The sequence below is a fragment of the Chromohalobacter sp. HP20-39 genome, assembly GCF_033052815.1.
Classification (GTDB): Bacteria; Pseudomonadota; Gammaproteobacteria; order Pseudomonadales; family Halomonadaceae; genus Chromohalobacter.
Genome location: NZ_JAWHTP010000003.1, coordinates 224,869 through 282,006, shown reverse-complemented (window position 1 = coordinate 282,006; position 57,138 = coordinate 224,869). Strand labels below are relative to the sequence as shown.

At 60.5% G+C, this 57,138-nt stretch carries 53 protein-coding genes and 1 other RNA gene (2 of these 54 cut by a window edge); 15 read left to right on the top strand and 39 right to left on the bottom strand.

The features are described from left to right. The 4 genes in view from RVY79_RS07915 to gyrA are tightly spaced (at most 55 nt apart) and all read right to left on the bottom strand, a layout consistent with a single transcriptional unit that may run on beyond the window. Positions 1–2,149: the 5' portion of a bifunctional prephenate dehydrogenase/3-phosphoshikimate 1-carboxyvinyltransferase gene (locus tag RVY79_RS07915; RefSeq protein WP_317463568.1), read on the bottom strand. The gene continues 104 nt to the left of window position 1, outside the view; only the first 2,149 of its 2,253 coding nucleotides appear in the window; its start codon is at positions 2,147–2,149; the stop codon falls past the left edge of the window. Further along, entirely contained in the window at positions 2,150–3,256 is a 1,107-nt protein-coding gene (pheA, locus tag RVY79_RS07910) for a prephenate dehydratase (protein ID WP_317463567.1), read from the bottom strand. It abuts the gene before it with no gap. A 7-nt stretch (positions 3,257–3,263) separates the two neighbouring features. After that, on the bottom strand, positions 3,264–4,349 hold the full coding sequence (serC, locus tag RVY79_RS07905; protein WP_317463566.1) for a 3-phosphoserine/phosphohydroxythreonine transaminase: 1,086 nt from the start codon (positions 4,347–4,349) through the stop codon (positions 3,264–3,266). A 55-nt stretch (positions 4,350–4,404) separates the two neighbouring features. Next, complete coding sequence (gene gyrA, locus RVY79_RS07900) at positions 4,405–7,101, bottom strand: DNA gyrase subunit A (RefSeq protein WP_317463564.1); 2,697 nt, start codon at positions 7,099–7,101, stop codon at positions 4,405–4,407. Between the two features lie 356 nt (positions 7,102–7,457). On the opposite strand from gyrA, the gene RVY79_RS07895 reads away from it, so the two are divergent. Beyond that, positions 7,458–8,387: a recombination-associated protein RdgC gene (locus RVY79_RS07895; protein WP_317463563.1), complete on the top strand. Its 930-nt coding sequence runs from the start codon at positions 7,458–7,460 to the stop codon at positions 8,385–8,387. Beyond that, positions 8,384–9,562: a 1-acyl-sn-glycerol-3-phosphate acyltransferase gene (locus tag RVY79_RS07890; RefSeq protein WP_317463562.1), complete on the top strand. Its 1,179-nt coding sequence runs from the start codon at positions 8,384–8,386 to the stop codon at positions 9,560–9,562. The genes RVY79_RS07895 and RVY79_RS07890 overlap by 4 nt, the downstream gene beginning before the upstream one ends. 4 nt (positions 9,563–9,566) lie before the next feature. Here RVY79_RS07890 and RVY79_RS07885 read toward each other — a convergent pair whose 3' ends face one another. After that, entirely contained in the window at positions 9,567–11,048 is a 1,482-nt protein-coding gene (locus RVY79_RS07885; RefSeq protein WP_317463561.1) for a TrkH family potassium uptake protein, read from the bottom strand. A 298-nt stretch (positions 11,049–11,346) separates the two neighbouring features. Between RVY79_RS07885 and RVY79_RS07880 the strand changes: the two genes are divergently transcribed. Beyond that, positions 11,347–11,634 carry a hypothetical protein gene (locus RVY79_RS07880; protein ID WP_317463560.1) on the top strand — a complete coding sequence of 96 codons (288 nt, stop codon included), beginning with the start codon at positions 11,347–11,349 and terminating at the stop codon, positions 11,632–11,634. Positions 11,635–11,778: 144 nt separating this feature from the next. Here the strand turns inward: RVY79_RS07880 and RVY79_RS07875 are convergent, their stop codons facing one another. Then, on the bottom strand, positions 11,779–12,219 hold the full coding sequence (locus RVY79_RS07875) for a pilin (RefSeq protein WP_317463559.1): 441 nt from the start codon (positions 12,217–12,219) through the stop codon (positions 11,779–11,781). 341 nt (positions 12,220–12,560) lie between these two features. Between RVY79_RS07875 and pilB the strand changes: the two genes are divergently transcribed. The 5 genes from pilB to yacG all read left to right on the top strand — a co-directional run bounded on the left by pilB (position 12,561) and on the right by yacG (position 17,378). Further along, a complete protein-coding gene (pilB, locus tag RVY79_RS07870; RefSeq protein WP_317463557.1) occupies positions 12,561–14,303 on the top strand; it encodes a type IV-A pilus assembly ATPase PilB in 1,743 nt (580 codons plus the stop codon). Positions 14,304–14,335: 32 nt separating this feature from the next. Continuing rightward, positions 14,336–15,568: a type II secretion system F family protein gene (locus RVY79_RS07865; protein WP_317463556.1), complete on the top strand. Its 1,233-nt coding sequence runs from the start codon at positions 14,336–14,338 to the stop codon at positions 15,566–15,568. Positions 15,569–15,651: 83 nt separating this feature from the next. Beyond that, positions 15,652–16,494: a prepilin peptidase gene (locus RVY79_RS07860; RefSeq protein WP_411161710.1), complete on the top strand. Its 843-nt coding sequence runs from the start codon at positions 15,652–15,654 to the stop codon at positions 16,492–16,494. Between the two features lie 10 nt (positions 16,495–16,504). Continuing rightward, positions 16,505–17,143, top strand: coding sequence for a dephospho-CoA kinase (gene coaE, locus RVY79_RS07855; protein ID WP_317463554.1), 639 nt, complete (start codon positions 16,505–16,507; stop codon positions 17,141–17,143). Between the two features lies 1 nt (position 17,144). After that, positions 17,145–17,378 (top strand): DNA gyrase inhibitor YacG, encoded by a 234-nt coding sequence (gene yacG / locus RVY79_RS07850; protein WP_178997204.1) that lies wholly within the window; start codon positions 17,145–17,147, stop codon positions 17,376–17,378. Between the two features lie 75 nt (positions 17,379–17,453). On the opposite strand, the gene RVY79_RS07845 is transcribed toward yacG, so the two are convergent. The 4 genes from RVY79_RS07845 to RVY79_RS07830 all read right to left on the bottom strand — a co-directional run bounded on the left by RVY79_RS07845 (position 17,454) and on the right by RVY79_RS07830 (position 22,934). Continuing rightward, a complete protein-coding gene (locus RVY79_RS07845; RefSeq protein ID WP_317463551.1) occupies positions 17,454–18,398 on the bottom strand; it encodes a Nudix family hydrolase in 945 nt (314 codons plus the stop codon). A gap of 106 nt (positions 18,399–18,504) precedes the next feature. Further along, positions 18,505–19,713, bottom strand: coding sequence for a bifunctional glutamate N-acetyltransferase/amino-acid acetyltransferase ArgJ (gene argJ, locus RVY79_RS07840; protein ID WP_317463550.1), 1,209 nt, complete (start codon positions 19,711–19,713; stop codon positions 18,505–18,507). A 33-nt stretch (positions 19,714–19,746) separates the two neighbouring features. Continuing rightward, on the bottom strand, positions 19,747–22,485 hold the full coding sequence (gene secA, locus RVY79_RS07835; RefSeq protein ID WP_317463548.1) for a preprotein translocase subunit SecA: 2,739 nt from the start codon (positions 22,483–22,485) through the stop codon (positions 19,747–19,749). Between the two features lie 74 nt (positions 22,486–22,559). Then, positions 22,560–22,934: a hypothetical protein gene (locus tag RVY79_RS07830; RefSeq protein WP_317463546.1), complete on the bottom strand. Its 375-nt coding sequence runs from the start codon at positions 22,932–22,934 to the stop codon at positions 22,560–22,562. A 68-nt stretch (positions 22,935–23,002) separates the two neighbouring features. On the opposite strand from RVY79_RS07830, the gene RVY79_RS07825 reads away from it, so the two are divergent. Beyond that, the gene (locus tag RVY79_RS07825) at positions 23,003–23,464 is read left to right on the top strand and encodes a DUF721 domain-containing protein (RefSeq protein ID WP_317463545.1); all 462 of its coding nucleotides are present in this window, start codon (positions 23,003–23,005) and stop codon (positions 23,462–23,464) included. 81 nt (positions 23,465–23,545) lie between these two features. On the opposite strand, the gene lpxC is transcribed toward RVY79_RS07825, so the two are convergent. From lpxC to rsmI, 17 genes are all read right to left on the bottom strand, one after another. Beyond that, positions 23,546–24,457: a UDP-3-O-acyl-N-acetylglucosamine deacetylase gene (gene lpxC, locus RVY79_RS07820; RefSeq protein ID WP_317463544.1), complete on the bottom strand. Its 912-nt coding sequence runs from the start codon at positions 24,455–24,457 to the stop codon at positions 23,546–23,548. Between the two features lie 115 nt (positions 24,458–24,572). After that, positions 24,573–25,757, bottom strand: a complete 1,185-nt coding sequence (gene ftsZ, locus RVY79_RS07815) for a cell division protein FtsZ (RefSeq protein WP_317463543.1) — start codon at positions 25,755–25,757, stop codon at positions 24,573–24,575. Positions 25,758–25,795: 38 nt separating this feature from the next. Then, entirely contained in the window at positions 25,796–27,067 is a 1,272-nt protein-coding gene (ftsA, locus tag RVY79_RS07810; RefSeq protein WP_317463542.1) for a cell division protein FtsA, read from the bottom strand. 202 nt (positions 27,068–27,269) lie between these two features. After that, positions 27,270–27,992, bottom strand: coding sequence for a cell division protein FtsQ/DivIB (locus RVY79_RS07805; protein ID WP_317463541.1), 723 nt, complete (start codon positions 27,990–27,992; stop codon positions 27,270–27,272). Positions 27,993–27,999: 7 nt separating this feature from the next. After that, positions 28,000–28,944, bottom strand: a complete 945-nt coding sequence (locus RVY79_RS07800) for a D-alanine--D-alanine ligase (protein ID WP_317463540.1) — start codon at positions 28,942–28,944, stop codon at positions 28,000–28,002. Then, complete coding sequence (gene murC / locus RVY79_RS07795) at positions 28,941–30,353, bottom strand: UDP-N-acetylmuramate--L-alanine ligase (protein ID WP_317463539.1); 1,413 nt, start codon at positions 30,351–30,353, stop codon at positions 28,941–28,943. The genes RVY79_RS07800 and murC overlap by 4 nt, the downstream gene beginning before the upstream one ends. A gap of 40 nt (positions 30,354–30,393) precedes the next feature. Then, a complete protein-coding gene (murG, locus tag RVY79_RS07790; protein ID WP_411161720.1) occupies positions 30,394–31,455 on the bottom strand; it encodes an undecaprenyldiphospho-muramoylpentapeptide beta-N-acetylglucosaminyltransferase in 1,062 nt (353 codons plus the stop codon). Between the two features lie 32 nt (positions 31,456–31,487). Next, on the bottom strand, positions 31,488–32,672 hold the full coding sequence (gene ftsW / locus RVY79_RS07785; protein WP_317463537.1) for a putative lipid II flippase FtsW: 1,185 nt from the start codon (positions 32,670–32,672) through the stop codon (positions 31,488–31,490). Beyond that, positions 32,666–34,033: a UDP-N-acetylmuramoyl-L-alanine--D-glutamate ligase gene (gene murD / locus RVY79_RS07780; protein ID WP_317463536.1), complete on the bottom strand. Its 1,368-nt coding sequence runs from the start codon at positions 34,031–34,033 to the stop codon at positions 32,666–32,668. Before murD ends, ftsW begins: the two co-directional genes overlap by 7 nt. 1 nt (position 34,034) lies before the next feature. Further along, positions 34,035–35,117, bottom strand: coding sequence for a phospho-N-acetylmuramoyl-pentapeptide-transferase (gene mraY, locus RVY79_RS07775; protein WP_317463534.1), 1,083 nt, complete (start codon positions 35,115–35,117; stop codon positions 34,035–34,037). A gap of 9 nt (positions 35,118–35,126) precedes the next feature. After that, positions 35,127–36,485, bottom strand: a complete 1,359-nt coding sequence (locus RVY79_RS07770) for a UDP-N-acetylmuramoyl-tripeptide--D-alanyl-D-alanine ligase (RefSeq protein ID WP_317463533.1) — start codon at positions 36,483–36,485, stop codon at positions 35,127–35,129. Continuing rightward, the gene (locus RVY79_RS07765) at positions 36,482–38,011 is read right to left on the bottom strand and encodes a UDP-N-acetylmuramoyl-L-alanyl-D-glutamate--2,6-diaminopimelate ligase (protein WP_317463532.1); all 1,530 of its coding nucleotides are present in this window, start codon (positions 38,009–38,011) and stop codon (positions 36,482–36,484) included. Before RVY79_RS07765 ends, RVY79_RS07770 begins: the two co-directional genes overlap by 4 nt. After that, entirely contained in the window at positions 38,011–39,723 is a 1,713-nt protein-coding gene (locus RVY79_RS07760; RefSeq protein ID WP_317463531.1) for a penicillin-binding protein 2, read from the bottom strand. The genes RVY79_RS07765 and RVY79_RS07760 overlap by 1 nt, the downstream gene beginning before the upstream one ends. Next, positions 39,720–40,046 carry a cell division protein FtsL gene (gene ftsL, locus RVY79_RS07755; RefSeq protein WP_317463529.1) on the bottom strand — a complete coding sequence of 109 codons (327 nt, stop codon included), beginning with the start codon at positions 40,044–40,046 and terminating at the stop codon, positions 39,720–39,722. The genes RVY79_RS07760 and ftsL overlap by 4 nt, the downstream gene beginning before the upstream one ends. An 8-nt stretch (positions 40,047–40,054) precedes the next feature. Further along, positions 40,055–41,050, bottom strand: a complete 996-nt coding sequence (rsmH, locus tag RVY79_RS07750; RefSeq protein WP_317463527.1) for a 16S rRNA (cytosine(1402)-N(4))-methyltransferase RsmH — start codon at positions 41,048–41,050, stop codon at positions 40,055–40,057. A gap of 97 nt (positions 41,051–41,147) precedes the next feature. Continuing rightward, positions 41,148–41,501: RNase P RNA component class A (gene rnpB, locus RVY79_RS07745), an RNA gene on the bottom strand. A gap of 66 nt (positions 41,502–41,567) precedes the next feature. Then, positions 41,568–42,428 carry a 16S rRNA (cytidine(1402)-2'-O)-methyltransferase gene (rsmI, locus tag RVY79_RS07740; RefSeq protein ID WP_317463525.1) on the bottom strand — a complete coding sequence of 287 codons (861 nt, stop codon included), beginning with the start codon at positions 42,426–42,428 and terminating at the stop codon, positions 41,568–41,570. 138 nt (positions 42,429–42,566) lie between these two features. On the opposite strand from rsmI, the gene RVY79_RS07735 reads away from it, so the two are divergent. Genes RVY79_RS07735 through RVY79_RS07720 form a run of 4 tightly spaced genes read left to right on the top strand, consistent with a single transcriptional unit; the run spans position 42,567 to position 45,915 of the window. Then, positions 42,567–44,372 carry a penicillin-binding protein activator gene (locus RVY79_RS07735; protein WP_317463523.1) on the top strand — a complete coding sequence of 602 codons (1,806 nt, stop codon included), beginning with the start codon at positions 42,567–42,569 and terminating at the stop codon, positions 44,370–44,372. Then, positions 44,353–44,724 (top strand): YraN family protein, encoded by a 372-nt coding sequence (locus RVY79_RS07730; protein WP_317463522.1) that lies wholly within the window; start codon positions 44,353–44,355, stop codon positions 44,722–44,724. Before RVY79_RS07735 ends, RVY79_RS07730 begins: the two co-directional genes overlap by 20 nt. Before the next feature lie 20 nt (positions 44,725–44,744). After that, the gene (locus RVY79_RS07725; protein WP_317463521.1) at positions 44,745–45,338 is read left to right on the top strand and encodes a phosphoheptose isomerase; all 594 of its coding nucleotides are present in this window, start codon (positions 44,745–44,747) and stop codon (positions 45,336–45,338) included. 10 nt (positions 45,339–45,348) lie between these two features. Next, entirely contained in the window at positions 45,349–45,915 is a 567-nt protein-coding gene (locus RVY79_RS07720) for a BON domain-containing protein (RefSeq protein WP_317463520.1), read from the top strand. A 38-nt stretch (positions 45,916–45,953) separates the two neighbouring features. Here the strand turns inward: RVY79_RS07720 and RVY79_RS07715 are convergent, their stop codons facing one another. From RVY79_RS07715 to zapE, 5 genes are all read right to left on the bottom strand, one after another. After that, positions 45,954–46,430 (bottom strand): ClpXP protease specificity-enhancing factor, encoded by a 477-nt coding sequence (locus RVY79_RS07715; RefSeq protein ID WP_317463519.1) that lies wholly within the window; start codon positions 46,428–46,430, stop codon positions 45,954–45,956. 63 nt (positions 46,431–46,493) lie between these two features. Continuing rightward, positions 46,494–47,120, bottom strand: coding sequence for a stringent starvation protein SspA (sspA, locus tag RVY79_RS07710; protein WP_317463518.1), 627 nt, complete (start codon positions 47,118–47,120; stop codon positions 46,494–46,496). Between the two features lie 202 nt (positions 47,121–47,322). Continuing rightward, positions 47,323–47,712: a 30S ribosomal protein S9 gene (rpsI, locus tag RVY79_RS07705; RefSeq protein WP_133696846.1), complete on the bottom strand. Its 390-nt coding sequence runs from the start codon at positions 47,710–47,712 to the stop codon at positions 47,323–47,325. Between the two features lie 13 nt (positions 47,713–47,725). Continuing rightward, the gene (gene rplM, locus RVY79_RS07700) at positions 47,726–48,154 is read right to left on the bottom strand and encodes a 50S ribosomal protein L13 (RefSeq protein WP_075369825.1); all 429 of its coding nucleotides are present in this window, start codon (positions 48,152–48,154) and stop codon (positions 47,726–47,728) included. A 170-nt stretch (positions 48,155–48,324) separates the two neighbouring features. Then, positions 48,325–49,500, bottom strand: coding sequence for a cell division protein ZapE (gene zapE, locus RVY79_RS07695; RefSeq protein WP_317463517.1), 1,176 nt, complete (start codon positions 49,498–49,500; stop codon positions 48,325–48,327). A 195-nt stretch (positions 49,501–49,695) separates the two neighbouring features. On the opposite strand from zapE, the gene RVY79_RS07690 reads away from it, so the two are divergent. Then, a complete protein-coding gene (locus RVY79_RS07690; protein WP_317463515.1) occupies positions 49,696–50,151 on the top strand; it encodes a YhcB family protein in 456 nt (151 codons plus the stop codon). Between the two features lie 99 nt (positions 50,152–50,250). On the opposite strand, the gene RVY79_RS07685 is transcribed toward RVY79_RS07690, so the two are convergent. Further along, positions 50,251–51,009, bottom strand: a complete 759-nt coding sequence (locus RVY79_RS07685) for a Nif3-like dinuclear metal center hexameric protein (RefSeq protein WP_317463514.1) — start codon at positions 51,007–51,009, stop codon at positions 50,251–50,253. A gap of 102 nt (positions 51,010–51,111) precedes the next feature. Here RVY79_RS07685 and RVY79_RS07680 point away from each other — a divergent pair, with 102 nt between their 5' ends. Then, positions 51,112–52,374 (top strand): Do family serine endopeptidase, encoded by a 1,263-nt coding sequence (locus tag RVY79_RS07680; RefSeq protein WP_317463513.1) that lies wholly within the window; start codon positions 51,112–51,114, stop codon positions 52,372–52,374. Between the two features lie 64 nt (positions 52,375–52,438). Here RVY79_RS07680 and hisD read toward each other — a convergent pair whose 3' ends face one another. The 6 genes from hisD to RVY79_RS07650 all read right to left on the bottom strand — a co-directional run. Next, positions 52,439–53,749: a histidinol dehydrogenase gene (hisD, locus tag RVY79_RS07675; RefSeq protein ID WP_317463512.1), complete on the bottom strand. Its 1,311-nt coding sequence runs from the start codon at positions 53,747–53,749 to the stop codon at positions 52,439–52,441. A 17-nt stretch (positions 53,750–53,766) separates the two neighbouring features. After that, entirely contained in the window at positions 53,767–54,420 is a 654-nt protein-coding gene (gene hisG, locus RVY79_RS07670) for an ATP phosphoribosyltransferase (protein ID WP_317463511.1), read from the bottom strand. A 64-nt stretch (positions 54,421–54,484) separates the two neighbouring features. Further along, positions 54,485–55,747, bottom strand: a complete 1,263-nt coding sequence (murA, locus tag RVY79_RS07665; protein WP_317463510.1) for a UDP-N-acetylglucosamine 1-carboxyvinyltransferase — start codon at positions 55,745–55,747, stop codon at positions 54,485–54,487. A 12-nt stretch (positions 55,748–55,759) separates the two neighbouring features. Then, positions 55,760–56,014, bottom strand: a complete 255-nt coding sequence (locus tag RVY79_RS07660; protein WP_317463509.1) for a BolA family protein — start codon at positions 56,012–56,014, stop codon at positions 55,760–55,762. 151 nt (positions 56,015–56,165) lie between these two features. Beyond that, a complete protein-coding gene (locus RVY79_RS07655; RefSeq protein ID WP_317463508.1) occupies positions 56,166–56,519 on the bottom strand; it encodes an STAS domain-containing protein in 354 nt (117 codons plus the stop codon). Continuing rightward, a protein-coding gene (locus tag RVY79_RS07650) for a phospholipid-binding protein MlaC (protein WP_411161719.1) crosses the window boundary here: on the bottom strand, positions 56,516–57,138 show its 3' portion. 46 nt of this gene lie beyond the right edge of the window; 623 of the gene's 669 nt are visible here — the last part of the coding sequence; the start codon falls outside the window, past its right edge; the stop codon is at positions 56,516–56,518. Before RVY79_RS07650 ends, RVY79_RS07655 begins: the two co-directional genes overlap by 4 nt.

The window sequence follows — 57,138 nt, the reverse complement described above, 5'->3', positions numbered from 1 at the left end:
CGCCTTCGGCACGCAACGCGGCAATGGCGAAGGCCATGGCAATGCGATGGTCGCCCAGGCTGTCGACATGCCCACCGCGATAATGCGCGACATGCGTATCGCTCGCGTCGGCGCAACCAACGATGTCGATGCCATCGGAATGGACGGTATTTTCCACGCCCAGAGTCGTCAGGCCATCGGCCATCGCCTGGATGCGGTCGGATTCCTTGACGCGCAATTCTTCTGCGCCCCGCAAGCGGGTCACGCCTTGTGCATTGGCCGCAGCAACGAACAGCACGGGAAACTCATCGATGGCCAGCGGCACTTGATCCACGGGGATATCGATACCTTTGAGCGGCGCATGGCGAACACGGATATCGGCGACCGGCTCACCGCCGACTTCCCGGGTATCGAGCAGCTCAAGATCGGCCCCCATGGCCTCGAGGATATTGATGACCCCGATACGCGTCGGATTGATTCCCACATGCTCCAGGAGCAGGTCCGAACCCGGCGTGATGGCCGCCGCCACCAGATAGAACGCAGCCGACGAGATATCCGACGGCACGTCGATGGGTGACGCCGTCAAGCGGCCACCACCCTGTAGCCAGGCTTCGTCAGCGGCGCGCTGCACCGCGTAACCGAAGCCGTTGAGCATACGTTCAGTGTGGTCGCGGGTCGGTGCCGGCTCGCGCACCCGCGTCTCACCCTCGGCATAGAGCCCCGCCAGCAAGAGACAGGACTTCACCTGGGCACTGGCCATAGGCATGTCATAACGAATGCCACGAAGCGCCTGACCACCGCGAATCGTCAGCGGTGGCCGGCCGCCTTCAGCGGTTTCGATCACCGCCCCCATCTCGCGCAGCGGATCGGCCACCCGTCCCATCGGTCGCTTGTTGAGCGACACATCGCCGGTCAACTCGGTATCGAAAGCCTGCCCGGCCAGCAAGCCGGCGAACAGGCGCATGGCGGTGCCCGAATTACCCACATAAAGGGGGCCGGCGGGCGCCGTAAGGCCGTGCAAGCCGACGCCATGGATAGTCACGCGCCCCTGGTGCGGCCCTTCGATGGCCACGCCCATTTCACGAAACGCCTGCAGCGTCGCTAGGCTGTCTTCGCCTTCGAGGAAGCCATGCACCTCGGTCACGCCCTCGGCAAGCGCACCGAGCATGATCGAGCGGTGCGAGATCGATTTGTCCCCCGGTACGCGGATCCGGCCGCGCACATCGCCACCGGGAGTCACGCGGTAACGGATATTGCGTTGTTCCATCGCTTGATAACTCGTCTGGTTCAAAAGCGTATCGAAATACTGCCGCGCATGACTGGCACGATCGAAAACCGCCAGCATGGCATCGCCATCATTGTCGGTCATGGCACGGCGCAAACGGGCAACGCCCGCCTCGAACTCATCCAGTGCGTCCAGCACCGCATCGCGGTTGGCGCTGAAGATATCGCGCCACATGACCGGGTCGCTACCGGCGATGCGTGTAAAATCGCGAAAGCCCCCCGCCGCATAACGAAAGATATCCAGACGCTCGTCCTGACGCGCCAGAGTGTCGACCAACGAAAATGCCAACAGATGCGGAAGATGGCTGGTGCGCGCCAAGACCTGGTCGTGGCGTGCCACGTCCATTTCCAGTAGTTCCGCCCCACAAGCCGCCCATAGCACTCGCACCCGGGCCAAGGCGTCGGGATCGGTATCCGCGCGCGGGGTCAGTATCACCTTATGATGCCGATAAAGCCCAGGGTTGGACGCCGCCACGCCGCTCTTCTCGGACCCCGCAATCGGATGCCCCGGCACGAAGCGCAGCGGCATGCCACCAAAAACGCGCTCGACAGCCGCCTCAATGGCGCCTTTGGTACTGCCGACATCGGTGATCACCTGATCCCCGAGATACGGCGCCAACTCGCGCAGCACAGCCTCTATCGCCAATACCGGCACCGCCAGCACGATCAAGCTGCTGTCGGCCACCCAAGGTGCCAGCTCAGTGCTGCCGGCATCGATCAGCCCCATGTCGATGCCACGCGCCACCTCGTCGGCGTCACGGTCACAGGCCACAATCCGACCCGCAAAACCTGCTTCCTTCAAGGCCGCCGCCAGCGAACCGCCGATCAGCCCCAACCCAATGATGAGGATACCGCGCTCGGTCGGCGCACAGGACTGCTCCGACATTTACAAAACACCCACGGGATAGGACCCCAACACCTTGAGCTCGGCGGCACGCAAGGTAATCTCTTCCAGCACCGCCGCGACCTGTGGATCGTCACGATGCCCCTTGAAGTCGATGAAGAACACGTAATTCCAGACGCCGGTGCGTGACGGCCGTGTCTCGACCCGCGTCAGGTCGATCTTGTGTCGGTGGAACGGCTCGAGGAGATCGTGCAGCGCCCCGGGCTGGTTGCGCATGGCCACGACAATGGAGGTCTTGTCGTCCCTCGAGATCGGCGTGTCCTGATGCCCGATGATCAGAAAGCGTGTCGAGTTGTCGGGGCGGTCCTCTATCTTCTCGGCGACCTTTTCGAGTTCGTAACGCTTGGCGGCCATATCGCCGGCAATCGCGGCACTGTGCCACTCGCTCTTGATCAGACGCGCCGCCTCGGCATTGGACGACACCGGCACCCGCTCGGCGTTGGGATAGTGGGCGTCTAGCCACTTACGGCACTGCGCCAGGGACTGGGGATGCGAATAAATGCGCGAGACCTTGTCGCGGCGCGTATTGCTCGACACCAGTAGATGATGGTGAATGCGCAGCACCACCTCGCCACAGATGCGCAGGCTGGCATCCATGAAAGTATCCAAGGTGCTATTGACGATACCCTCGGTGGAGTTCTCCACCGGCACTACGCCAAAATGCGCGGCCCCCGCTTCCACTTCGCGAAAGACCTCATCGATGGCCGCCATCGGCAGACTCACCGCGCTTTCGCCGAAATGCTTGAGCGCCGCCTGCTGGGTGAAGGTGCCCTCGGGACCGAGATAAGCCACCTTGACCGGCCGTTCCAGCGCCAGGCACGCCGACATGATCTCGCGGAACAGGCGTGCCATCTCCTCGTCGTCGAGGGGCCCTTTGTTGAGGGCCATGATGCGCCGCAGCACCTGAGCCTCGCGCTCGGGGCGATAAAACGTCGCCTGCGAATCGGTGTCGGTTTTCACCTGAGCCACCTGTTGCGCACAATGCGCCCGCTCGCTAATCAGCTCTAGAATCTCGCTATCCAGCGTATCGATACGCTCGCGCAGCGCCGGCAAGTCAGCCGACGTAACAGGGGCATTTTTATCGGACATGTCGTTATCAGCCATGGCGTCGTTCGAACTCCCGCATGAAATCGACCAAAGCATCCACCGCAGCTTCCGGCACGGCGTTGTAAAGGCTGGCACGCATGCCGCCCACGCTGCGGTGGCCCTTGAGATTCAAAAGCCCCGCCGCCTCGGCATCGCTGAGAAACGCGGCATTGAGCGCTTCATCCGCCAGCACGAACGGCACGTTCATGCGCGAACGGTTAGCCTTGGCGATGGGGTTGGAATAAAAATCGCTGGCGTCGATGGCCGCATATAGCTTTTCTGACTTGCGCGCATTGAGTCGATCCATCGCCTCGAGCCCGCCCATGTCGCGGCGCAACCAATCGAAGACCAGCCCCGCCAGATACCAGGCGTACGTCGGCGGCGTATTGAACATCGAGCCATTCTCGGCCATGACCCGATAGTTGAACATGGTCGGCGTGTTCGGCAAGGCGCGCTCGAGCAGGTCATCACGCACGATGACCAAGGTCAGCCCCGCCGGACCGATATTCTTCTGAGCGCCTGCGTAAATGATCCCGAAACGAGACACATCCAGCGGCCCCGAGAGAATCGATGACGACATATCGCACACCAGCGGCACATCACCGACATCGGGAATATAGTCATATGCCAGGCCACCGATGGTTTCGTTGGCCGTGTAATGCAGATAAGCAGCATCCGACGACAAGGCGATGTCCACGGGACGCGGCACGGCGGACAAACCATTGGCTTCGCTGGAGGCCGCCACATGCGCGCCTGCCAAATGACGCGCCTCGGCAATCGCCTTCTTGCCCCAGATACCGGTGTACAGATAATTCGGCGTACCGCCTGCACCCAGCAGGTTATAGGGCACCATCGCGAACTGGCTGGAGGCGCCGCCCTGCATGAACAGCACGCGGTAATTGTCGGGTACGGCCAGCAGAGCGCGCAGGTCGCGCTCGGCCTGCGTAGCGATCTCCGCGAAGGCATCGCTGCGGTGACTCATTTCCATGACCGACAGGCCACGGCCCTGATAGTCGAGCAACTCGTCGCGGGCACGCTCGAGTACGGGGGCGGGAAGTGCCGCAGGGCCGGCACAGAAATTGAACTTGCGTGTCATCAGCGTGATTCCAAACGTAAAGCGACCACTTCCGGAGAAGCGGCCGCATTGAGACTCAATCGCCTTGTGGCGCCTCGCCATCCTCCGGCGTGGGCGTCGTCTCGTCGATCGTTGCCCCTTCTTCGCTGGGGGCTTGCTCCTCTACCGGTTCATCGACCCGCACCGTAGCGACCAAATGTTCACCTTCGCCGGTGCGAATCAGGGTGACCCCTTGCGTATTGCGCGAGCTGACCGAGACTTCCCCGACACGCGTGCGTACCAGCGTGCCTTTGTCGGTGATCAGCATCATTTCATCGCTATCGCGCACCTGAATCGCCGCCACCAGAGCGCCATTGCGCCGCGAGGTCTGCATGGCGATCACCCCCTGACCGCCACGTCCACGCAGCGGGAACTCGTCGAGGCGCGTGCGCTTACCATAGCCGTTCTCGGAGGCGGTCAGGATATACACCTGATCTTCATTGTCCGCTTGGTGCGGCGCTTCTTCGGCAACATCACCAGTATCGTCGGCCTCGGCATCGATGGTCAGCGACTGCGGAATGATCAAGCTGATCACCTCGGCCTCGCCCTGCAAACGCATGCCGCGCACACCTCGTGCGGTGCGTCCCATGGCACGCACCTTGCCTTCCTCGAAGCGAATGGCCTTGCCATTGGACGAGAACAGCATGGCGTGATCATCGCCGGAGGTGATCGCGGCGCCGACCAGGCGATCGTCTTCTTCGAGGTCGATGGCGATCAGGCCCACGCTGCGTGGCCGCGAGAATTGCTCCAGCGAGGTCCGCTTGACAGTCCCTTTGGCGGTAGCGAAGAAGATGTAGCAGTCGTCGCGATATTCGCGTACCGGCAGGATGGCATTGATCGCTTCGCCGTCATCCAGCGGCAACATGTTGACCAACGGCTTGCCGCGCGAACCGCGACTGGCATTGGGCATCTCGTAGACCTTGAGCCAATAGACCTTGCCGCGATTCGAGAACAGCAACACGGTATCGTGCGTCGAGGCCACCAGTAAGTGCTCGATGATGTCCTCGTCTTTCATGGTGGTCGCCGACTTGCCACGCCCGCCACGTCGCTGTGCCTGATAGTCGGAAAGCGGCTGCGTCTTGGCATAGCCGCTGCGCGAGATGGTGACCACCATGTCTTCTTCGTTGATCAGATCCTCGATGCTCAGATCCAGATGACTGGCCTGGACCTCGGTCTGACGGTCGTCGCCGTACTGATCACGGATCGCGCCAAGTTCCTCGCGAATGACCTCCAGCAGGCGTTCCGGCGAAGCGAGAATCTCGTTGAGCTCGGCGATGCGCTTGAGGATCGACAGGTATTCGTCGAGCAGCTTCTCGGTTTCGAGCCCCGTCAGACGATGCAGGCGCAATTCCAGAATCGCCTGCGCCTGGGCCGGCGACAACCGGTATTCACGCTCGTTGTCGGCGAGCCCGTAGCCTTCGTCGAGGTCCTCCGGCTTGCAGGACGTCGCCCCGGCACGTTCGAGCATGCCGGTCACCTGCCCTGGTTGCCAGGCACGTGCGACCAGCTTCTCCTTGGCCTCGGCCGCCGAGGGTGAGGCCTTGATGAGCTCGATCACATCATCGATATTGGAGATCGCGACGGCCAAACCTTCAAGAATATGGCCGCGATCGCGCGCCTTCTTGAGTTCGAACAACGTGCGCCGTGTGACCACCTCGCGACGGTGGCGAACGAACGCCTCGAGGATCTCCTTGAGATTAAGGATCTTCGGCTGACCGCCGTCCAGCGCCACCATATTGATGCCGAACACGGTCTGCAGCTGAGTGTGCGCGAACAAGTTGTTGACGACCACCTCGCCGGACTCGCCGCGCTTGACCTCGATCACCACACGCAGGCCTTCCTTGTCAGACTCGTCGCGCAGCTCGGCGATACCCTCGATACGCTTGTCCTTGACCAGCTCGGCGATCTTCTCGATCAAGCGCGCCTTGTTCACCTGGTACGGCAACTCGGTGACGATGATATGATCGCGCCCGGTCTTGTCGTCATGCTCGATGGTATGACGAGCCCGCACATAGATGCGCCCACGCCCGGTACGGTACGCATCGAGAATCCCCGCGCGCCCGTTGATGATCCCCCCGGTGGGGAAATCGGGGGCCGGAATATACGCCATGAGATCGTCGATGCTGAGCGTGTAATCGTCGATCAGCGCCAGGCAGCCGTCGATCACCTCGCGCATGTTATGCGGCGGGATGTTGGTCGCCATGCCCACGGCGATACCCGAGGCCCCGTTGACCAGCAGGTTGGGCACCTTGGTCGGCAACACTTCGGGAATGCGCTCGGTGCCGTCGTAGTTGTCGACCCAGTCGACGGTATCCTTTTCCAGGTCGGCCAGCAGCTCATGGGCAAGCCGCGCCATGCGCACCTCGGTGTAACGCATGGCCGCCGCGCTGTCACCGTCAATGGAACCAAAATTGCCCTGGCCATCGACCAGCACATAACGCATCGAGAATGTCTGCGCCATGCGTACGATAGTGTCGTAGACCGCGCTATCCCCGTGCGGGTGATATTTACCGATCACGTCACCCACGACACGCGCCGACTTCTTGTAGGCTTTGTTCCAGTCATTGCTGAGCTCATGCATGGCGTACAAAACGCGCCGATGTACGGGCTTGAGGCCATCTCGCACATCCGGCAACGCACGGCCGATGATCACGCTCATGGCGTAATCGAGATACGACTGCTTGAGTTCGTCCTCGATATTGACTGGCAGAATTTCTCTGGCGATCTCACCCATGGGTCGTTCAATCCTTTGCACCGCGCCATACCATCGGTCATGGCACTGAATGAAACGAACAGTGGCTAGGCACGTCATGCGACGCGTCGCAGGCCACTCTTCAGCGCTCGACGCCAATGGCCGTCACAGCAATCATTAAGCTTCGATGGCGGGCCACCCCTAGGAGGGCCCGAATCACGCCATCATACCATTTCACATGGCAATGCGGCAGGCTTGGTCAATGCAATCGCGCCTATCCTGCAAGCGTGAGAAAAATACGTTCCCTCCTGCTCCGTTGAATAAGCGCGTCCGATTTAGGGAGTGGCACCCGCCCTGGCGTTTCGCCATAATGAGCCCCTTTGTGACGGAACAGGCTCATGTGGTTCAAGCACTTGCATCTCTATCGTCTGCACGACACGACCCCCATCGCGCTCGAGGCACTCGAAGCGGCACTCGAGGCCTTCGCCTTTCGCCCGGTGTCGCCCAGTGAAGGCAAGCGCCTCGGCTGGCAGCGCCCTGCGGGGCGACACGGTCAACAGCTCGCCCATGAGATTCAGGGCCACCGCCTGCTGTCATTGTTACGTCAGGAGCGCCTGCTGCCGGCCTCGGTGGTACGTGAGGAAGTCGAAGAACGCGCCGCCGAACGCGAGGCCGCCGAAGGTGGCCCGTTGCCGCGCCGCGAACGCCAGGCAATAAAGGAACAGGTCGTGGAGGAATTCCTGCCGCGTGCCTTCACGCGTAGCCAGCGCATTGATATATGGTGGGACACCCAGCGTGGCCTCATCGCCGTCAATTGCGCCAGTCGCGCGCGTGCCGAGGACGCCCTCGACCTGCTGCGTCAGTCGCTGGGATCGCTGAAAGTCACGCCACTGGCCGTGCGCCAACTGCCCTCGCGCAGCATGACCGCCTGGCTCGAAGACATCGCCTCGCGTCCCGAGGGGCTACGGCTGGGCGACCAGGTCGAACTCAAGGACGCCAACGGCGACGATGGCGTGTGGCGCGCGCGGGGCATCGACCTCGACGGCGACGAAGTGCAAAGTGTACTCGCCAGTGGGCGTCAGGCCAGTCGCCTGGCCCTGGATGTCGAGGACCAGCTAGCGCTGGTCCTGCACGACGACCTGACGCTCAAATCGCTGCGCTTCGCCGACGCCTTGCTCGACGAAGCCGCTCAACAAGAAGACGATGACGACCCCACGCTACGCCTGGAAACGGACTTCGCTCTCATGGCCCAAGTACTCTCTGGATTCATCGAACAACTCATCGACTGGCTGGGCGGCGAAGCCGACCCGGCAGCGCCTACATCATGACGCACGCACCGACTACTCAATCCGCTCCTCACGATTTCGACGCCATTCGTCCTTATCATGACGACGAGGTGGCGACGGTACTCGACCGCCTGGCCCATTGCGACGAACTGCTTGACGCGATCACACATTTTCGTCTTCCCCGGCTGGCGCGTTACGCGCCAGTCGTGGCGCGCTTCATCGCGCGCCTGAGGCTGCAGCATGAAATGCGCAATATCGAAAGCGTCACGGCCTTTCAGCAACGCATTGCGCGCTACATGGAACGGATGATCGCCACCACCACGGATGCTTTCGAGATCGAGGGGCTCGAGCACCTCGACGCCGACAAGGCCTATCTATTCATCGGCAATCATCGCGATATCGCCATGGACCCGGCGTTCGTCAACTACGCGCTCTACCAGAAAGGCCGTAATACCGTGCGCATCGCGATCGGCGACAACCTGCTGCAAAAGCCGTTCGTCAATGATCTGATGCGCCTCAACAAGAGTTTCATCGTACCGCGTTCCGCCAAGGGCAAGCGGGCGATGCTACAGGCCTATCAAACGCTATCGCGCTATATCCGCCATTCGATCACCGCCGATAACCACTCGATCTGGATCGCCGAGCGCGAAGGCCGCGCCAAGGACGGCATCGACCGCGCCGATACCGCCATCGTCAAGATGCTAGGCATAGCCCAGCGCATGGACGGCGGCGAGGCCGATATCGGCGCCGCAGTATCCGAGCTACGCCTCGTGCCGGTATCCATCAGCTACGAATACGATCCCTGCGACCTGCAGAAGGCACGCGAGCTGTATGCCCGTCACACGGAAGGCCGCTACGACAAGGTCGAATTCGAGGATATTCAGTCCATCGTCGCCGGCATCACAGGTCACAAGGGCCGTATCCGCCTGACCTTCGGCACCCCCCTTGGGAATGACTTCGATACCCCGGAAGCCGTCACCAAGGAAATCGATCGCCAGGTGCTGGCGAACTACCATATGTTCCCCAGCCATCAGCTCGCACTCGAGGCCACGGGACTGGCGCCGGAACTGGTCGATCTCAGCGAGGTCACCGACGCCGACCGCGCACGCTTCGAGGCACGGCTGGCCACGGTGCCCGACCACCTTCGCCATTGGTGGCTGCGCCAGTACGCCAACCCTATTCTCAACCGCGCCGGATATATCGAGGAAGACGCCTGAGCCGTCACTTCCGCCAGAACGTGGGCGTCAACAGCACCAGCACGGTGAGGATCTCCAGGCGCCCCATCAACATGCCCAAGCTCAACAGCCACTTGGCCGCGGCGGGTAACGACGAAAAATTCCCCGCCGGCCCGATGACCGGCCCCAGACCGGGGCCGACGTTGGCCACGGCGGTGGCCGCTCCCGACAGTGCGGTCACCAAGTCCAGCCCCAGCAGCGCCAGTCCCAGCGCTAACCCTGCAATCGTCAGGAAGAAGAAAAAGGAAAAGGCAATAACCCCACGCACGACCTCGTCACTCAGCGGACTGCCGTTATAGCGCTGCGCAAAGACTCCCTGGGCATGCACGAGATGGCGCAGTTGGGTGAACAGCATGATGGCGCCAATCTGAAAGCGAAATATCTTCATGCCGCCACTGGTGGAACCGCTGCAACCGCCGACGAAGGTTAAATAAAAGAACGCGGCGACGACCAGTGGGCCCCACTGGGTATAGTCGTCGGACGCATAGCCGGTGGTAGTGACCACCGAGGTGACATTGAAGGCGACCTGGGTCAGCGCCTCAAAGATCGGCACGCCAGCGGCAACGCGATACACGGTCAAGCCCAGGGTCACGACCACCAGCACGCCTATCAACCCCCGCACCTGCTGGTCTCGCCACAGGACATACGGCGTATCGCGCAGCGCACGAATAAAAAGCACGAACGGCAGCGCACCGCACAGCATGAAGAACGAGGCCAGCCACAGAATCAGCGGGCGATCGTGATAAATCCCGAAGGATGCATCCGAGTTAGCGAAGCCCCCGGTGGCCATCGAGCTCATGGCATGCACGACGGCATCCAGCGGCGTCATGCCCGCCAGGTAGTACGTCAGCATTGCCAGCAGGGTTCCGCCCAGGTAGATGGCGCCACTCGCCTTGGCGATACCACCGGCGCGCGGCAGCACCTTGTCGGACCAATCCGATGACTCGGTCTGGAACAAGCGCATGCCGCCGACCTTGAGAAACGGCAGGATGGCGATCGCCATGACGATGATGCCGATGCCGCCTAGCCACTGCATCAAGCCTCGCCACAGCTTGAGCCCGTCGGATAAGTCGTCGATGCCCACCAGCACCGTCGACCCGGTGGTCGTAATCGCCGATACGGACTCGAAGACGGCATCGGTAAAGGACAACTGCGGCGCCCCCAGAATCAACGGCAAGCTCGCTCCGGCACTCACCAGCACCCAACTCAAGGTGGTGAGAATGAACATCTGGCGCGGCCGCAGCAGGATCTCGACGCCTTGCGTCACGAACCACATGACGCACGCCGTACCGGCCACGATGGCGATCGACAGCGCAAAGGCAATACGATCGGGATCGCCTTCCAACACCAGCAGGCCAAGCGGCGCAATCATCAAGGCCGCCAGCACGCCCAGCAGCACCGCCAGAATCCTGACCACCGGCGCGGACACCACCAGGCTGCGCTTGATGCGTGGGTGTATCACCGCCACCTGCTTCCTCCTCGCCCCCAGCGTCGCCGATGTCCCATGATCCAAGAAGGCACGATAAACGGCGCATCATTATAAACGGGCGCTACTATAAAGGGTGCGCGGGCTTTTCTCTACTCACACGGCTCTACTCGCGCGCCGCAGCCGTCCATTCAGCGTGGCGGCCTACTGCCGTCCACCGTGACGATATGCTATCGTCCGCGACATCCATCATCCTGCGCGTCGATGCGCGACGCCGTGACCGCACGGCACGCGATCCCGCATGCGCCACACGGCCACACGGCCATACGGAGAGAGCCCCATGAGTTCCGCGTCCGAAATGCAGAAAATCCGGATCATCAACGAACTGCGTGAATTCATCAAGAAACTGCTGCAGGATCCGGCGATTCTCGAGCAATCACTCACCATCGCCCGCACCCATTACACCGACGACGGCGACAACCGCCAGATGTGGGCCACCATCGCCAACGAGATCTCGAACAACACCAGCGTGCATATCCCCGAAGACCCCAGCGAACACTCGGAAGCCGACCGGCTGTTTCTGGAAGTGTTGAAGGAAGTCGTCGACGAAGGGAAGGCGTTGTACTGAAGGTTTAAGCTGGAAGCTGGAAGTTTTAAGAAGGAAGAGGGAAGGAAGAAGAACGAAGAGCCTCAGAGAGAACCTGAAAGCGAGATACTAAAAAGGCCGGCGGATGCCGGCCTTTGGCTTATCAGGAAACTTCTCAGCCATCCTTTAGTTAGAGTTAGCCACACAGCTATCGGGCACGACATCGTCGTCAATACCCTTCGATGCTGTGCACTGCCAGCCTCCCTCGTCTTGACGCTCAAGCGTCAAAGTTTCATTTGAGAAGTTCCCTTCATCATCGAACGTGAAAACGATGCTCGGCGTAGAGTCATCCTCGCCATCAAAGTCACTAAGCCCGATCGTTCCATTTTGTACTGAGTCGCTGGACAGCCCCAATTCAGACAAATCATCTTTGTTTATCGTTCTCCCCTCCTGAATCGCCAGTTCCGCCGGCGTCTGCAGTGACTTGAGGGTCGCGAGCGCAGAGCTGACTTCCGAGCGCGCCACATAGTTCTGGTACTGCGGGATGGCGATGGCGGCGAGGATGCCGATGATCGCGACGACGATCATTAGCTCGATGAGTGTGAAGCCGCGTTGTTGACGTTCCATTGAGTTCTCCTGCTCCCGTTGAATGCCCTGTTGTTCGCCTTTTTTGGCGAGCCCGACGCGGGCGGATGATAACGTGTCATGAGCGCTTCAGCGAGGCGCCGGCGCCCCGTCGACTGGCGGCGAAGCAGCCACGTAGGTGTTACGTTAAATTACACTTCTCATGCTGGCAAGATGCTCGAGGTTAAAGTTTACCTAATGTCGGCCGATCATATACAAACACACTAATTGACGAGATATCTCATGCCAAGGGTCACTAAAGCGGTCATGCATGGGGTAGGATGCGAGAAGTCACGGGGTATCGGCCGCCCCACCTGGTCACTCCTTTTGGTGTCGAAACGTCTATGCACTCGTCTTCATCGTCGTCTCCTCCCGCCCCCGGCGCACCGCTCTTGAAAGGGCTCGCCGCGCGCCTGGTCGCAGAAGGCCTGATCGAGGAGTCCAAGGCGCAGCGTGCCATGGAGGCCGTGCGCGACACGCATCAGTCGGTGCTCGAGTACGTCATCGAGCAGCGCTGGGTTTCCGCGCGAGAGGCCACCCAGAGTGCCGCGTGGGAATATGGCCTGCCGTTCGTCGACCTGGAGGCTATCAATACCGAACGCCTGCCCATCGGCGAGGGGCTGTCCGATACGCTGATCCGCCGCCTCGGAGTCTTGCCGCTGGCGCGTGGCGAGCGTCATATCAGCGTGGCGATCCCCTACCCCTCGACGCTGGCCAAACTCGATGAACTGCAGTTCACCACCGGCCTCACCGCCGAGGGTGTGCTGGTCGCCGCCGATCAACTGCAGCCGGCCATCGAACGTTATCTCGCCCAGCGCGAGACACATGGCATGCTCGAAGCCCTCGACGATGCCAGCGAGGCGCTCGAGCCCCTCGATCTCGATGATGTCGAGCCCCTCAACGAAGGCCTCGACACCGATGACGACGACGCCCCAGTGGTGCGCTTCGTGCACAAGATGATGCTCGATGCCGCGCGGCGTGGTGCCTCGGATATCCACTTCGAGCCTTATGAGTCGACCTTTCGCATCCGCTTTCGCATCGATGGCATCCTGGTCGAGGTCGCGCGGCCGCCGTTCAACCTGCGCGCGCGCCTTTCGGCACGCCTCAAGGTCATGTCGCGTCTGGATATCTCCGAGCGCCGCTTACCACAGGATGGCGCCATCAAACTGCGTGTCTCGGCCTCGCGCACCATCGACTTCCGCGTCAGCACGCTGCCCACGGTACACGGCGAAAAAATCGTGCTGCGCTTGCTGGATGCCGGCGCCACGCGCTTGGGTATCGATGCACTGGGTTTCAGCGAGTCGCAGAAGGCACTATTCGAACACGCCCTGACGCAGCCGCAGGGGATGATACTCGCCACCGGTCCTACCGGCAGCGGCAAGACCGTGACCCTGTATACCGGTCTCAACATCCTCAACACCGATGCGCGCAACATCGCCACCGCCGAGGACCCCGTCGAGCTCAAGCTCGATGGCATTAACCAGGTCAATGTGCTGCCCAAGATAGGGCTGGATTTTGCCAGCGCGCTGCGCGCCTTCCTCCGCCAGGACCCCGATGTGGTGATGGTCGGCGAGGTCCGTGACCTGGAAACCGCGGAGATCTCCGTCAAGGCCGCGCAGACCGGCCACCTGGTGTTATCGACGCTGCACACCAACTCGGCGGCAGAAACCCTGACACGACTGCGCAACATGGGGGTGGCAGCCTACAACATTGCAAGCTCAGTGACCCTGATCGTCGCCCAGCGCTTGGTGCGTCAGTTGTGTCCCCACTGCAAGTCACCCGTCGAGCTGCCTCGGGAACTCTTCCTCGATGCAGGCTTCACGACACAGGAAGTCGAGACCGGGACCTGTTATAGCGCCACGGGTTGTGCGCAATGCACCCATGGCTATAAAGGGCGCGTCGGTCTCTATGAGGTACTCCCCGTCAGCGAGGCCATGAGTAAACTGATCATGGCCGACGGCAATTCATTGGAACTCGGCGAACTGGCCCGTCAAGAAGGCCATCCCGATCTACGGCGCAGCGGTCTGAGTAAAGTACTCGCGGGCATTACCAGCCTCGAGGAAATCAATCGCGTAGTGCTGGAATGAGCGACCAGGGCAAGTGACATGAGGGCAACGACATGGCGGTAGCGACACGCAGCAAGGCGCCTCGGCGCGTCGTCCTGCACCGCTGGCGGTGGAAGGGCAAGAACTCCCGCGGTGAAACCATCCAAGGCGAACTGGTCGCCGCGGATGAAATGGGCGTGCGCCAGGAACTCGGGCGCCAAAATATCCTCGTCAAGCGGATTCAGCGCGTGCGTAGCCCTTTCGGGCTGGGCCGCATACGGCCGCAAGACATCACCCTGTTCGCGCGCCAGATGGCCACCATGATCCGTGCCGGGATCCCCTTGCTTCAGGCGTTCAGCGTGGTCTCGGAAAGCCTCAAGCGTCCCGCCATGCATCACCTCATCGAGACGCTAATGAATGAGGTCTCGGCCGGCGCCAGCTTCTCCGAAGCGCTGTCGCAGCATCCGCAACATTTCGACCGCATGTTCGTCAACATGGTCGAAGCCGGTGAACAATCCGGCTCGCTGGAGCGCATGCTCGAACGTGTCGCCAGCTACAAGGAAAAGATCGATTCGCTGCGGTCCCGCGTGCAAAAGGCGCTTTATTATCCCGCCGCCGTCGTGCTCGTGGGCATGGGGGTGACCGCCCTGCTGCTGATCAAGGTCGTACCGCAATTCGAGAGCCTGTTTCGTGGCTTCGGCGCCGACCTGCCCGCCTTCACGCAACTGACCATCCAGCTCTCGGAGTGGGTCCAAGCGTATTGGCCACACCTGCTTGGCGTCTTAATCGCTGCCGTCCTGCTGGTGCGTCTCGGCATACGGCGCTCGCCGCGCTTCGCCTATCGCGTCGATGGGCTAATGCTGCACCTGCCGGTGATCGGCGATATCCTCGACAAGTCCTCGGTGGCGCGCTTCTCGCGGACGCTGGCGACGACCTTCAGCGCCGGGGTACCGCTGGTCGAATCACTGCAAACCGCAGCAGGCTCGACCGGCAACCGTGTCTACCAGCGCGCCATCGACGAAGTGCGTGAGCACGTCTCCAGTGGCCAGCAGCTCAACTTCGCCATGCGCGCCACCGGGCGCTTCCCCAACCTGGCCGTGCAGATGATCGGGGTCGGCGAAGAATCCGGCGCATTGGATGCCATGCTCAACAAGGTGGCGGATTTCTACGAGGAAGACGTCGACACCAAAGTCGACGCCCTGACATCGTTGCTCGAACCCTTCATCATCGTGGTGTTGGGCGTTCTGGTCGGCGGCCTCGTGGTGTCGATGTATTTGCCGATCTTCGAGATGGGCTCGGCGATCTAGGCAGACAGACCTAGAACGTTGGCACGTTTCTCATTCACCCGCCCCGGCATTTCGCCGGGCGCACTCATTTCAGGAGTGGCACGTTGTTCGCCGAAATCCCGCTACCGTGGCTGACCGTGATGGCGTTTGTTCTCGGTGCCTTGCTGGGCAGCTTTATCAATGTCGTCATCGTACGTTTACCCGTAATGCTGATGCTGCAATGGCGCCAGGAAGCGCGCGATGCACTGGCGCTTCCCGAGGAAGAGGTGGCGCGCTACAACCTGTGCACGCCACGCTCGCAATGTCCGAGCTGCCGCCAGCCAATCGCCTGGCACGACAACTTGCCCCTTATCGGCTGGTTCAAGCGCCGCGGCCGCTGTGCGCACTGCCAGGCGCGTATCAGCGTGCAATACCCGCTGATCGAACTGATGGCGGGCCTGCTGATGGCGAGCGTCATCATCGTGCATGGCGCCACCTGGTCGGCGCTGGCCTGGAGCGGACTGTGCCTGACGTTGCTGGTGTTGGCCATCATCGACCTGCGTACCCAGTTGCTCCCCGATATCATCACGCTGCCTTTGCTTTGGGCCGGCCTGCTCTACCAGCTCTTCTTTCAGCCCTTTATGCTCGAGAATGCCGTCGTCGGTGCCATGGCCGGCTATGTGCTGCTGTGGAGTTTCTACTGGCTATTCAAGTGGCTGACCAAGAAGGAAGGCATGGGTTACGGTGACTTCAAGCTGCTAGCAGCGCTGGGGGCTTGGCTCGGCTGGACGATGCTGCCGATACTACTGATGCTTTCCGCCGGGTTGGGCGCCATCATCGGAGGGCTGTTGCAGCTCTCGCTGCCACGCTTGCGCGGCATGCCGCTACCGTTCGGCCCTTTCCTCGCCCTCGCCGGGTGGGTCGCGGTACTCTTCGGCGCACCACTACGCGCCTGGACCGGACTGTGAGGAGTTCGCCATGACCTCCGCCGCCCCCATCATCGGTGTGACCGGTGGCATCGCCTCTGGCAAGTCCACCGTCGCCGCCATGTTCGCCGATCTAGGGATTCCCTGGGTCGATGCCGATCTCGTGGCACGCGATATCGTCGCGCCCGGCGAACCCGCGCTGGACGAAATCGTGGCACGTTACGGAAATTCGCTGCTCGATGGGCACGGCGAGTTGCAACGCCGCGCCTTGCGCGACATTGTCTTCGCCGATGACGGCGAGCGTCAGTGGCTGGAAAGCGTCACACATCCACGCATCCGTCAGCGATTATGCGAGCGTCTCGAGGCGATACGCCAGGGCGCTGCCCCCTATGGACTGCTCGTGTCGCCGCTGCTGTTCGAGACGGATCAAGTCTCGCTGGTCGACCGCCGCCTGGTCATCGATGTTCCCGAAACGCTTCAGGTGGCGCGCACCCAAGCACGCGATGAAGTGAGCGAAACTCAGGCGCATGCTATCCTCGCGGCACAGATGCCCCGCCAAGAGCGGTTGGCGCTTGCCGACGACGTGATCGAGAATCACGGTGACATGATGGCGCTGAAAGCGCAGGTCACCCAGCTTGACGCGCGTTACCGGCAACTATTCGATGGCCCCCATCAGGAGTACTCGCTTTAGCATGACGGAGACATCCCAAGACCGCCCCCTTGAAGTCGCCTGTCCCCAGTGTCGCACCAAGGTCGCCTGGACAACCGACAACCCTTATCGGCCCTTCTGCTCGAAGCGCTGCCGCCTGCTCGATCTCGGCGCCTGGGCCGATGAATCCCACCGCATCGCGGGCGAGCCCGCTATGGACGAAACCGATCTCGACCGCTTGATCGACGACCTGGAGCGCGGGGAACCGCGTCAATAAGGCAGAAACGCCAACGGCCCGCCAAAATGGCGAGCCGTTGGCCAGCGATATCATGCAGTCACGGAGATACGTGCTTTATTTCCAGAGGTCGCGAATCGTTGCGATCCCCTGGGCACCTACCGCACGCGCCTGGTCGACATCGTCTCGCGTAACCCCGCCCAGCGCATAGACCGGCATGCCTGCGGTTTCCACCAGCTGCTGGAAATCGTGCCAGCCGACCGGGGCCGTATCAGGATGGCTAGGCGTCACGCGCACCGGCGAAAAGGTCACGAAATCGCAGCCAATCGCAGCCGCCTGTTCAAGCTGTTGAGGATCATGCGTCGAGGCCCCCAGCCATTTGTCATGGGCAATGGGGCGATGCTTGAGTGCCATCAAGGCACGACTGGGCAGATGGATGCCATCGGCATCGATATCGTCGAGTAGCGCGGGATCGCCGTTGAGAATCAAACGCGCCTCGTACCGCCGACAGAGCACCAGCGCTTGCTCGGCACGCTTTAGATACGCGCTGTCATCCAGCGTCTTGGCGCGCAGTTGCACCAGGCGCACATGATCATCGCGCAAGGCACGCTCGAGCTTGTCGAAAAATACCGTGTCGTCAGCTTCCTCATCACTGATCAGATATTCATGCGGTAGACACACGGCACGCAAGATCGGGTGATTGGCTTCCGGGAACGGGTAATTGATCAGCTCCGACTGTGGCACCCAACGCACCGCCTGACCCTCGCGACCGAAGGGCTCGCCCTCGAATTCATGCACCTGCCAGACATCGAGTAAAATGCGTTTGTCGGCATATTCATGGTGAACGCGAATAAGCGGCTGTGCGCGCAAGATTTCGACGCCCAGTTCCTCGCGGAGTTCACGCTTGAGCGCTTCAAAACCGGTTTCGTAGGGTGCCAACTTACCCCCGGGGAATTCCCATAAGCCACCCTGATCGACGATCGAGGGACGGCGTGCCAGCAGCACATGACCATCCTCGCGAATGATGGCAGCCGCCGCTACGTGTACCCTTCTTTTCACCATGTTGGTCATTTCACCTTGACTGACTGTTCATGATCCGCGAACCGAAGACGGTCCGCTTATCGCTGCTGCCATCCGCACTCGGCTAGCCGTACTTTACGACTCGCGCTCAACTACGGTAGTCGGCATTGATGGAGACATAATCGTGTGACAAGTCCGACGTCCAGACTGTCGCCGCAACATCGCCGCGTCCGAGATGGATACGGATCGTGATCTCGGACTCGGCCATGACCGCGCTTCCCGCCGCCTCGGTATACGACGCCGCACGACCGCCGCGTTCGACGAGCGCTACCTCACCGAGGTCGATCGCGATACGCGACACATCCAGGTCGGGTACCGGCGCACGCCCAACCGCCGCCAGAATGCGCCCCCAGTTGGCGTCGCTGGCATAAAGCGCCGTTTTCACCAATGGCGAATGCGCCACGGTAAAGGCAACGTCCAAGGCTTCCTGCCGAGTCGTTGCCCCTTCGACGTCGAGGGTAACGAACTTGGTCGCGCCCTCGGCATCACGGATGATGGCCTGCGCCAATTCTACCAGCACCTCGGTCAAGACCGCAGCAAAGCACGACTCGTGCTCGGCGGTATCGATGCGAGTAGAGCTTCCGGTGGCAGCCAATGTACAGGCATCGTTGGTCGAGGTATCCGAATCCACGGTGATGCAGTTGAAAGAGTCATCGACGGCACGCCGCAGCAGTGCTTGCAGACGCACGTCGTCGATGGCGGCGTCGGTGAAGACGAAACTCAGCATCGTGGCCATGTCGGGCTTGATCATTCCCGACCCCTTGGCGATACCGTTGATCGTCACCTTCTGACCATCGATCTCGATACACCGTGTGGCACCCTTGGCACGCGTATCCGTCGTCAGAATGCCTTCGGCCGCCGTCTGCCAGCCTTCCGCCGACAACGTGGCAAGTGCCTCCGGCAAGGCATCGCATAACCGCTTCACTGGCAGGGGCTCGCCGATCACCCCGGTGGAGAATGGCAAGACGCTCTGCGCCGCGACTTGTGCCAATTCACCTAATGCCTCGCAGCTCGCCTCGGCATCGCGCATACCCGGCTCCCCCGTACCGGCATTGGCGTTACCAGTATTGATCAGCAGATAACGCGGCGTCCCCGTTTCGAGATGGCGCCGCGCCACATGAACGGGCGCCGCGCAAAAGGCATTGCGCGTGAACGTCGCCGCCAGCGTCGTCGCCTCGGGCAGCTCGATCACCACCAAGTCGCGGCGCCCCGACGCCTTGATACCCGCCATCGCGGTCCCTAAGCGAATGCCTTCGATGGCCGGCATCGCCGGAAAATGTGCTTCCCCCACCGCCATGTCGTCTCTCCTCACACCACGTTTGCCATGGCCTCAGCTCAATTTGCCGTGGCAGTGCTTGTATTTCTTGCCTGAGCCGCAAGGGCACTGGTCGTTGCGACCTACCTTGGGGCCTTCGCGGCGTACCGGCTGACCGTCTTCTCCTTCACTGGCTTCTTCCTCGCCTTCGGCGGTTACCGCCTCGGCCGAGGCCACGGCATCCTCGTGAACCGGCTGACTGACCGCACGTTCACGCTCCAGCGTGGCACGCCGCTCACGTTCGAGTTCATCAACTTCTTCCTGACGCCGGACCTGCACATGACTCAAGATGCGAATGACATCGTGCTTGATGTTGGCCAGCAGCGCTTGGAAGAGCTCGAAGGCTTCACGCTTGTATTCTTGCTTGGGGTTCTTTTGTGCATACCCACGCAGATGGATACCGCGGCGCAGGTGGTCCATGTGTTGCAGGTGTTCCTTCCAGCGCGTGTCGAGCACCTGCAGCATGACCTGCTTCTCGAAGCGCCGCATCAGCTCCGGACCTACCGCTTCGGTCTTGCTGGCAAAGAGCCCCCGGTGCTGATCGTGCAGGCGTTCACGCAGCAACTCTTCATGGAAGTGCTCGTCCTCCTCGGCCCACTGCACGACCGGCACATCGAGGTTGAACTCTTGCTTGAGGTAATCCTGTAGTCCCGGCAGATCCCATTGCTCGGCCAGGCTCTGTGGCGGCACATAACTGGTGATGGCCTCGGACAAGACCTGCTCACGAATCTCCGCGATATTCGACGAGAGGTCATCGGTGGCGAGCACTTCATCGCGCTGCTCATAGACGACACGACGCTGATCGTTGGAGACGTCGTCGTATTCCAGCAGCTGCTTGCGGATATCGAAATTGCGTCCTTCCACCTTTTTCTGGGCACGCTCGACGGCATTGGAGACCATCTTGTGCTCGATCGCCTCACCGTGCTCCAGTCCCAAAGCATTCATCAACCGTTGAACGCGGTCGGAACCGAACAACCGCATGAGGTTGTCTTCCAGTGAAAGGAAGAACCGCGTCGACCCAGGATCGCCCTGACGACCGGAACGGCCGCGCAGCTGATTGTCGATGCGCCGCGATTCGTGGCGCTCGGAACCAATCACGTGGAGCCCGCCTGCAGCGAGTACGGCATCGTGGCGCTCCTGCCATGCCGCCTTGAGTGCCGCGACTTGTTCTTCGGAAGGGTTGTCGAGGGCCGCCGCTTCGGCTTCCCAATTGCCGCCCAGTACGATATCGGTACCGCGCCCGGCCATGTTGGTGGCGATGGTCACCGCACCGGGCTGCCCTGCCTGAGCGATGACTTCCGCCTCACTCTGGTGCTGCTTGGCGTTAAGCACATTGTGCGGTATCTGGTACTGCTGCATCAGTTGGGCGAGGTATTCGGAGGTTTCGATCGACGCCGTGCCCACCAGAATGGGCCGGCCCGCCTCGCGTTGCGTCTTGACGTCGTCGATGATGGCCTCGAATTTCTCCTCACCGCTCATGTAGACCAAGTCATTATGATCCACACGAACCAACGGGCGGTTGGTAGGAATCACCATGACATCCAGCCCGTAGATCTGACGGAACTCGAAGGCCTCGGTATCGGCGGTCCCCGTCATCCCCGACAGCTTCTCGTAGAGACGGAAGTAGTTCTGGAAGGTGGTCGAAGCCAGCGTCTGGCTCTCTTTCTGAATCGTGACCCCTTCCTTGGCTTCGACCGCCTGGTGCAAACCTTCCGACCAGCGGCGTCCCGGCATGCTACGCCCGGTGTGCTCGTCGACAATGACCACTTCATCGTTGTTGACGATGTAATCGACATCGCGGTGGTAAAGATGGCGCGAGCGCAACGCCGAATGCACATGCTGAAGTAGCCCCAGGTTCTGGGCCGAGTAAAGCGAGTCGTCCGCACTCAGAAGCTCTGCCTCTCTCAGCATCCCTTCCAGCTTCTGGTGACCGGTTTCCGTTAGCTCCACCTGTTTTTGCTTCTCATCGAGGATAAAGTCCCCGCTGGTGGGGTCCTCCTCATCACTGCACGCCTCAAGTCCCAAGGAAAGCTGATTGATGCGCCGATAAAGTTCGACGTTCTCTTCTACTGGGCCGGAAATGATCAGCGGTGTACGCGCTTCATCGATGAGGATCGAGTCGACCTCATCGATGATCGCGTAATGCAATGCGCGCTGGACCTTGTCATCCAGCGAAAACGCCATGTTGTCGCGCAGATAGTCGAAGCCGAACTCATTGTTGGTGCCGTAGGTGATATCGCAGGCATAAGCTTCGCGCTTCTCGGGCGATGCCTGACCGGAAAAGATCGTCCCTACGCTTAGGTCGAGAAACTCATAGAGGGGACGCATCCACTCGGCATCGCGGCTCGCCAGGTAGTCGTTGACCGTCACCACGTGCACGCCCTTTCCCGGCAGCGCATTGAGATAAACCGACAGAGTGCCGACGAGGGTCTTGCCCTCGCCGGTTTTCATCTCAGCAATGCGCCCTTCGTGCAGCGTCATCCCGCCGACCATCTGCACGTCGAAGTGACGCATTCCCATCACGCGCTTACTCGCCTCACGCACCACGGCAAAGGCTTCGGGAAGAAGCTTGTCGAGGGATTCGCCCGACTCCAGGCGCTGGCGAAACTCGCTGGTCTTGGCTTTCAGCGCGGCGTCATCGAGGGATTCGAACGTCGGTTCCAGTGCGTTGATGGCCTCAGTGGCCTTGCGCATGCGTTTGACTTCGCGCTCGTTCTTCGAGCCGACAAGCTTGCGTACGAGAGTATTGAGCATGTGAGATCCTGATTTCCAAAAGTGCCGAAAAACGTCATGACGATCACCGTATTGACGCGGTGTCGATGTCGATATCAGGCGATCTTGCGCCCAACATCAAAAAACCAGGCACTATTTGGTGGACCGCGACGCGAGACGGCGTCCAACCCTACGCTCAAGGCATGACAGCAGCGCTGCGGCAAACGCCACAGGCACGATGACAACGGCCGACGTCGGGCGCTGGCCAGTAGCCGTGTGCGCCGCGCCACTCGGCGTGATTGAGCACGAATGGCTTCCGGCGCCATCAGGCAGATCTGCGTCAATCGCTCGGCGATGCGCAGTGCATCGGCGCTCACTAACCCCGCCGGCAATAAACACCCCACCAACAGTCCGGCCAGCCACCATTGCGCACGATGACGCGCGCGAGCGCGACGTGGCGACGTTGGGCTGTGGTCCGTGGTACTGCTCATGCTATCGACGAGCTCCGGCTCATGGTAGATTGCGCAGACATTCTGCTTTCCTTCGCGCGGGCAAGCCCATGAGTATAAAGGCTAAGCGTTTCCGAGCCCAGTCCATGCACCATCTCATCGACGGTTCCGGCGAACTGGGATCGGTGGTGCGCATGGCCAAACTGCTGGAGCGCGCCCAGCAGCACCTGCGTGCCGGACTTCCCGCCGAGGTTGCCGAGCACGTCTATGTCGGCGGCTATCGAGAAGGCGGCTTGACCCTGATTACCGATGGAGCCGTCTGGCTGACGTGGCTTCGTTACGAGCGCCAGCGATTGCTCATGTTGCTGCGCCAACTGCCCGAATTCGAAGCCGTTCTCTCGCTCGACTTCAAGGTCCGTCCGGTGCGTCCGCTCCAGGCGCCTGTTTCCCAGGCACGCACACTTTCTCCCGAGGCCGCGCACCATCTCAAGGTATGCGCGGACGATACCACGGACCCGAAGCTAAAAAAGGCATTGGCACGCCTGGCGTCACATGCTCCTGACGACACCTAATAACACGCATCGCTTCCAAGAAAAAACGCCGACCAGAGCGGTCGGCGTCAAATACAGCATGGCGATACGCTAAGCGCGGCCTCAAGCCAACGCTGGCGCCGCATACGAGATAGGGGCTGTCTGCGTCTCGTCTTCGAAGGTCACGATCTCCCAGGCATCCTGCTGCGCCATCAAGGCGCGGCATAGCTTGTTGTTCAAGCCGTGACCGGATTTGACCCCACGGAACTCACCAATGAGGCTGTGTCCCAGCTGATACAGATCGCCAATGGCATCGAGCACCTTATGCTTGACGAACTCGTCCTCATAACGAAGTCCGCCCTCGTTCACGATGCGGTAATCATCGACGACGATAGCATTATCCAAGCTGCCACCCAGCGCCAGGTTCTGCGCGCGCAGGAATTCCAGGTCACGCATGAAACCGAAGGTCCGCGCTCGCGAGACTTCCTTGACGAAGGAGGTCGTGGAGAAGTCGACGCTCGCCGTCTGTTTCTGGTGCGCGAAGACCGGGTGATCGAAATCGATGGCAAACGCCACCTTGAAGCCATTGTGCGGCAAGAAACGCGCTTCCTTGTCGTCTTCCTCGACCACGATCTCGCGCTTGATACGGATGAACTTCTTGGGCGCGCCCTGCTCGGCGATACCCGCCGACTGAATCAGAAAAACGAACGGGCCAGCACTACCATCCATGATGGGCACTTCCGGGGCACTGAGCTCGACGAAGACATTGTCGATTCCCAAGCCAGCAAATGCCGACATCAAGTGCTCCACTGTCGCCACCTTGACGCCATCACGTGAGAGAGCTGTACACAGCGTGGTGTCGGTCACGTATTCGGCATTGGCGGCAATCTGCACCACTGGATCGAGATCGGTACGTACGAAGACAATGCCAGTATTGACCGGCGCGGGGCGCAACGTCAGGTATACTTTTTCACCTGAGTGCAGGCCCACACCAGTGGCACGGATGGTATTCTTTAATGTACGTTGTCTAATCATGGGCGTAAGCCAAGCTTGGAAATCGTTATGAAACGGCGTTCACTATAACACCGAACAAGCGTTTCAACAAAAAAATGTCGCCTGGCCACGCCTATGCGCCCAGCATGTCGCCCGCTCAATCGGCCTGTCGGCGGAGGAACGCCGGGATATCCAGGTAATCGTCGAGTTCTTGCGACTTGCGACGTGATTCCTGCCGAGATTTCGCCGACTCGTCCTGCTCCTTGGCTGCCTGCTGACGCATGACAGTTGGCTGCTGCAGCTTGCGGTAATCGGGCGCTTCGGCACTGCGTGCCGCCGCGACCGTCTCACGCTGCGGCGTAGCGACTGTCGCCTTTTCCTTGAGACCCTCGAGGCCCGCTGCCACCACGGTGACGCGCAACTCGTCGGACAATTCCATGTCGATGGACGTCCCCACCACGATCGTCGCATCCTGGGAAGCGAATTCCTGCACTGTGGCACCGACATCGTTGAACTCGCCGATGGAAAGGTCCGGCCCCGCCGTGATGTTGACCAGGATGCCGCGCGCACCATGCAGATCGATGTCCTCCAACAAGGGGCTGCGAATGGCCTTCTCCGCCGCTTCACGCGCGCGATTTTCACCAGTGGCCGCGCCGGTTCCCATCATCGCCATGCCCATCTCGGACATCACGGTGCGCACATCGGCAAAGTCGACGTTGATGATGCCAGGACTGGTGATCAACTCGGCGATACCCTGTACCGCACCCAGCAGCACATCATTGGCGGCACTGAACGCCGACAGTAGGCTGGCATTCTTGCCGAGCACCGCAAGCAGCTTCTCGTTGGGGATAGTAATCAACGAGTCGACATACTCGGAAAGCGCTTCCATACCCTCTTCGGCAGCCCGCATGCGCTTGGGCCCTTCAAAGGGGAAGGGACGCGTCACGACTGCCACGGTCAAGATGCCCAGCTCCTTGGCGACCTGCGCCACGATCGGCGCGCCGCCGGTGCCGGTTCCCCCGCCCATGCCGGCGGTAATGAAGACCATGTCAGCGCCTTGCAGCAACTCGGCGATCCGTTCCCGGTCTTCCGTCGCCGCTTGACGACCGACCTCGGGGCTGGCACCAGCACCCAGCCCCTTGGTGATTTCGCTGCCGAGCTGAAGAACAGTCTTGGCGGCAACACGTTTGAGCGCCTGAGCGTCGGTATTGGCACAGATGAACTCGACGCCTTCGATATTGCTTTCGACCATGTGGTTGACGGCATTGCCACCGCCACCACCGACGCCAATCACCTTGATAACCGCGCTGCTAGAAGGTGCGTTATCTACCAGTTCGAACATAAGCCCCGTCTCCTGTGACCGCTACCAGTGCGGCCCTCTCAGAAATTTCCTTTAAACCAACTTTTGATCCTTTCCAACCCCGAGCGCTCCTGCCTTTGTCCACGTCGGGTATGAGCCTCTTCTCTACGGGGCTGAGCCGACACGACAGCATTACGTTTGGCATCATTCATACCGTAGAGTAGCAAACCCACTCCCGTCGAATAAATCGGGTTGCGCACGACATCGACGAGGCCGCGAACGTTGTGGGGATAAGCAATGCGCACGGGCATGTGGAAGATTTCTTCAGCCAGCTCGACGACACCCTCCATGCGCGACGTACCACCGGTCAGCACTACACCAGCCGCCACGAGATCCTCGTAACCACTACGCCGCAATTCTTCGCGCACCAATGTAAACAATTCTTCGTAGCGGGGTTCGACCACTTCGGCCAACGCCTGGCGCGAAAGATCACGCGCCGGCCTGTCCCCCACGCTGGGAACCTTGATCATTTCGTCACTGCTTGCAAGCTGGGTCAGTGCGCAGGCGTATTTGACCTTGATGTCTTCCGCGTACTGCGTCGGCGTGCGCAACGCCATGGCGATATCGTTGGTCACCTGATCACCCGCAATGGGAATCACCGCCGTATGACGTATGGCCCCTTCGGTAAATACGGCAATATCGGTGGTCCCGCCACCGATATCCACCATGCACACGCCCAGTTCGCGTTCGTCTTCCGTCAATACCGCGTAACTGGAAGCCAACTGCTCCAGAATGATGTCATCAACTTCCAACCCGCAGCGGCGTACGCATTTTTCGATGTTCTGCACGGCATTCAAGGCTGCCGTGACCAGATGGACACGTGCCTCGAGTCGGACACCGGACATTCCCAGGGGTTCGCGGATACCTTCCTGGTTATCGATGGCAAATTCCTGAGGCAATACGTGAATAATACGTTGCCCTTCGGAAATGGCACGCGCCCGGGCCGAATCAATGACGCGATCGATATCAGAAGGAGTGACTTCGCGTTCCTTGATAGCCACGACACCGTCGGAATTCATCGAACTGATATGACTACCGGCCACGCCAACATACACCGAGTGAATATCGCAACCTGCCATCAACTCCGCTTCCTCGACGGCGCGCTGAATCGACTGCACGGTCGACTCGATATTGATGACGACCCCTTTTTTCATGCCGCGCGAGGGGTGCGAACCAATGCCTGCGATCTCGATGCTTCCATCATCGGAAGGCTGGCCGACGATAGCGACTACCTTGGACGTTCCGATATCCAGCCCAACCACCATGTTGGAAGCATTGGATTGTCCTGCCATAGGTCGGGGTCACTCCTCGAACTGCACTGGGTTTAAAAGCCATTGAGACACAAAAAACGTGTTGAGCCAATTATAGGAACAAGAAACTTAAAGTCACCACCCAACAGATGAAAACGGCCTCAGAATACGGTGATTTTTGCAAAAAGGGAAACCCCCGTCGCCCGGATTTCGTGGCCTGTCGCCGAAAAAGGCAATTGCGACGTTACTCCATCGCCTCTGTTTCGGTTTCGCCATGCCACGCCACCGCAACCCCATTGGGATAGCGTAAATCGATGTAGCGAATTTGCGACGCCTGCGCTCCCAACTGCCGTTGCCAGGCGGCAGTAAAACGCGCCAGTCGCGATTCAAGATCGGTACGCCCCAGCATTACCCACACACCGTCATTCACCTGGAAACGCCATGCCCCACGATCCTCCAGCCGCAACTGTGTGACATGCAAATCCAGCATGTCCAAGCGGCGTAGCAACAAGTCATGATACGCCAGCACCTCGGGCCCACTCCCCTTGGGCCCCGCCAGATCCGGCAAGGACTTGTCCAAGTCATCGACCGGGCCTGGCGAGAAAGGCTCACCATGCGTATTGAGCAGCTTGTCGTCATTCCAGTGCGCTACTGGCACTTGTTCGAACAGCTTGAAGCGCAAGGCATTGGGCCACTCACGCGAGACTTTCACTTCCGACAGCCAGGCGATTTCGCGAGCCTTGTCACGCACCTGGTCGAGATCGATGGATAGCCAGGTCTCACCGCTGACCAATGGGGCAAGGTTGCGCTGCAAATAGGTCGCCGAGACATAGTGCAGGTCGCCACCGATGGACACCCGCTCGATGGGCCGGTCGAGCCAGATCCACAGCGCACGCCCGCCGGCACCGAGCAAAACGGCGAATAGAATCAAGCCTAACAAGGCACCGCGCAAACCGGCCTCCTTCATTGCTGCGTCACTCGTCGACCGTGGTGTCGAGAATCCGCAACACCAAGGCATCGAAGTCGAGCCCGGCATGCGCCGCCGCTTGCGGCACCAAGCTATGGTCGGTCATGCCCGGCACCGTGTTGACCTCGAGTAGCCAGAAGCGTCCCTGCGCATCGCGCATCACATCGACACGCCCCCAGCCGCTACCGCCGATCACCTCGAACGCGCGGCGGCACAGCTCTCCCAGCGCTCGCTCATCGGCGGCCTCGAGCCCACACGGCAGCAAATAACGGGTAGTGTCGGAATGATACTTGGCTTCGTAATCGTAGAAGCCGCTGGGCACCTCGACACGAATCGCCGGCAACACCTTGTCGCCGAGTAGCGACACGGTATATTCCTCGCCCTGCACGAAACGCTCGGCCATGATGGCATTGTCAAAGCGCGCTGCTTCGGCATGGGCGGCGATCAATTCCTCGCGGGTGTCGACAATGCTGATCCCGATCGTCGAGCCCTCGTGTACCGGTTTGACGATCAACGGCAACCCCAGAGCTTCAATCACCGCGTCCCAGTCCACCTGGCCCTTCAGCATGACGCTTTCCGGCGTGGGCAAGCCATGGGCACGCCAGAACTGTTTGGTGCGTTCCTTGTCCATACCCAGCGCAGAAGCCAGCACGCCGCTACCCGTATAGGGGATATCCAGCAGCTCCAGAGCGCCCTGCAAGGAGCCGTCCTCGCCGTCCCGACCGTGCATGGCGATGAAGACATATTCCGGTGCAAGCGCCTCGAGGCCGCTCAACCCGCCCCCGGCGAAATCGAACCCACGTGCGTCGACGCCGCTGCGCTTTAGCGATGCAAGGATCGCGCGACCACTGAGCAGCGACACTTCACGCTCGGCGGAACGGCCACCGTATACCACGACGATTCGCCCCAGATGCGGGTGCTTCGAGCCCTTTTTCGTCACGCTGTCATTCATAATTCCATTCCATCCAGATGTAACCGGCAGCCAGCCAGGCGCAACGAAATACCGCCGATGTCACCAGCGCCCTGAGTAATCAGGATGTCGTCGGGGCGCAGCACGTGTGACAACAGCGTTGGCAGTTCCTGCTTGCTTTCGACGAACAATGGATCGACCTGACCCCGTTGACGAATCGAACCGGCCAGTGTCCGGCCCTCCGCGCCTGGAATCGGGGCTTCCCCAGCGCTGTAGACATCCAGTAGCAACAGCGTATCCACGCCCGAGAGAACACGCACGAAATCCTCGTACAGATCTCGCGTACGCGAATAGCGATGCGGCTGGTACAGCATAACCAGGCGACGCTCGGGCCAGCCTGCACGCACCGCGTCGATGACCATTTCCACCTCGCGCGGGTGGTGGCCGTAATCATCGACCAGCATGACCTCGCCTTCGGCGGCCGGCGCCGGGAAATGTCCATGTACCTGGAAGCGCCGCCCCACTCCAGCAAAGTTGGCGAGTCCGTGTTGAATGGCGGCGTCATCGACGCCCGCATCGCTGGCTACGGCAATCGCCGCAAGCGCATTGAGGGCGTTGTGACGGCCCGGCATACCCAACTCGATCTCGAGGGGTGCCATGCCCGGCGGACGCTCGGCAGTGAAGTGCACCACGCCACCGCGCTGGACGAAATTGCACAAGCGGTAATCGGCATCCTCGGAGAAACCGTAGGTCACGAACTGGCGCTGGATGCGCGGAATCAGGCCGCGCACGTTGTCATCGTCGAGACACAGCACTGCCAGCCCGTAGAAAGGCAGGTTATGCAAGAACTCGAGGAAGGTATCCTTGAGCCTTGAAAAATCACCCGCGTAGGTTGCCATGTGGTCGGCATCGATATTGGTGACGATCGACACCATCGGCTGCAAGTGCAGGAACGACGCATCCGACTCGTCGGCCTCGGCCACCAAGTAATCGCCCTCGCCCAGGCGTGCGTTGGCGCCGGCACTGGTCAGCTTGCCGCCGATCACGAAGGTCGGATCGAGCCCCCCCTCGCCGAGCAGAGTCGACGTCAAGCTGGTGGTGGTCGTCTTACCATGCGTTCCTGCCACGGCGATGCCATGGCGAAAGCGCATCAGCTCGGCGAGCATTTCCGCACGCCGTACCACGGGAATGCGATGCTCACGCGCCCAACGAATCTCTGGATTCTCGGTGTCGACCGCTGTGGAAACGACCAGAACATCGGCTCCCTGGGCATGTTCATCGACGTGTCCAATGCACACGCGGATGCCGCAATCGCGCAGATGCCGCGTGACCGGCGACTCCCGCAGGTCGCTGCCGCTGACCGTATAGCCCTGATTGGCCAACACTTCAGCGATCCCGCACATGCCAGCGCCGCCGATACCCACGAAATGAATATTATGAATGCGGCGCATGCCCAATCCGGTGCGGTTCGGGCGGGTTGCGCCGGAAACGTTATTCGCTGTCAAAATTAGTCTCCATGCATCCCGCCACCAGGCGCTCGATCGCGTCCAGGCGTGCTTCGGAGCGTGCCGCGATCGCCATGGTGGCCAGGGTCTCGGGTTCGAGAAGTGCCGCCAACGTCTCGGCGAGACTCGCCGCCGACAGTTGTTCCTGTGGCATCAAACGCGCGGCCCCGGCATCGACCAATTGCCGCGCGTTGAGTGTCTGATGATCATCGACGGCATGCGGAAACGGCACCAATACCGAGGGTTTGGCCGCTGCGGCGAGCTCGGCGATTGTCAAAGCCCCAGCGCGGCATACAATCAAGTCCGCCCACTCATAGGCTGCCACCATGTCGTCGATGAAGTCGCTGACCTCCGCGCTGACGTCCACCTCAGCGTATTCCGCTTGCGTCGTGATTTCCTTGTCGCGCCCCGCTTGATGACGTACGTCGGGGCGACGAGCCGGTGGCAACTCCGCCACGGCCCGGGGCACATTCGTATTCAGTGCCTGCGCGCCCAACGAGCCGCCCAATACCAGCAACCGCAAGGGGCGCGTACGAAGCGTCTCGACATCGCGCGGTGTCTCGCCCAGCGTCGCGATGTCATTGCGCACGGGGTTTCCCACCACCTCCATCTGGCGTGCGCCGAACGCACCTGGAAACGCGGCATAGACGCGATCCGCCAGACGCGCTAGATAACGATTGGTCATTCCAGCCAAGGCGTTTTGTTCATGAATGATCAAACGCCGGCGCATCAACCAGGCGGCCAGCCCGCCAGGGCCGCTGGCGAAGCCGCCCAGCCCGACCACCAGTTGCGGGTCGAATGTCGCGATCACTTGACGTGCCTGCCAGATGGCCTTGGCCAGACGCCATGGGGCCAACAGCCAACCGGCGACCCCATTGCCGCGCAGACCAGAGACCTCCACACGGTGCAAGGCAATATCCGCCGCCGGCACCAATTGGTTTTCGATTCCCCGAGGGCTGCCCAACCATTCCACCACGACACCGCGTTCGCGCAGCGCCTTGGCCAGCGATAGCGCGGGCACCACATGACCACCGGTCCCTCCGGCCATGATCAGAACACGGGACACTTGCTGGTGAGGCACTAGCGCTCTCCTCGTTCTTGCTTCTTGGCTTGGCGTGCCGCCTGGGTGGCCCGCGTCTTGGCCCGCAGTTCGGCATCGACGCGAAACAGCAAGGCGACCATGACACAACTGACCGCCAGGCTGGAGCCACCATAACTCAACAACGGCAAGGTCAAGCCCTTGGTCGGCAACATACCGGTGCTGACGGCGATATTGATGAATGCCTGCGCCCCGAACACCAGCGAGATGCCGTAGCACAGGCAGGCGGAAAAGGCCCAGCCTCGCAATTCGGCCTTGCGCCCGATGCGAAACCCACGAAAGATCAGCAGTGCGAAGAGACAGACCACGCCCACGGCCCCGACCAGCCCCAGCTCTTCGGCCAGTACCGCAAACACGAAATCGGTATGCGCCTCGGGCAGATAAAACAGTTTCTGAATGCTATTACCCAAGCCCAGGCCCAGCCAGTGCCCACGCCCGAAGGCGATCAAGGCCTGCGTCAACTGATAGCCGCTGGAGTATTGTTCAGCCCAGGGATTGGCAAAACTGGTAATACGCTCCAGGCGATAGGGCTCGGACACGGCGAGCAAGCCACCGGCGACCACGGCTGCGATCACGACCAGACCAAAACGGCCCAACGGCGCCCCCGCCATCAGCAGCATGCCCATCATGCAACTGCCGATCACCACGATGGCCCCGTAATCCGGTTCGAAGATCAAAAGGGCCACGTACACCCCGAGTACCACGAACGGGCGCAAGAAGGCCCCCCAGTCACGACGCACTTCGGGCAGGTAACGTTGCAAGTAATCGGCGAAGTAAACGATTAGACACAACTTGGCGACTTCCGATGCCTGGATATTGATAATCCCTAGGGAAATCCAGCGCTTGCTGCCATTGACCTCGTCACCGATGAACAACACCGCGATAAGCAGCACGATCCCCAACAGCAGCAGCCCCGGCCCCCAGGCGCGCCAGCGCTCGAGCGGTATGCACAACGCCACCAAGCCAAGAACGCTCGAGAAGAGCACGAAAATGCCGTGGCGAATGCTGAAATAGTAGGGGTTGCCGGTGAGACTGGTCGCAATCTCCGACGATGCCGAGGTCACCATCACCCAGCCGACCAACAAGAGTGAGACGGTCGTCAACAGCAACCATCCATCGGTGGTTTGTCCTTGGGTGGAAAGTCGTTTTTTCCATCGCGCTAGCATGCCGCCACTCCGTCCTGCTTCAGCCACTGTCGGAAGGCGTCACCGCGTGCCATATAATGGGGAAATTGATCAAGGCTAGCACAGGCAGGCGACAGCAGGACGGCATCGCCGACGTCTGCGATGGCCTGCGCCCGGCGCATGGCGGCCTCGAGGTCGGCAACGCGGGTAACCGGCACCGACCTGGAGATGACACGTTCGAGACGCTGAGCATCGCGCCCGAAAACGACGGCCTCGCGCGCATAGCGCCTCAGCGGCTCGACCAGTGGCATGAAATCTGCCCCCTTGCCGTCACCGCCCGCCAACAGAATCAGGCGGCCCTCGAGGACCGGCCCCACCCCTTCAATCGCCGCCAATGTCGCGCCCACATTGGTGCCTTTGGAGTCGTTGATCCAGCGCACGCCATCGCGTTCGACGACCAACTCGCTCCGATGCAGCAAGCCGGAAAAGCGCTCGAGTACGCGACGCATCGCTGCCAGTGGCAGCCCCAATCGTGTCCCCATCGCCAGCGCCGCCAGGGCATTGGCATGGTTATGTCGCCCGGGCATGCGTACGCTACGCGTCGACATTATCGGCGAGGCGCCATGCACGAGCCATGCATCTCCGCCATGCGCATCGATACCCCAATCCTCTCCTGCGGGAGAGCGCGTTGTGAAACGCACTACATCGTCTACCTGGGCATCGGGCCATGTAGCAGCATCGTCGGCGTTGACGACGGCATGGCGCGCGCCGCGAAAAATGCGCCGCTTCGCCGACTGGTAACCATGCATGTCGCCGTGACGATCCAGGTGGTCTTCGCACAAATTGAGAAAAGCCACCGTCTCGGCGCCCAGCCAAGCAGTGGTTTCTAGTTGGAAGCTGGAGAGTTCGAGCACGAACAACTCAGCGTCCGGAACCTCGGTAAGCAAGTCGAGCGCCGGTGTCCCAAGGTTTCCCCCGACTGCGACGCGCCGGCCCGATTCCCTTGCCATCTCACCGAGCAGCGTAGTCACCGTCGACTTGGCATTGGAGCCAGTGATCGCTGCTATCGGGGCGCGACACGCACGCACGAAAAGTGTGATTTCACCGACCACATACGGGCCTTCGCCCTTGGCGTTCAGGTGCTCGACAAGCCCCTGCGTACGCAAATCGACTCCCGGGCTGACCACGATTTCATGCGCCTCGCGCATATCCAGCGCTTGTAGCGGACCGCACACCACTTCGACGTCGGGATAGACGTCTCTAAAGGCATCTAGGCCAGGGGGCGCCTCACGCGTATCGGCGATCATGAAGGGCACCCCCTGACGGGTCAGATGCCGCGCGATCGCCTGGCCGGAGATACCTAGCCCGATGATCAGCGTATAGGCAGCAGGCACCTTGGTCATGTCAGCGAATCTTCAACGTGGCTAGCCCCATCAAGACCAGCACGACCGTGATGATCCAGAAACGCACGATCACTCGAGGCTCGGGCCACCCCTTGAGTTCGAAATGGTGGTGCAACGGCGCCATACGGAAGATGCGTCGCCCCGTCAGCTTATAGGATCCCACCTGCAGCATGACCGAGACCGTCTCCATCACGAAAACGCCACCCATGATGAACAGCACGATTTCCTGGCGCACGATGACAGCGACCACGCCCAATGCCGCGCCCAGAGCCAGTGCCCCGACATCGCCCATGAACACTTGAGCGGGATAGGTGTTGAACCACAAAAATCCCAAGCCGGCCCCCGCGATCGTCCCGCAGAACACGGCCAACTCTCCGGCACCCGGTATCAAGGGAATATGCAGATATTGTGCGAAGACGGTATTGCCGCTCGCATAGGCGAAGATCGCCAACCCCATGGCCACGAGCACCGTGGGCATGATCGCCAAGCCGTCGAGGCCGTCGGTGAGGTTGACCGCATTGGAACTGCCGACGATGACGAAATAGGTCAAGACGATGTAGAAAAGGCCCAGCGGTACCACGACGTCCTTGAACAGGGGCACGATCAAGCTGATTTCGACAGGGCTAGCGGCCGTCAAGTAAAGCACTGACGCCGCACCGAGCCCAATGGCCGATTGCCAGAAATACTTCCAGCGTGCCGGTAAGCCACGCGGGTTCTTCTCTACGACCTTGCGATAATCATCGACCCAACCGATGGCACCGAAACCCAGCGTCACGGCCAGCACCAACCAGACATAGTGATTGGTGAGATCCCCCCACAACAGGGTGCTGATAGCAATGGCAATGAGGATCATCGCGCCGCCCATGGTCGGCGTACCGGCCTTGGACAGATGCGACTGCGGCCCATCGTCGCGCACTGCCTGACCAATCTGGCGCTCGACAAGACGCCGAATGACCTGTGGTCCCAACCACAGGCACAGCATGAGGGCAGTCAGCGTCCCCAGGATCACGCGCAGGGTCAGATAGTTGAAAACGTTGAAGGCGCTTTGAAAGTTCGCCAAAAAGTCAGCCAGGAAAAGCAGCATGAGTCGCGTTCACCTTGGTGCATCCGTGCGCAGCTCGGCAATCAAGCGTTCCATGCCGGCGCTGCGCGATCCCTTGACCAGCACACTGGCCCCGGAAGGGAGATGGTCGTGGGCGTAACGCACGAGCGTCGCCCAATCATCGAAATGACACGCCGAATCGCCGAATGCCGCCACCGCAGGGCGGGCATCGGCACCGAACGTGCCGAGAAAGTCGATCTTCAGTTCTCGTGCCGCATGGCCCAGCTCGGCATGCAAACGTTCGCTGTCGCGGCCGAGCTCCCCCATGGCGCCCAGGAAGCACCAGCGGGGCGCAGGCATACCGCCCAGCACCGTCAAGGCGGCGCGAACCGCACCGGGATTGGCGTTGTAGGTATCGTCCAGCAAGCGCGAGCCGCGCACACCAGGCACGCATGTCATGCGCCCCGGTATTGCCTGGCAGGCTTCGAGCCCAGCGACGATATCCTCGCCCGAAACGCTCAGTGCCCATGCCGCTGCCGCGCTGGCCAGCGCATTGAGCACATTATGGCGTCCTAGCAGGGCCAAGTGGACCCGACCCAGCGGGTCACCATCCACGGATAGCGTGAAAGCATAACGCCCGGCGTCGTCACAGGCCAGCGCCACGGCGTGCACACGCGCCGTGGACTCGAGCCCAAAATCGAACACCTCGGCCTCGCCTGCCAGTTCGCGCCACAGCGGATAAAACCGATCATCGCGATTGAGCACCGCCGTGCCCGAGGGCGGTAATCCCTGCAGGATTTCCGCCTTGGCCTGAGCGATCTGCCCGAGCCCCCCGAACTCGCCGATATGCGCGCCCGTGACGTTGGTGATCACAGCCACATCGGGGGACGCCAGAGCCGTCGTCCAGGCGATTTCTCCCAGATGGTTGGCCCCCACCTCGATGACCGCGCGGCGATACGCCGGCGACAACGCCAGTAACGTCTGCGGCACGCCGATATCATTATTAAGATTGGCACGCGTGGACAGGGTCGGCTGCGAACGTGACAGGATCGACGCCAACATTTCCTTGACCGTCGTCTTGCCGCTGTTACCGGTGACCGCCACCAATTCGCCCGACCAGGTGCGCCGTCGAACGCGCCCCAGCATACCCAGCGCCAGGCGCGTGTCGGCGACTTCGATCTGGGGCAAGGGGGTCGCCACGGCCCGTGATACGATCGCTCCCACCGCTCCCTTGGTGCGCGCCTCTTCCACGAAATCATGGCCATCGAAGCGCTCACCGACCAAGGCCAAGAACACATCCCCCGGCGCGACCCGACGCGTATCGCTTACCACCTGGACCACTTCGGCGTCCACCTCGGGGGGGGAGACACCTAACCAATTGGCGATCTGGTGCAGCGTCATCGCGCTCATGCCTCGTGCTCCCGGCGACGCTCGAGCGCGGCTTGCGCGACCTCGACATCGCTGAACAGATAGCGCCGTCCGTCGATGTCTTGATAAGTCTCATGCCCCTTTCCGGCGATCAGCACGATGTCGTCAGCACCGGCTCTCTGCAAGGTACGCTCGATTGCCGCACCGCGCCCGGCCACGCATTCCGTGCGGGCCTGGCCGTCAGGCGAGAGTCCCGCCACGATCTCGTCACGAATCGCCGCCGCCGGCTCGCTACGTGGATTGTCGTCGGTGACCACCAAGCAGTCGGCCAGCGCCTCAGCGGCTTGCGCCATCAGCGGTCGCTTGCCGCGATCTCGGTCGCCGCCACACCCGAACACACACCATAGCTTAGCCCCTTCCTTGGCGGGCACATGCGCGCGTAACGCATCGAGTGCATTGCGCAATGCCTCCGATGTATGCGCATAGTCGATCACCACCGTGGGTGCGCCATCGGCAACTAGCCGCTGCATGCGCCCCGGCACCGGCGCGAGTTGCGTGGCAGCGTCGAACAGCGTCACCAAATCGCTTCCTAGGCCATACAGCGTCGTCATCGCCAGGAGGACGTTGTCGAGGTTGAAGCGCCCCAACAGCGACAACTCCAATTCACGCTCGCCCTCCGGCGTCGCGATCAAGGCACGCTGCCCGAGCGCATGCGGAAACCAATCAATGACCCGCAAGGTCGTGGCTTCGTCGCACCCCGTAGCGAGCACGCGTACGCCCTTGGGGAGGCCAGCGAGCATCAATGGTGCCAAGCGATCATCGCCATTGACCACCGCCAACGACAGTTCACGATGCTTGAATAGGCGTGCCTTGGCCGCTGCGTAGGCGGCCATGCTGCCGTGATAATCAAGATGATCGCGACTGATATTGGTGAATACCGCCGCCTGGAACCGGCACCCTGTCACGCGCCGTTGCTCGAGCGCGTGCGACGAGACCTCCATGGCGACGCGCTCGATGCCCTGCGCGCCAAGACGCCCCAATGACGCCTGCAGTGCTAGCGGCCCCGGCGTCGTCAACGCGGCGGACTCAAGTCGCCCGGGGCGTCCGATCCCCAGGGTGCCAATCACCGCCGTCGCCGTACCCAGCGCCTCCGACAATGCAGCAATATAATGCGTGACCGAACTCTTGCCATTGGTGCCAGTCACGCCTATCAGGGTCTGTGTCTCGGGGACCGCGAACAGATAACGCCCGAGTTCGCCAAGGCGTCCACTCAGGCCCGGCAAGCCAAGCACGCGTACATCCTGCAAAGGTGTATCTTCCGGCATTGAATCCGTATCGCAAAGCACTGCATCCACGCCGGCTGCCAGCGCCTGACCGATGAAAGCACGCCCATCGGCTTGTACGCCCGGCACGGCCACGAACAAGACTCCAGGTCCCGCGTCACGACTATCGAGAGCGATCGCACAGGTGGATGAGGACGGACACCAGCCATCGAGCAACGCAGGCGTAGCGTGCGATGGCCAGAGTAACGCCAGAGCATCCGTCAAACGTTGCGTACCGATTTCCATCACTCGGATATCTCCTGTTGATCGGGGGGTACATCGAGAAGACGCAACGCCTTGCCCACCACACGGCCAAAGACCGGCGCCGCCACCAGACCACCGTAATAGGCATCCCCCTTGGGATGGTCGATCATCACGACAGTAACGATACGTGGATCGGAGACCGGCGCGATACCCGCAAACAAGGCTCGATAAGCTTTCTGCTGATACCCACCATCGGTCACCTTGCGCACCGTGCCGGTCTTGCCCGCGATACGGTATCCCTCGACCATTGCGCGCGAACCACCGGCATCGGGCTGAACGATTTTCTCCATCATTCTCAGCAGCTCATGCGCGATCTTCGGTGACATGACTTGCTTACCGAGCTGGGGAGAGTTGCGCTTCAGCAAGGAGGGCCGGAGACGGCGCCCATCATTGGCGATCGCGGTGTAGGCACTGGCAAGCTGCAGGGGCGTCAATGAAATACCATAACCGTAGGCCATGGCAGCCTGTGCACTGCGTGAAAGGCCAAACAGCGACGGCAGACTACCGCTACCCTCCCCAGGAAAGCCGGTTCCTGGTGCTTGGCCCAGCCCCAACTCTCGGTACTGGTTCCAGATAGTGTCCTTGTCCAGCTTCAAGGCGATATGCGACATCCCGATATTGGACGAATGCAGCAGAATCCCTCCGGGCGTGAGCTTGCCGTAATTACGAAAGTCGCTGATCGTGTACCCATCGATGACCATCCACCCCGGGGAGGTATCGATCACCGTATCGGGATCGACCTTGTCCGTCGCCAACGCCGCCGACATCGCCAACGGCTTCATCACCGACCCCGGTTCGATAGCATCGGTGATCGCCTGGTTGCGCAGACCGGCAACATCGATGGATGCTCGGTTATTGGGGTTATAGGAAGGCAAGTTAGCCATCGCCAACACTTCACCGCTACGCGCGTCCATCATGACCAACGAACCGCCATCGGCATTACGTTTGTCGACCGCTTTCTTCAGCTCACGATAGGCCATGTACTGCAAACGCAGGTCGATCGACAATGTCAGATCTCCCCCCGGCTTGGCATCCTTGAGCAAGTGCAGGTCGCGCACCAGACGGCCCTTGCGATCCTTGAGTACACGCCGCTTGCCGGGCTGCCCCGAGAGGTACTCGTTATACGCCAACTCTAGGCCTTCTTGACCCTGATCATCGATATTGGTCACACCAACAAGTTGTGCGGTCACTTCGCCCGAGGGGTAATAACGCTTGTATTCATCCTTGGAATAGACCCCCGGCATATCGAGTGCAAGCGCTGGCTGCGCTGCCTCCGGTGTCATGCGTCGTCGCAGATACATGAACTCATGGTCGGAATAGCGCTCGACACGCGCCTCGAGCGTAGCGGGTTCCATATTCAAGGCACGCGCGAGCGTCGCCAACTGAATCGGGTCGGAAGGCAGTTCCTGAGGGTTGGCCCACAGCGTGACCACCGGCGTGGAAATCGCCAGCGGGTCTCCATTGCGATCGGTGATCATCCCGCGATGTGCCTTGATCGGCTCGACCCGCAGCGTGCGTGCATCACCTTGATTCTGCAGAAAATCGCGATCAATCACGTTGAGGTAGGCGATACGCCCCACCAGCGCACCCAAGGCAATGACAATGAGCGTAACCATGAAAAGATAACGACCGCGCCCTGCCGGCCCAGTGTTCGGTGAACGACGCGCCGAGTTCGATTGACGCTCGCGACTCATGGGCGAATCACCTCAACGTCATTGACATCGGGCACATGCATTTCCAAACGCTGGGTGGCGATTTTCTCGACACGCCCCGGAGCCGACCAGGTGCTCTCCTCGAGAAGCAGCCGCCCCCAGACGGTCTGCAAGCTATCGCGCTCGCTTTCCAATTTCTGAAAGCGTGCGTACTGCACGCGTGTTTGATGCGTGCTGGCAATGGAGGCCAACGCGCTGACCAGTGTCATCAAAACCAGCATCAAGAGGATAACGTGGCGCCAACGCAGACGACCCGCGAACGGCCAGTTTGCCTTGGGCGCGGTATTGCGTCCTTGAGCCGCCATCACCAACCTCAGCCGAGTTTCCGAGCCACGCGCATCACGGCGCTGCGTGCACGAGGATTATGAGCCACCTCGTGCTCCCCTGGACGACTCGCTTTACCAACCATGGCCAGGCGTCGATTCAATTGCGTATCGCGAACTGGGAAGTCACGTGGTAAGTGCGTATCGCCACGGGCTTGATCACGAATGAAGCGCTTGACCAACCGGTCCTCCAAGGAATGGAAACTGATCACCACGAGACGCCCCCCTGGTGACAATGCCTCAAGGGCGGCAGCGAGCGCGGCCTCTAGCTGTTCGAGTTCAGCGTTGACATGAATGCGTATCGCCTGAAACACCCGCGTCGCGGGGTGTTTGCCTTTTTCCCAAGCGGGATGCGCAGCCTTGACGATTTCCGCCAGGTCCTCGGTGCGCGTAATCGAGCGCTCGGCACGGCGTGCAATGATCGCTTTGGCAATACGCCGCGCGAAACGTTCCTCGCCATAACGCTTGAAGACATCGATCATTTCGCGCTCGCCGACGCGCGCCAACCAGTCGGCGGCACTTTCCCCTTGAGTAGGGTCCATGCGCATGTCGAGCGGCCCATCGCGCAAGAAACTAAAGCCACGCAAGGGATCGTCAAGCTGCGGCGATGAGACACCGACATCCAGCAGCACGCCCGCCAAGCGGCCGTGCAGCTCATGGTCATGGGCAATAGCGCCCAATTCGGCGAAACGACCGTATTGAAGGGAAAAGCGCGGATCGTCCAGCTTGGCGCCCTCGGCCAGCGCCGCCGGATCCCGGTCGATGGCCAGCAAGCGCCCCTGTGGCGATAGCCGCTCGAGGATAACGCGGGAATGCCCACCGCGACCGAAGGTACCGTCCAGATAGTTGCCATCGGGATCGGTGATCAGTGCGTCCACCGCACCGTCGAGCAACACGCTCGCGTGTCGGTAGTCAGCCACTCGATCACCGACAGCATGCTGCGTATCGGAAAGAGTGTCCTTCTCGGGATTGTCACGATGCTGCATGAATCACTCGGGCGTTGGGGCCTGCCGCCGCTGTTTCGGGCCGCCCGAAGGCAGACGTCGCGGCATGACGCGAACAGACCCGGAGATCTGGAATTCGAATGGGAGCCAGCCTATAAGCCGGGTTCTGTCGAGGACAGCCATTCCTCTAGGGGTCGCGTCACCGCGACCCTCAAGCAACCTACCCGAACCCAGCGCGGGCCGCGCCTTTGGGTTCCTATTTGGTCTTGCTCCGGGTGGGGTTTACCTTGCCACGCACTGTTACCAGGCGCGCGGTGCGCTCTTACCGCACCCTTTCACCCTTACCGGCGGGCCAAAGCCCGCTTAGGCGGTCTACTCTCTGCTGCACTTTCCGTCGGCTCACGCCGCCCAGGGGTTACCTGGCACCCTGCCCTATGGAGCCCGGACTTTCCTCCCCCGCGCAATGCACGGCGGCGACTGTCCGGCCGACTCCCAAGCGGCAAAGAATAACAGCCCCTCGTAGGCCCCTCAAGCGCGCGAACCACACATGGGCATATTGTTACGCATCGCCGTCCTTGAGGGCTTGAGCACATTGGTACCAATATTTCTTGCGCCCCCCGAGCCGGCCGGCCACGACCGTCGCCGCCGCTTTGACACCAACACCTTCGGCAAGCATTGCCGCGAGCCAAGCCTCGCCTTCGGCCAAGGCTTGCGTTTCGTCATCCTGGGGCTCGGCGCCCGCTACCATGACCACGAACTCGCCACGCGCCTGGTTAGGATCCTCCTGCATCCACAGCAACAACGTCGCGGCATCCGCATCGAGAAAGGTTTCGAACGTCTTGGTCAATTCACGCGCCAGGACCACGCGACGCGTGCCGAATAGCGTTGCGATATCTTGCAGTGTCGCCTGAATGCGATGCGGCGACTCGTAATAGACCAAGGTTTCTTCGCGCTCTAGCGCATCCATCAGGCGTTGGCGACGCGGTCCGCCCTTGGCAGGCAAGAACCCTCCAAAGAGGAAACGGTTCGTGGCTAACCCCGCTGCTGAAAGCGCCGTGATCAAGGCACAGGCTCCCGGCACCGGAACGACGCGATGACCACTAGCGCGCAATTCACGTACAACCACAAAACCGGGATCAGAGATCAACGGTGTTCCCGCATCACTAATCAATGCCACGCTCTGCCCTGTGTCCAGCGCCTTGTGCAATGTTTCCACGCGCGCCTGCTCGTTATGCTCATGCAGTGAGATCATTGGTTTGTCGATACCCAAGTGCCGCAGCAAGCGCGCACTATGTCGAGTATCCTCGGCGGCTATCCAATCCACCTCGCCAAGCACGTGAGCCGCCCTGGAACTCAAGTCTTCGAGATTCCCAATCGGCGTCGCGACCACGTACAATACCCCTTCACATCCTTCGCTCATTCGTTAATATCCCGGTTGCGACGCCTATAATGGAAAACTTGCGTCGTGTCGCTAGCGTCCGCATCAGATCCCGCTTGCGCCAGACAACGTCCGGAAAAGGGAACTGTCCGAGCTATACCGCCAAAAAGGAATGACACCATGCCCATATCACTGCGCAGCTTACTCGGGCTCGCCCTGCTCGTCTCAGTCCTTGCCGGGTGTGCCGGTGGGCCTGTAAGCAGCGGAACGCAGCGCCCAGCACAAGGCCCTAGCGCCAGTGCGTTACTCGACAAGGCAAGCGACCAATCCGCTACGCAGGCAGCGCAGAGCAGGCTCCAAGCGGCTCACATCCTATCACGACAAGGCAACGACGAGCAGGCGCTGGACGTGGCTCGACAAATTGACACGTCACGCTTGAGCCGTGAGGCACGCATTGACTGGGCACTACTGACCTCCGATCTGAGCCTACGCAAGAAAGATGGCCGTAGTGCGCTGGCGGCCACGCAGACACTCGACGATATCGGCGACATTCCACGCGACGCACAGCAAACATTGCGTCATCGTCGCGGCCTGGCGCTGACATTGGTGGGCAATTCCCGTGCGGCGGCGACGACCCTGATCGACCTGCAACGAGATGGCGCGCCTTTCGAGCTCAATGACGACATCTGGACGCCGCTTTCACGCCTTAGCGTCAATGCGCTCGACGACATGACCGATGATGCCGACTCACTCACCCGAGGCTGGGTCGAGCTAGCCCGCTTATATCGCCAGAGCGGAGGCAACATCTCGCGCCTCACCGACTCACTTGGGGAGTGGCGTGCACGTTACTCGAACCACCCCGCCGCACGCCAACTTCCCGGCAACCTATCGGCGCTGCGCGAACTGCGTGGTCGCGAGGTCAAGCGTATCGCGATCTTTCTGCCTGAGTCGGGCCCATTGACCAATGTTGCCAAAGCGATCAAGAACGGCATCCAGGCACGCAATAGTGCAGCGCTCAATCAGGGCGAGCGCACCCCACAATTAACGTATTACGATAGCAGCGCAGGAAACCTCGAGGCACTTTACGCACAAGCCACCATGGATGGCGCCCAGGTAGTACTTGGACCCCTCGACAAAAAGCTCGTATCACGACTCGAGCAACGCGACGAGGTCCCCCTGCCGACGTTGGCGCTGAACTACGGCAAGCATCCACGTAACTTGGCCACTAACCTTTTTCAATATGGCCTGTCTGCCGAGGACGAAGCACGCCAGATCGCTACGCGCGCGCGCATGGATGGGCACACGGAGGCTGCCGCGCTGGTACCCGATAACGAGTGGGGAGCACGTGTTCTCCAGGCATTTGAAAAAAACTGGAAAGACCACCAGGGCAAACTCGAAAGCGTGGTTCATTACGACCCCAAGGGCCCCGTCAGCGATGCGGTAAAACGCTTGCTGGATGCTGGCAAGAACGGTGCCCACAACGAAGCTATTGACATGCTTTTTCTGCTGGCACTCCCCCGCTATGCACGTCAAGTCCCTCCCATGCTGGAATATTATTACGCTGGCGACCTTCCCATCTATGCCACGTCGCAGGTCTATAGCGGCCAGCCGCAACCCCGAACCGATCACGATCTCAACGATGTCATGTTCGTCGACATTCCCTGGCTGATTCCGGATGCCTCCATGGGCGGAGAAAAAGCCCTTCCATTTTATGCTACCTATCGCAAGCTCGATGCCCGCAGCAACCCGAACATCCTCAAGCTCAACGCTATGGGCGTCGACGCTTATGAACTGGCGCGCCGCTTGCCGCTGATACAAGCACTGCCTTCGATGGAAGTCTTCGGTGCCACGGGCACGCTGCAGACACGCGACGACGGCCGGATCAAACGCGATCTCCCCTGGGCACAGTTCCAGGCGGGCATCCCCGCGCCGCTACTGAGGAGTGTTTCCGTCCCGGATATCGGCGATGTCACGCTCGACCCATGACCCCCGGCGTCGCGGCCTCGACATGGAGCGCCGCACCGCCGATTGGCTAATCTCGCATGGCTTGCACCTGGTGGATACAAACCAGCACGCCAGGCGCGGCGAGATCGACCTCATCATGCGCGACGGCGAGATTCTGGTGTTCATCGAGGTCAGGCACCGCACCCATACCAGCCATGGTCACCCCCTCGAGACCGTAACCGTCGCCAAGCAGCGCCGCCTGGTCAGCGCTGCACGTTTTTATCTCCATCGCAACGGGCTATCATGTGCGTGTCGTTTCGACGTCGTAGGCGTCACCGGCACGCCACCCAACGTGTCGTTCGAGTGGATTCGTTCGGCATTCGACGCCTTTTGACCCAAGCAAGGCCTCTATCCATGGACTTCCAATCACGCATACTCGGCCATTTCAACGCCAGCATCGACGCCAAGACCTACGCCAGTGAGGTTCTGCCGCCTTTCATCGAGGTCGCCAGCCAGATGATGGTTCAGTGTCTCGTCAGCGAAGGGAAGATTCTCGCCTGTGGCAATGGCGGCAGCGCCGGCGACAGCCAGCATTTTTCTTCCGAGTTGCTCAACCGCTTCGAGCGTGAACGCCCGAGCCTACCCGCCTTGGCGCTGACCACCGATACATCGACACTCACTTCGATTGCCAATGACTACAGTTACAACGAGATCTTTTCCAAGCAGATCCGCGCATTAGGGCAGCCCGGCGATATCCTGCTGGCGATTTCAACCAGCGGTAATTCCGCGAATGTAGTACAAGCCATTCAGGCTGCTCACGACCGCGATATGCAGATTATCGCGCTTACAGGGCGTGATGGCGGCGACATGGCATCACTTCTCGGTCAGGACGACTGCGAAATCCGCGTCCCCTCGACGTCTACGGCCCGCATACAGGAAGTACACTTGCTTGCTATACACTGTTTATGCGATCTCATCGATCAACAGCTGTTCGGCAGCATCGAATAAGGAATTCGTCATGACACGTCAGGCCTTTATCCCCCTCATCCTCGGCATCGCCCTGGCACTGGCCGGCTGCGCCTCTCCCGCCACTGACAACCAAGGCGGGGAAAACTACGGCAAGCGTACTCCTGGCATGCAGGTGGAGGACGAAAACATACAGGACAAGATCGCCGAAAACCTGGTGCGTAATGACGCACGCTTTCGCGACGCACATATCAATATCGACAGCTACAACGGCATGGTGCTCCTCACCGGCCAAGTAGCAAGCGATGAACTAAAGCAAAAAGCTGGCAATATCGCGGAACAGGTAAGGAGAGTACGCCTGGTTCACAATGAGCTGCAAGTTGCTGCCAACTCGCCGCTTGGTCAGCGCATGACAGACCTTTGGCTCACTGGGCGCGTCAAGGCGAACCTGGCCACCGACGAACGCATCGACGGCAGCCGGATTCGTGTGATCACCGAAAACAGCACGACCTATCTGATGGGCATGGTGACGCATCAAGAAGCAGACATCGTGACCAATATCGCGTCACAGGTAGGCGGGATTCAACGCATCGTCAGAGTCTTCGAGTACCTCGATTAAAGGCTGGGAGCCTAGCAGGGCCCACGGGCCCTGCTTTTTCACTTCACCACACGCAGTGACGGCCGACCCTTACCACGCGGAGCGTCTTCGTCTTCGCTCCCGGCCTCGTCGGACTCCTCGCTACTTGTCTCCACGCTTTCCAGAGCTGGACGCTCTTCGCCTGTCTCCTGAGCGGCATCGTCATGCGCCTCGGTTTCCGGCATGACCGGCTCATGACCAAAGACCATACCCACACCGTTCTCGCGTGCGTATAGCGCAATCAGTGCCTCCATGGGCACGATGACCTGCATCGGCTGACCGGAGAAGCGCGCCCCAAAGGTCACAGCAGCATTCTCGATATACAAGTCACGCACCGCAGAAGGCGCGATATTGAGGACGATCTGCCCATTTTGCACATACTGCCGGGGCACGTTCACACCTTCACGCTCGGCGTCGACAACGATATAAGGTGTATGTTCGTTGTCCAGCAGCCACTCATAGAGTGCGCGGGCCAGATACGGGCGACTGGAAAGCATAAACGACTTCCTCTTTCGGTTCGCAGCGACGATTCATCAGCGTTGCTCGCATGGGCAGCAACACTAAGTGCGCATTTCCTTTTCTGCCTCCAGCAAAGATGCTTTGAAGGCATCACGGCTGAAGAGGCGCTCCATGTAGCTCATCAACGGCTTGACTTGCTTTTCCGGCAGCTCGACGCCCAGCGACGGTAGCCGCCAGAGAATCGGAGCGATGCAGCAATCAACCAGCGAAAACTCGTCGCTCATGAAAAATGGCATATCTTCGAAAATCGGTGAAATGCCCGTAATGCTTTCACGCAGTTCCTTGCGGGCCTTCTCGGCCTCTTTCTTGCTGCCCTGTTGAATCGTTTCGACCAACGGGCACCACTCGCGTTCGATGCGGTGCATCCACAAGCGACTCTGGGCACGCGCCACGGGATAGACCGGCAACAGCGGTGGATGCGGAAAGCGCTCGTCCAGGTACTCCATCATCACCTTGGACTCGTAAAGCACGAGATCACGATCCAGCAGGGTCGGCACGCTATTGTACGGGTTGAGATCGGCAAGCTCTTCGGGGTGATTATCATCATTGACCTCAATAAAATCGACGGCCACCCCCTTTTCTGCCAACACGATACGAACGCGATGGCTATAATGATCATCGCTACCGGAATAAAAGGTCATCGACGACCGCTTGGCCACTACACCCATGAAACATTCCTCGCTTCAGTTCGAACCCGGATGATAACACGTTAATCGGGGGCACGAATGCCACCCATCGAGCGTCAGGTGGATAGATAGGCTCGCCCACCCCCTACCAGCGAAGCACTATCGAGCGCGCCAAGCAAAAAGGCCCGGACAGTAAGCCCGGGCCTTTGCGCATTGCGCACCGACAGGTGCGAAACGCTGCGTCTTAACGCTTGGAGAACTGCGGACGGCGACGCGCCTTGCGCAGGCCGATCTTCTTACGCTCGACCTGGCGAGCGTCGCGCGTCACGTAGCCTGCATCGCGCAACGGACGGCGGAAGTCTTCGTTGTAGGCGAGCAAGGCACGCGTAATACCGTGACGAATCGCACCCGCTTGCGCAGAGCCACCGCCACCGCTCACGGTGACATAAACGTCGAACTGCCCCGTGGTTTCAGTCAACTCGAACGGCTGGCGGACGACCATCTCACCGGTGACACGACCGAAATAGTCGTGCAACTCACGGTTGTTGACGGCGATTTTGCCGGTGCCCGGCTTCAAAAACACCCGAGCTGTGGAAGTCTTGCGGCGCCCGGTACCGTAATACTGCTGTGTCATGGCGAAGAATCCCTTAGAGGTTCAGTTCAAGCGGCTGCTGCGCGGCGTGCGGATGCTCGGCACCAGCATACACCTTGAGCTTGGAGTACATGGCGCGGCCCAACGGCCCCTTCGGCAGCATGCCCTTGACTGCAGTTTCGATGACGCGCTCAGGCGCATGATCGATCAACTTCTCGAAGGACATGGAGCGCAGACCGCCCGGATACCCGGTATGACGGTAGTAATTCTTGGCTTGCGCCTTGTTGCCGGTCACACGCACCTTTTCGGCGTTGACGACGACGATGTAATCGCCGGTATCGACGTGCGGGGTATATTCCGGCTTATGCTTGCCGCGCAAGCGGCGAGCGATTTCGGTGGCCAGGCGGCCGAGCGTCTTGTCAGTCGCATCGACGACATACCAGTCGCGTGTGACGGACTGTGGCTTAGCACTGAACGTCTTCATGGGTGAATCACCAATTGCTTGTGTGGACGTCACGCGTATAAGGGCGTGATCAGCCAATCCCTATTTTTCTTGGTTGCCGCGTCCCGCAGACGGACAACGTTAGAGCGAGCGCGCATTGTACATGACGTTTCCGTGGCCATAAAGCACGATTTCGTGCGTTATGGCAACTTTCACGGCTTGTGCGGCAATGCCAGATACTCTTTGGATTGCATTTCCTGCAAGCGAGACAGTGTGCGCTCGAACTCGAACTCTAGCTGACCATGAGTGTAAAGCGACTCGATAGCGACCTCGGCGGAAAGCAACAGCTTGACCCCGCGATCGTAGAACTCGTCGACCAGATTGATGAAGCGCCGCGCCAGGTCTTCCGTCGCGCCGCTCATCTGGGGCACATTGGAGATGAGCACCGTATGGAATTCCCGTGACAACTCGATGTAGTCGTTCTGACTGCGAGGACCATCGCACAGCGTCTCGAACTCGAACCATACGACATCTTCATGCAGGCGACGAGGCTGCAGGATACGATGATTAACGTCGATCTCGGCATCCTTCTCGCCTTCAGCGCCCGCAATGGCATGAAAGCTGTCGCCCAGCGCACGGTCGGCGCCCTCACCCAGAGGGTGATAGAAGATTTTCACTTGCTCCAGCGCCCGCAAGCGGTAATCAATGCCCGAATCGACATTGACTACCTCGCAGTGACGCTTGAGAAGGTCGATAGCGGGAATGAAACGTGCACGCTGCAGACCGTCCTTGTAGAGGTCGTCGGGCACGATATTGGAGGTCGTGACCAGCACCACTCCGTGGGCAAACAGCGCCTCGAGCAGATTGGCGAGGATCATCGCATCGGTAATGTCTTTGACGAAGAACTCATCGAGACAAATCACCCTGGCCTCGGAGGCGAACTTGGCCGCGATCAGCGTCAGCGGGTTTTTCTCTCCCTTGTAATGCGTCAGCTCATTGTGCACACGCTGCATGAAGCGATGAAAATGCGTGCGCATCTTGTCTGCAAACGGCAAGGTCTCGTAAAAAGTATCGACCAAGTATGTCTTGCCACGCCCCACACCCCCCCAGAAATACAATCCCAGAATCGCTGGCGGGGCTTCGAAGGGAGAAGGCGCGGATTGCTTGCCAAACAGCTTGGCGACCTTGGACTTGAGGCCATCGCCACTTGCTGATGGAACCTTCGACGATGGGTGCGGCGCGTTCACCAGTTCATCATAGAGTCGCTGCAAGTGCTTGACGGCTGCTTCCTGACCGGGGTCATATTGAAAATCGTCGCGCTGCAAATCCTGGCGATATTTTTCCAAGGGCGTACGTGCGCCCACGGACGGCGGCATGGTGGCACTCATGGGGTCGAAATACACCTCGACTGAACGATTAAAGCTGACATTATACGCGTCATCACGACGCTTGCATGGACTCACGCTGTATGGCGCCGACTTTTGGGGTTTGACCCGCCGCGCCAGGACATCGATATAATGGCTCTAGCTCGATATGCCAACGCATTGCATACCGCATGCCCCGTGACGACCAAGGAGAGCATTGTGAACGAGAGCAACATTGACTGGATTCTGGCCATCGCGTGCTTTCTGGCGGGCATCGGTATCGGTGCCCTCGGCTACCATCTACTGAATGCCAACGTGGCTCGCAATCAGAAGGTGCGACAACGCCTGGCAGAAGCGGAACTGGAGCTCAGCCAAGTGAAGGATGCACTGAACGACCATTTCGCCAAGGCCTCCGATCTGGTCACCAGCATTCAGCGCCAGAGCCATGAGCTGGAGCAGCAACTAACGCAAGGTGCAGACCGTCTCGTCGACGATCTGCAGCTCAAGCGCCGCTTAAACCCACGCCAGGCAGACGGGGCTCAGGAGGATGAAACCGACCCACCCCAGATGCCACGCGATTATGCCGAAGGAGCACAGGGCACGCTTGCGGAAAACTATGGCCTGGAGCCACGCAAGCAGCGTGCCACCGAAGAAGAGGCGCCTCCCCGCTACTGATATGCTATCAAGCGTCTTCTCTTCTTGATGCCCGCCTCGCTACAAAGTACCGGCGCCGACCGCTTTCCCGTGGTCGGCGCTTTTTAGTTTCGGGAGCGTTCAGGCAGGATTGTCGATATCTACGAAACGATGCGTAATATCGAAACGCGACGCCAGCCAATCCCCCAGGGCCCGAACGCCATCGCGCTCGGTGGCGTGATGGCCGGCCGCTACATAGCTGACGCCCATCTCGCGCGCCATATGAGTAGTGCGCTCGGAGATTTCTCCCGAGATAAAGGCATCGACACCCGCCTCGGCCGCCAGCGGCAGCATATCCTGCGCCCCACCCGTGCACCATGCGATGCGCTCGATCGGCCGAGCATGCCCCGCGACGACCAGCGGAACACGCCCCAACTGCCGCTCGACATGCCCCGCAAACGCAGCATGATCCATCGGCGATGGCATATTCCCATACCACAAGAGCCCCCGCCCGAGCGCACCGTCGAGACAGCCTAACGGCGTGAGGTCGAGCCGCGTGGCGAGCTGCGCGTTGTTGCCTAACCTCGCATGTGCATCCAGCGGCAAATGATACGCCAACAAGTTGATGTCATGCGTCATCAACGTCGCCAAGCGGCGACGCTTCATACCAGTGATCGCTACTGGCTCGTTTTTCCAGAAATAGCCATGATGAACGAGTACCAGATCGGCGCCCCAGGCCACGGCTTCATCGAGCAGCGCCTGGCTGGCGGTGACGCCACTCATCACGCGCGTCACCGTCTCACACCCTTCCACTTGCAGGCCATTGAGGGTGTAGTCCTTGAAGTCGCCGCATTGCAATTCGGACTCAATCGCGGCAATCAATTCTTGTCGAGCACTCATGCGCGGCTCCAGACAGGATAGGGATGCAATGTTACACTCGGCACCATTGTAACGGCTGCTCCACGGGGCAGCGACTGCCCGCTCGCCGACAAGGAACCGTACATGCGTCGCTCACTGATGTCGCTCGTCTGGCCCATCATCAGTGGCATCCTGCTCGCCATTGTGCTGCTCAACGCCTTCCCCCAGCTGCTGGGCGAGCGCACCGCCGACGATGCCGCCACGCCCATCCCCGACACTAGCGCCGTACGCGCCATCGCCGAGCACACCGATACCACCGAACACGCGCCGGAGGTCATCGAAGCGGCGCCCTTGAATCGGTCCCAAGGACCGACGAGCTACGCCACCGCAGTGGATAAAGCCGCCCCCGCCGTCGTCAATATTTATTCATCTCGCATCATAGAACGTAGCAACCACCCGATGATGTCCGACCCCTTCTTCGAGCAATTCTTCGGCAAGGACATGCCACAACGTCAACGTATGCTATCCAGCCTAGGCTCTGGCGTCATCGTCAGTCCCAAAGGGTACGTACTCACCAATAACCACGTCATTCGCAACGCCGATGAGATACAGGTTGCTCTGCGTGACGGCCGGGAGACCCTTGCCAAAGTCGTCGGCACCGACCCTGAAAGCGACCTCGCAGTCCTCAAGATTCCTACCGACGACTTGCCCGTCATCAAGCTCAGCAACTCCGAAAAAGTGGCGATTGGCGATGTCGCCCTAGCGATAGGCAATCCCTTCGGCATGGGCCAGACCGTCACCATGGGGATCATCAGCGCAACCGGGCGTGACCATCTCGGACTGAATGCCTATGAAGACTTCATCCAAACGGATGCCGCGATCAACCCCGGCAATTCCGGCGGCGCTCTGGTCAATGCCAAGGGCGCTCTAGTCGGCATTAATACCGCCATCTTCTCGCGCTCAGGAGGCTCGCAAGGCATCGGCTTCGCCATCCCCGCCAATCTTGCCCACAAGGTACTCAACCAAATTGTCGCGCACGGGCGTGTCATTCGCGGCTGGCTGGGCATCGATGTACAAGCGATGACACCGACACTAGCCGCCTCATTCGGCCTTAAAGCACTCAAAGGCGTGGCCATCGTAAGCGTCGTACCTGGGGGTCCTGGCGACCAGGCCGACCTGAAACCCGGTGACATCCTCCTCTCTCTCAATGGCAAGACCATCGTCGACGCTCGCGAGGCTATGGCCGATATTGCCGAAATTTCGCCCGGCACCAAGCTTCCCATCACGATCGTGCGCAACGGGAAAAAACAACAAGTCACGCTCACCGTGGGAGAACGTCCTAAGCCTACGCAGACACAGACGCAACCCACATCATCCGATAAAAGCGCATCATCCGAGACAAAATAGCCCCACCGGCGATGTGCCGATGGGGCATGAACGCGAAAGCGCAGGTCAAAGCACTCGCTCAGATCTAATTCAAGCGACTCTCCGCCGAGCGCGCATGCGCCGTCAACGACTCTCCGCGCGCCAGCACCGACGCCGTGCGCCCCAATGTGGCCGCTCCCTGCGCCGAGCAATGAATCAGCGATGAGCGCTTCTGGAAGTCGTAAACACCCAAAGGAGAGGAAAAACGCGCAGTGCCCGAGGTCGGCAAGACATGATTGGGGCCGGCGCAGTAATCGCCCAAAGCTTCCGCCGTATAGCGGCCCATGAAAATGGCGCCAGCGTGACGCACGCCCTCGGCCATCGCCTCGGGATCGCCAACCGATAGCTCGAGGTGCTCCGGGGCGATACGGTTGATGATCGTCAGCGCTTCGTCGCGATCACGACACTCGATCAAGGCCCCGCGTGACGCCAGCGACTCACGGATGATCGCCTCGCGCTCCATGGTAGGTAGCAAGCGTTCGATAGCGTCATAAACCGCATCCAGATGGGTCGCGTCCCAGCCCAAGAGAATCGCTTGAGCATCTTCGTCGTGCTCGGCTTGCGAAAACAGATCCAGGGCCAGCCATTCGGGATCGGTCTCGCCATCGGTCACGACCAGAATCTCGGAAGGTCCGGCGATCATGTCGATGCCAACCTGGCCGAAAACCGCACGCTTGGCCGTAGCCACGTAGATATTACCCGGCCCGACCACCTTGTCTACGCGCGGAATGCTCTGAGTGCCATACGCCAAGGCCGCCACGGCTTGAGCGCCTCCCACGGTAAAGACGCGGTCGATGCCCGCCAGATGCGCCGCCGCCAGCACAAGGTCATTGAGTACGCCGTCCGGCGTGGGCACCACCATGATGATTTCGCGCACACCGGCGACATGCGCGGGAATGGCATTCATCAGCACCGAGGACGGATACGCCGCCTTACCGCCCGGCACATAGATACCGGCACGGTCCAATGGCGTGACTTTCTGACCCAGCACACTGCCATCCGCCTCGGTGTACTGCCAGGATTCGGGCTTCTGGCGCTGGTGATAGAGACGAATGCGCTCGGCAGCGTGCGCCAGTGCTTCACGCTGCGCGTCCGGCAAACTCTCGTAGGCCTCGCGCAGCCGCTCCGCACCCAGCGTCAATTCGCTCATGTCGCGCGCCTGCATGCGATCCAGGCGATTGGTGTACTCGACCAACGCGGCATCGCCTCGCGAGCGCACTGCCTCGATGATTTCTTCGACGCGCTCGGCTACCTGCTTGTCGGAGACGCCTTCCCACGCCAGCAGCGCGTCCAGACGTGTATCGAACTCGGCTTGCGTGGTGCTCAGACGCGCCACATTCACGGCATTGTCAGTCATTTTGCCCTCTCGTATTCTTACGCTGGCGTCTCGCCACGCCGCGCCGCAACCGCATGCCCCAGACGCTCGATCAACGGCTTGAGACGATCATGCTTCATAGTCATCGAGGCCTTGTTGACCACCAGACGCGAACTAACCTCGTCGATCAACTCTCGTGGCTCCATGCCATTGGCGCGCAACGTGTTGCCAGTATCGACGATATCAACGATCTCGTCGGCCAGGTTCATCAAGGGAGCCAGCTCCATGGCCCCGTAAAGCTTGATCACCTCGGCCTGAATTCCCTGGCGGGCATAATAATGACGCGCCACATTGACGAACTTGGTAGCCACCCGCCGCCGCGCATGCCTGGGTTGCGCCCCGACAACACCAGCGGTCATCAATTTGCAACGCGATATCTCCAGATCCAGAGGCTCATACAATCCCTCGGCCCCGTGCTCGAGCAAGGTATCCTTGCCCGCCACCCCGACATCGGCAGCACCAAGCTGCACGTACGTGGGCACATCGACCGCACGGATCACTACCAGTTTGACATCGGGCAGGTTAGTATCGAACAGCAACTTGCGGCTCTTGCCGAAGTCGTCTGCCGGCTCGATGCCCGCATCGGCCAACAGCGGAAGCGTTTCTTCCAGTATGCGCCCTTTGGACAGGGCCAGAATCAATTGCTTTGACATGATGTTGGCACGTCTATTGAACTTGGCGTTCCGCGATGGCGGAACGCGAGAATGAAGCCACCGCTCAACCGGGCACGCGACGAATCTTGGCACCAAGCAGTTGCAGCTTCTCCTCGATGCACTCGTAACCACGATCGATATGGTAGATACGATCCACCTGCGTTTCGCCATCCGCCATCATCGCCGCAACGACCAAGCTCGCCGACGCTCGCAAGTCAGTGGCCATCACCGGCGCGCCGGAGAGGCGCTCGACGCCGGTAATCACCGCCGTGTTACCTTCCAGTGCGATCTGCGCACCCATGCGATTGAGCTCCTGCACGTGCATGAAGCGATTCTCGAAGATCGTCTCGACCACTGTCCCCGAGCCTTCGGCGACGCAATTGAGTGCGACGAACTGGGCTTGCATGTCGGTGGGAAACGCCGGATAAGGGGCAGTGCGCACATTAACGGCCTGCGGACGCCGCCCACGCATGTCGACTTCCAGCCAATCGTCGCCGACCTCTACGCGAGCGCCGGCCTCCTCGAGCTTGGCGAGCACGGCTTCCAACGTATCGGCGCGGGTATGGCGCACCCTGACGCGGCCACTGGTCGCTGCGGCCGCCACCAGGAAGGTGCCCGTTTCGATGCGATCCGGCATGACATCGTAATGACATCCGTGCAGGCGCGGCACGCCTTCGATCACGATCGTGTCCGAGCCGTGGCCGCGGATCTTGGCGCCCATGGCGATCAGGCACTCAGCGAGATCCACCACTTCTGGTTCGCGGGCCGCATTCTCGAGCACTGTGGTGCCCTCAGCCAGCGTCGCGGCCATCAGTAGGTTTTCGGTTCCCGTCACGGTTACGGTATCGAAGAAGATCGTGGCGCCCTTCAGGCGTCCCGAACACCGCGCCTGCACGTAGCCGCCATCAACATGAATCTCGGCGCCCATGGCCTCGAGACCGCGCAGGTGCAGGTCGACCGGACGCGAACCGATCGCGCACCCCCCCGGCAAGGACACATCGGCCGTACCGAAGTGCGCCAGCAAAGGGCCGAGCACGAGGATCGAAGCACGCATCTTCTTCACCAGCTCGTAGGGCGCATGGCAATGCGTCACCTGGGAGCCATCGAGCTGGATACTCATCTTGTCGCCCATCACCGGCTCGACGCCCATGCGTCCGAGCAGCTCGAGCGTGGTGGTAATATCCTGCAGATGCGGCAGGTTGCCAATAGTCACCGGCTCGTCCGCCAACAGGGTCGCCGCCAGAATCGGCAAGGCGGAATTCTTCGCCCCACTCACCCAGACTTCGCCGTCGAGCGGCCCATTACCGGTAATGATCAATTTGTCCATGGAATTCCGTGCTTAGACGCCCACGTTTTCAGGGGCTGTCTCCCACTGAGACGGGGTATAGGTCTTGATGCTGATGGCGTGCAAGGCACCACTGGCGATCTCGTCGGACAACGCCGAATAGATCATCTGCTGACGCTTGACGGGCGACAGGCCCTCAAAAACGTCGCCGACGGCGACCACCTGAAAATTGCAGCCTTCACCTTGAATATGAAACTGGCAATCGTCGATACGTGATTCGAGTAGGGCCTTGACGTCGCTGGGTTGCATAAGGCGTTGGCTCCTGTTCTACGGCACGGCACGCGTAAGATGCGCGGGTGCGTTAGATAAGTCGGGATTTCGAACAGGCATGATAAAGAAAACGGACGCCGTTGGCGACGCCGCTTTGTGCACTGAAATTGAATAGGCACGTCCACGCCTGTCATGACGTTTCGGAAAACCCCCGTGCCTCGTCACTGGGAAGTAGAGGATCCAACCCCGCCATGGCCGTCAACCGCGCCAAGGGATGCGACAAGGCCACATGCACGATGTGCACGTCATGCGCCTGCGCGCAACGCAGCCACTCGAGGAGGACGCTGAGCACGGCACTGCTGGCACAGCTCACGCCAGTCAGATCGAACTCGACCTCGGCATCGCGCGACAAGCCTTGCAACCACTCTCGGCCTTTAGCCGCCAGCGAGGCAGCGCTATCGAAGTCCGCCTCGCCGTCGACTTTCAGAATACGCTCATCGCGCACTTCGAGCCGGGCATCATCACCCTCGAGCAAGACATTCATTGGTTATCATCGCCGCCTTTTTCGAGCTCCTCGGTGGCCACGTTCGGCGTCCAGCCCTCGATGACCGCATCAATGTCACGATTATTGTCACGCATGGCCTGGTCGAACTGATTGCGGAACGTCAGCCCCAAATTGATGCCATTCACGATGACATTGATCACGCTCCACTCTCCCTCGCGTTTGTGCAACGTGTATTCCACCGGATACACCTCGCCATTAGTGGATACCACCTCCATCTCTACACTCGCCTGATTCTCATAACGTCGCTCATCGCTGCCTTCAAGAACACGGATGTCTCGATAGTCGAACGTCACAAGCCCTTGGGCATACGTATCTATGAGGGTTTCACGGAACACATCCACGAAGCGCGAGCGCTGCTCGGGCGTTGCAATACGGAAGTAACGCCCCATCACGCTAGCGGCGATATAGTGAAAATCGGCGACATCGTCGAGGCTCTCGTCGACCAGCGACTCGAGCTCTTCTTCGTGCTTGGCGTAATAATCCTTACGTCCTTCCAGCTTTTTCATTAACGCAGCAACGTTATCTTCGATCAGCTGCTGCGGATCTTGCTGGGCCTGCGCCGTCAGCGTAACGCACCACAAGCATGCCAATAGCAATG

What these genes read in the sequence shown, in the direction of transcription:
- serC (WP_317463566.1), bottom strand. Translation starts at nt 4,349, where the DNA reads ATGACACGCAAGTTCAATTTCTGTGCCGGCCCTGCGGCACTTCCCGCC.
- RVY79_RS07880 (WP_317463560.1), top strand. Translation starts at nt 11,347, where the DNA reads ATGAGTTCCGCGTCCGAAATGCAGAAAATCCGGATCATCAACGAACTG.
- RVY79_RS07680 (WP_317463513.1), top strand. Translation starts at nt 51,112, where the DNA reads ATGCGTCGCTCACTGATGTCGCTCGTCTGGCCCATCATCAGTGGCATC.
- ftsW (WP_317463537.1), bottom strand. Translation starts at nt 32,672, where the DNA reads ATGCTAGCGCGATGGAAAAAACGACTTTCCACCCAAGGACAAACCACC.
- RVY79_RS07825 (WP_317463545.1), top strand. Translation starts at nt 23,003, where the DNA reads ATGAGTATAAAGGCTAAGCGTTTCCGAGCCCAGTCCATGCACCATCTC.
- RVY79_RS07765 (WP_317463532.1), bottom strand. Translation starts at nt 38,011, where the DNA reads ATGGAAATCGGTACGCAACGTTTGACGGATGCTCTGGCGTTACTCTGG.
- RVY79_RS07725 (WP_317463521.1), top strand. Translation starts at nt 44,745, where the DNA reads ATGGACTTCCAATCACGCATACTCGGCCATTTCAACGCCAGCATCGAC.
- murG (WP_411161720.1), bottom strand. Translation starts at nt 31,455, where the DNA reads ATGGCCGGAGGGACCGGTGGTCATGTGGTGCCCGCGCTATCGCTGGCC.
- gyrA (WP_317463564.1), bottom strand. Translation starts at nt 7,101, where the DNA reads ATGGGTGAGATCGCCAGAGAAATTCTGCCAGTCAATATCGAGGACGAA.
- RVY79_RS07875 (WP_317463559.1), bottom strand. Translation starts at nt 12,219, where the DNA reads ATGGAACGTCAACAACGCGGCTTCACACTCATCGAGCTAATGATCGTC.
- RVY79_RS07660 (WP_317463509.1), bottom strand. Translation starts at nt 56,014, where the DNA reads ATGCAACCCAGCGACGTCAAGGCCCTACTCGAATCACGTATCGACGAT.
- ftsA (WP_317463542.1), bottom strand. Translation starts at nt 27,067, where the DNA reads ATGGCAGGACAATCCAATGCTTCCAACATGGTGGTTGGGCTGGATATC.
- hisD (WP_317463512.1), bottom strand. Translation starts at nt 53,749, where the DNA reads ATGACTGACAATGCCGTGAATGTGGCGCGTCTGAGCACCACGCAAGCC.
- RVY79_RS07760 (WP_317463531.1), bottom strand. Translation starts at nt 39,723, where the DNA reads ATGAGTCGCGAGCGTCAATCGAACTCGGCGCGTCGTTCACCGAACACT.
- RVY79_RS07800 (WP_317463540.1), bottom strand. Translation starts at nt 28,944, where the DNA reads ATGAATGACAGCGTGACGAAAAAGGGCTCGAAGCACCCGCATCTGGGG.
- yacG (WP_178997204.1), top strand. Translation starts at nt 17,145, where the DNA reads ATGACGGAGACATCCCAAGACCGCCCCCTTGAAGTCGCCTGTCCCCAG.
- ftsL (WP_317463529.1), bottom strand. Translation starts at nt 40,046, where the DNA reads ATGGCGGCTCAAGGACGCAATACCGCGCCCAAGGCAAACTGGCCGTTC.
- mraY (WP_317463534.1), bottom strand. Translation starts at nt 35,117, where the DNA reads ATGCTGCTTTTCCTGGCTGACTTTTTGGCGAACTTTCAAAGCGCCTTC.
- RVY79_RS07830 (WP_317463546.1), bottom strand. Translation starts at nt 22,934, where the DNA reads ATGAGCAGTACCACGGACCACAGCCCAACGTCGCCACGTCGCGCTCGC.
- ftsZ (WP_317463543.1), bottom strand. Translation starts at nt 25,757, where the DNA reads ATGTTCGAACTGGTAGATAACGCACCTTCTAGCAGCGCGGTTATCAAG.
- sspA (WP_317463518.1), bottom strand. Translation starts at nt 47,120, where the DNA reads ATGGGTGTAGTGGCCAAGCGGTCGTCGATGACCTTTTATTCCGGTAGC.
- RVY79_RS07770 (WP_317463533.1), bottom strand. Translation starts at nt 36,485, where the DNA reads ATGAGCGCGATGACGCTGCACCAGATCGCCAATTGGTTAGGTGTCTCC.
- RVY79_RS07715 (WP_317463519.1), bottom strand. Translation starts at nt 46,430, where the DNA reads ATGCTTTCCAGTCGCCCGTATCTGGCCCGCGCACTCTATGAGTGGCTG.
- RVY79_RS07735 (WP_317463523.1), top strand. Translation starts at nt 42,567, where the DNA reads ATGCCCATATCACTGCGCAGCTTACTCGGGCTCGCCCTGCTCGTCTCA.
- rsmI (WP_317463525.1), bottom strand. Translation starts at nt 42,428, where the DNA reads ATGAGCGAAGGATGTGAAGGGGTATTGTACGTGGTCGCGACGCCGATT.
- RVY79_RS07685 (WP_317463514.1), bottom strand. Translation starts at nt 51,009, where the DNA reads ATGAGTGCTCGACAAGAATTGATTGCCGCGATTGAGTCCGAATTGCAA.
- murC (WP_317463539.1), bottom strand. Translation starts at nt 30,353, where the DNA reads ATGCGCCGCATTCATAATATTCATTTCGTGGGTATCGGCGGCGCTGGC.
- RVY79_RS07805 (WP_317463541.1), bottom strand. Translation starts at nt 27,992, where the DNA reads ATGAAGGAGGCCGGTTTGCGCGGTGCCTTGTTAGGCTTGATTCTATTC.
- zapE (WP_317463517.1), bottom strand. Translation starts at nt 49,500, where the DNA reads ATGAGTGCCACCATGCCGCCGTCCGTGGGCGCACGTACGCCCTTGGAA.
- murA (WP_317463510.1), bottom strand. Translation starts at nt 55,747, where the DNA reads ATGGACAAATTGATCATTACCGGTAATGGGCCGCTCGACGGCGAAGTC.
- RVY79_RS07890 (WP_317463562.1), top strand. Translation starts at nt 8,384, where the DNA reads ATGACGCACGCACCGACTACTCAATCCGCTCCTCACGATTTCGACGCC.
- rpsI (WP_133696846.1), bottom strand. Translation starts at nt 47,712, where the DNA reads ATGACACAGCAGTATTACGGTACCGGGCGCCGCAAGACTTCCACAGCT.
- rsmH (WP_317463527.1), bottom strand. Translation starts at nt 41,050, where the DNA reads ATGCAGCATCGTGACAATCCCGAGAAGGACACTCTTTCCGATACGCAG.
- rplM (WP_075369825.1), bottom strand. Translation starts at nt 48,154, where the DNA reads ATGAAGACGTTCAGTGCTAAGCCACAGTCCGTCACACGCGACTGGTAT.
- RVY79_RS07655 (WP_317463508.1), bottom strand. Translation starts at nt 56,519, where the DNA reads ATGAATGTCTTGCTCGAGGGTGATGATGCCCGGCTCGAAGTGCGCGAT.
- RVY79_RS07865 (WP_317463556.1), top strand. Translation starts at nt 14,336, where the DNA reads ATGGCGGTAGCGACACGCAGCAAGGCGCCTCGGCGCGTCGTCCTGCAC.
- hisG (WP_317463511.1), bottom strand. Translation starts at nt 54,420, where the DNA reads ATGTCAAAGCAATTGATTCTGGCCCTGTCCAAAGGGCGCATACTGGAA.
- argJ (WP_317463550.1), bottom strand. Translation starts at nt 19,713, where the DNA reads ATGGCGGTGGGGGAAGCACATTTTCCGGCGATGCCGGCCATCGAAGGC.
- murD (WP_317463536.1), bottom strand. Translation starts at nt 34,033, where the DNA reads ATGACCAAGGTGCCTGCTGCCTATACGCTGATCATCGGGCTAGGTATC.
- coaE (WP_317463554.1), top strand. Translation starts at nt 16,505, where the DNA reads ATGACCTCCGCCGCCCCCATCATCGGTGTGACCGGTGGCATCGCCTCT.
- RVY79_RS07895 (WP_317463563.1), top strand. Translation starts at nt 7,458, where the DNA reads ATGTGGTTCAAGCACTTGCATCTCTATCGTCTGCACGACACGACCCCC.
- secA (WP_317463548.1), bottom strand. Translation starts at nt 22,485, where the DNA reads ATGCTCAATACTCTCGTACGCAAGCTTGTCGGCTCGAAGAACGAGCGC.
- lpxC (WP_317463544.1), bottom strand. Translation starts at nt 24,457, where the DNA reads ATGATTAGACAACGTACATTAAAGAATACCATCCGTGCCACTGGTGTG.
- RVY79_RS07845 (WP_317463551.1), bottom strand. Translation starts at nt 18,398, where the DNA reads ATGGTGAAAAGAAGGGTACACGTAGCGGCGGCTGCCATCATTCGCGAG.
- RVY79_RS07730 (WP_317463522.1), top strand. Translation starts at nt 44,353, where the DNA reads ATGTCACGCTCGACCCATGACCCCCGGCGTCGCGGCCTCGACATGGAG.
- RVY79_RS07720 (WP_317463520.1), top strand. Translation starts at nt 45,349, where the DNA reads ATGACACGTCAGGCCTTTATCCCCCTCATCCTCGGCATCGCCCTGGCA.
- pheA (WP_317463567.1), bottom strand. Translation starts at nt 3,256, where the DNA reads ATGTCCGATAAAAATGCCCCTGTTACGTCGGCTGACTTGCCGGCGCTG.
- pilB (WP_317463557.1), top strand. Translation starts at nt 12,561, where the DNA reads ATGCACTCGTCTTCATCGTCGTCTCCTCCCGCCCCCGGCGCACCGCTC.